General features: G+C 62.4%; 45 protein-coding genes and 1 pseudogene (2 of these 46 cut by a window edge). 25 read left to right on the top strand and 21 right to left on the bottom strand.

Annotation, left to right across the window (positions count from 1 at the left end; genetic code table 11):
* The 3 genes from DOL89_RS22555 to DOL89_RS22545 form a co-directional block, all read right to left on the bottom strand.
* A protein-coding gene (locus DOL89_RS22555; RefSeq protein ID WP_119681613.1) for an RES family NAD+ phosphorylase crosses the window boundary here: on the bottom strand, window positions 1-89 show its 5' end (the start). The gene continues 370 nt to the left of window position 1, outside the view; only the first 89 of its 459 coding nucleotides appear in the window; it begins with the start codon at window positions 87-89; the stop codon falls past the left edge of the window.
* Window positions 86-523: an antitoxin Xre/MbcA/ParS toxin-binding domain-containing protein gene (locus DOL89_RS22550; protein ID WP_162937813.1), complete on the bottom strand. Its 438-nt coding sequence runs from the start codon at window positions 521-523 to the stop codon at window positions 86-88. The genes DOL89_RS22555 and DOL89_RS22550 overlap by 4 nt, the downstream gene beginning before the upstream one ends.
* A gap of 635 nt (window positions 524-1,158) precedes the next feature.
* Window positions 1,159-1,407, bottom strand: a complete 249-nt coding sequence (locus DOL89_RS22545) for a CRISPR-associated endonuclease Cas2 (RefSeq protein ID WP_119681611.1) — start codon at window positions 1,405-1,407, stop codon at window positions 1,159-1,161.
* Window positions 1,408-1,583: 176 nt separating this feature from the next.
* Between DOL89_RS22545 and DOL89_RS25205 the strand changes: the two genes are divergently transcribed.
* Window positions 1,584-1,724 (top strand): hypothetical protein, encoded by a 141-nt coding sequence (locus DOL89_RS25205; RefSeq protein ID WP_162937812.1) that lies wholly within the window; start codon window positions 1,584-1,586, stop codon window positions 1,722-1,724.
* A gap of 221 nt (window positions 1,725-1,945) precedes the next feature.
* Here the strand turns inward: DOL89_RS25205 and DOL89_RS22540 are convergent, their stop codons facing one another.
* The 3 genes from DOL89_RS22540 to DOL89_RS22530 all read right to left on the bottom strand — a co-directional run bounded on the left by DOL89_RS22540 (window position 1,946) and on the right by DOL89_RS22530 (window position 5,075).
* On the bottom strand, window positions 1,946-2,359 hold the full coding sequence (locus DOL89_RS22540) for a response regulator (protein ID WP_162937811.1): 414 nt from the start codon (window positions 2,357-2,359) through the stop codon (window positions 1,946-1,948).
* A 611-nt stretch (window positions 2,360-2,970) separates the two neighbouring features.
* On the bottom strand, window positions 2,971-4,335 hold the full coding sequence (locus tag DOL89_RS22535; RefSeq protein WP_119681609.1) for a sensor histidine kinase: 1,365 nt from the start codon (window positions 4,333-4,335) through the stop codon (window positions 2,971-2,973).
* Window positions 4,332-5,075, bottom strand: a complete 744-nt coding sequence (locus tag DOL89_RS22530) for a response regulator (RefSeq protein ID WP_119681608.1) — start codon at window positions 5,073-5,075, stop codon at window positions 4,332-4,334. Before DOL89_RS22530 ends, DOL89_RS22535 begins: the two co-directional genes overlap by 4 nt.
* Before the next feature lie 499 nt (window positions 5,076-5,574).
* Between DOL89_RS22530 and DOL89_RS22525 the strand changes: the two genes are divergently transcribed.
* Both DOL89_RS22525 and DOL89_RS22520 read left to right on the top strand, forming a co-directional pair.
* A complete protein-coding gene (locus tag DOL89_RS22525; RefSeq protein WP_119681607.1) occupies window positions 5,575-6,027 on the top strand; it encodes a (2Fe-2S)-binding protein in 453 nt (150 codons plus the stop codon).
* Between the two features lie 3 nt (window positions 6,028-6,030).
* Window positions 6,031-8,244, top strand: coding sequence for a xanthine dehydrogenase family protein molybdopterin-binding subunit (locus DOL89_RS22520; RefSeq protein ID WP_119681606.1), 2,214 nt, complete (start codon window positions 6,031-6,033; stop codon window positions 8,242-8,244).
* Between the two features lie 254 nt (window positions 8,245-8,498).
* On the opposite strand, the gene DOL89_RS22515 is transcribed toward DOL89_RS22520, so the two are convergent.
* Window positions 8,499-9,422 carry a LysR family transcriptional regulator gene (locus tag DOL89_RS22515; RefSeq protein ID WP_119681605.1) on the bottom strand — a complete coding sequence of 308 codons (924 nt, stop codon included), beginning with the start codon at window positions 9,420-9,422 and terminating at the stop codon, window positions 8,499-8,501.
* A 110-nt stretch (window positions 9,423-9,532) separates the two neighbouring features.
* On the opposite strand from DOL89_RS22515, the gene DOL89_RS22510 reads away from it, so the two are divergent.
* Both DOL89_RS22510 and DOL89_RS22505 read left to right on the top strand, forming a co-directional pair.
* Window positions 9,533-9,853: a nuclear transport factor 2 family protein gene (locus DOL89_RS22510; RefSeq protein ID WP_119681604.1), complete on the top strand. Its 321-nt coding sequence runs from the start codon at window positions 9,533-9,535 to the stop codon at window positions 9,851-9,853.
* On the top strand, window positions 9,853-10,632 hold the full coding sequence (locus DOL89_RS22505; RefSeq protein WP_119681603.1) for an SDR family oxidoreductase: 780 nt from the start codon (window positions 9,853-9,855) through the stop codon (window positions 10,630-10,632). Before DOL89_RS22510 ends, DOL89_RS22505 begins: the two co-directional genes overlap by 1 nt.
* Before the next feature lie 210 nt (window positions 10,633-10,842).
* Here DOL89_RS22505 and DOL89_RS22500 read toward each other — a convergent pair whose 3' ends face one another.
* A complete protein-coding gene (locus DOL89_RS22500) occupies window positions 10,843-12,000 on the bottom strand; it encodes a GAF domain-containing protein (RefSeq protein WP_119681602.1) in 1,158 nt (385 codons plus the stop codon).
* Between the two features lie 372 nt (window positions 12,001-12,372).
* Here DOL89_RS22500 and DOL89_RS22495 point away from each other — a divergent pair, with 372 nt between their 5' ends.
* Together DOL89_RS22495 and DOL89_RS22490 are read left to right on the top strand one after the other, a co-directional pair.
* A complete protein-coding gene (locus DOL89_RS22495; protein WP_119681601.1) occupies window positions 12,373-13,992 on the top strand; it encodes a GMC family oxidoreductase in 1,620 nt (539 codons plus the stop codon).
* A gap of 148 nt (window positions 13,993-14,140) precedes the next feature.
* Window positions 14,141-14,914 (top strand): winged helix-turn-helix domain-containing protein, encoded by a 774-nt coding sequence (locus DOL89_RS22490; RefSeq protein WP_119681600.1) that lies wholly within the window; start codon window positions 14,141-14,143, stop codon window positions 14,912-14,914.
* A gap of 201 nt (window positions 14,915-15,115) precedes the next feature.
* On the opposite strand, the gene DOL89_RS22485 is transcribed toward DOL89_RS22490, so the two are convergent.
* From DOL89_RS22485 to DOL89_RS22475, 3 genes are all read right to left on the bottom strand, one after another.
* Window positions 15,116-15,994, bottom strand: coding sequence for an alpha/beta fold hydrolase (locus DOL89_RS22485; RefSeq protein ID WP_225890064.1), 879 nt, complete (start codon window positions 15,992-15,994; stop codon window positions 15,116-15,118).
* A gap of 111 nt (window positions 15,995-16,105) precedes the next feature.
* Window positions 16,106-16,987, bottom strand: a complete 882-nt coding sequence (locus tag DOL89_RS22480) for an alpha/beta fold hydrolase (protein ID WP_119681599.1) — start codon at window positions 16,985-16,987, stop codon at window positions 16,106-16,108.
* 197 nt (window positions 16,988-17,184) lie between these two features.
* Window positions 17,185-17,655 carry a MarR family winged helix-turn-helix transcriptional regulator gene (locus DOL89_RS22475; RefSeq protein WP_119681598.1) on the bottom strand — a complete coding sequence of 157 codons (471 nt, stop codon included), beginning with the start codon at window positions 17,653-17,655 and terminating at the stop codon, window positions 17,185-17,187.
* 197 nt (window positions 17,656-17,852) lie between these two features.
* On the opposite strand from DOL89_RS22475, the gene DOL89_RS22470 reads away from it, so the two are divergent.
* The 6 genes and pseudogenes from DOL89_RS22470 to DOL89_RS26115 form a co-directional block, all read left to right on the top strand.
* Window positions 17,853-18,653 (top strand): alpha/beta fold hydrolase, encoded by an 801-nt coding sequence (locus DOL89_RS22470; RefSeq protein WP_119681597.1) that lies wholly within the window; start codon window positions 17,853-17,855, stop codon window positions 18,651-18,653.
* A gap of 847 nt (window positions 18,654-19,500) precedes the next feature.
* Window positions 19,501-20,520, top strand: coding sequence for a cytochrome-c peroxidase (locus DOL89_RS22465; RefSeq protein WP_162937810.1), 1,020 nt, complete (start codon window positions 19,501-19,503; stop codon window positions 20,518-20,520).
* Complete coding sequence (locus DOL89_RS22460; RefSeq protein ID WP_119681595.1) at window positions 20,517-23,210, top strand: two-component system VirA-like sensor kinase; 2,694 nt, start codon at window positions 20,517-20,519, stop codon at window positions 23,208-23,210. The genes DOL89_RS22465 and DOL89_RS22460 overlap by 4 nt, the downstream gene beginning before the upstream one ends.
* Window positions 23,176-23,904, top strand: coding sequence for a response regulator (locus DOL89_RS22455; protein WP_119681594.1), 729 nt, complete (start codon window positions 23,176-23,178; stop codon window positions 23,902-23,904). The genes DOL89_RS22460 and DOL89_RS22455 overlap by 35 nt, the downstream gene beginning before the upstream one ends.
* A 536-nt stretch (window positions 23,905-24,440) precedes the next feature.
* Entirely contained in the window at window positions 24,441-25,805 is a 1,365-nt protein-coding gene (locus DOL89_RS22450) for a cytochrome P450 (protein WP_119681593.1), read from the top strand.
* Between the two features lie 195 nt (window positions 25,806-26,000).
* A pseudogene (locus tag DOL89_RS26115) lies at window positions 26,001-26,183 on the top strand (DDE-type integrase/transposase/recombinase); the annotation flags it as partial.
* Window positions 26,184-26,290: 107 nt separating this feature from the next.
* Here the strand turns inward: DOL89_RS26115 and DOL89_RS22440 are convergent.
* The 4 genes from DOL89_RS22440 to DOL89_RS22420 form a co-directional block, all read right to left on the bottom strand.
* Window positions 26,291-27,658: a PQQ-dependent sugar dehydrogenase gene (locus tag DOL89_RS22440; protein ID WP_119681591.1), complete on the bottom strand. Its 1,368-nt coding sequence runs from the start codon at window positions 27,656-27,658 to the stop codon at window positions 26,291-26,293.
* A complete protein-coding gene (locus DOL89_RS22435; RefSeq protein ID WP_119681590.1) occupies window positions 27,655-28,083 on the bottom strand; it encodes a DUF2231 domain-containing protein in 429 nt (142 codons plus the stop codon). Before DOL89_RS22435 ends, DOL89_RS22440 begins: the two co-directional genes overlap by 4 nt.
* A gap of 765 nt (window positions 28,084-28,848) precedes the next feature.
* A complete protein-coding gene (locus tag DOL89_RS25200) occupies window positions 28,849-32,472 on the bottom strand; it encodes an esterase-like activity of phytase family protein (RefSeq protein WP_225890063.1) in 3,624 nt (1,207 codons plus the stop codon).
* Between the two features lie 376 nt (window positions 32,473-32,848).
* Window positions 32,849-35,047 carry a PhoX family protein gene (locus tag DOL89_RS22420; protein WP_119681589.1) on the bottom strand — a complete coding sequence of 733 codons (2,199 nt, stop codon included), beginning with the start codon at window positions 35,045-35,047 and terminating at the stop codon, window positions 32,849-32,851.
* 597 nt (window positions 35,048-35,644) lie between these two features.
* Between DOL89_RS22420 and DOL89_RS22415 the strand changes: the two genes are divergently transcribed.
* Window positions 35,645-37,015, top strand: a complete 1,371-nt coding sequence (locus DOL89_RS22415; protein WP_225890062.1) for a GDSL-type esterase/lipase family protein — start codon at window positions 35,645-35,647, stop codon at window positions 37,013-37,015.
* Between the two features lie 53 nt (window positions 37,016-37,068).
* Here DOL89_RS22415 and gspM read toward each other — a convergent pair whose 3' ends face one another.
* The 5 genes from gspM to gspD form a co-directional block, all read right to left on the bottom strand.
* Window positions 37,069-37,653 carry a type II secretion system protein GspM gene (gene gspM, locus DOL89_RS22410; RefSeq protein WP_119681588.1) on the bottom strand — a complete coding sequence of 195 codons (585 nt, stop codon included), beginning with the start codon at window positions 37,651-37,653 and terminating at the stop codon, window positions 37,069-37,071.
* Window positions 37,650-38,726: a PilN domain-containing protein gene (locus tag DOL89_RS22405; protein ID WP_119681587.1), complete on the bottom strand. Its 1,077-nt coding sequence runs from the start codon at window positions 38,724-38,726 to the stop codon at window positions 37,650-37,652. Before DOL89_RS22405 ends, gspM begins: the two co-directional genes overlap by 4 nt.
* A 1,082-nt stretch (window positions 38,727-39,808) precedes the next feature.
* Window positions 39,809-41,140, bottom strand: coding sequence for a GDSL-type esterase/lipase family protein (locus DOL89_RS22400; protein WP_119681586.1), 1,332 nt, complete (start codon window positions 41,138-41,140; stop codon window positions 39,809-39,811).
* Between the two features lie 85 nt (window positions 41,141-41,225).
* Window positions 41,226-41,669, bottom strand: a complete 444-nt coding sequence (locus DOL89_RS22395; RefSeq protein ID WP_119681585.1) for a cache domain-containing protein — start codon at window positions 41,667-41,669, stop codon at window positions 41,226-41,228.
* Between the two features lie 750 nt (window positions 41,670-42,419).
* On the bottom strand, window positions 42,420-44,723 hold the full coding sequence (gene gspD / locus DOL89_RS22390; RefSeq protein WP_119681584.1) for a type II secretion system secretin GspD: 2,304 nt from the start codon (window positions 44,721-44,723) through the stop codon (window positions 42,420-42,422).
* A gap of 383 nt (window positions 44,724-45,106) precedes the next feature.
* Here gspD and DOL89_RS22385 point away from each other — a divergent pair, with 383 nt between their 5' ends.
* The 11 genes from DOL89_RS22385 to DOL89_RS22340 all read left to right on the top strand — a co-directional run bounded on the left by DOL89_RS22385 (window position 45,107) and on the right by DOL89_RS22340 (window position 56,275).
* Entirely contained in the window at window positions 45,107-45,856 is a 750-nt protein-coding gene (locus DOL89_RS22385) for a prepilin peptidase (RefSeq protein WP_119681583.1), read from the top strand.
* Window positions 45,857-45,867: 11 nt separating this feature from the next.
* The gene (locus tag DOL89_RS22380; RefSeq protein ID WP_225890061.1) at window positions 45,868-47,586 is read left to right on the top strand and encodes a GspE/PulE family protein; all 1,719 of its coding nucleotides are present in this window, start codon (window positions 45,868-45,870) and stop codon (window positions 47,584-47,586) included.
* Between the two features lies 1 nt (window position 47,587).
* Window positions 47,588-48,805, top strand: a complete 1,218-nt coding sequence (locus DOL89_RS22375; RefSeq protein ID WP_119681582.1) for a type II secretion system F family protein — start codon at window positions 47,588-47,590, stop codon at window positions 48,803-48,805.
* A gap of 15 nt (window positions 48,806-48,820) precedes the next feature.
* Window positions 48,821-49,270 (top strand): type II secretion system major pseudopilin GspG, encoded by a 450-nt coding sequence (gene gspG, locus DOL89_RS22370; RefSeq protein WP_119681581.1) that lies wholly within the window; start codon window positions 48,821-48,823, stop codon window positions 49,268-49,270.
* A gap of 16 nt (window positions 49,271-49,286) precedes the next feature.
* Complete coding sequence (locus DOL89_RS22365; RefSeq protein ID WP_119681580.1) at window positions 49,287-49,739, top strand: GspH/FimT family pseudopilin; 453 nt, start codon at window positions 49,287-49,289, stop codon at window positions 49,737-49,739.
* The gene (locus DOL89_RS22360) at window positions 49,729-50,121 is read left to right on the top strand and encodes a prepilin-type N-terminal cleavage/methylation domain-containing protein (RefSeq protein ID WP_162937808.1); all 393 of its coding nucleotides are present in this window, start codon (window positions 49,729-49,731) and stop codon (window positions 50,119-50,121) included. Before DOL89_RS22365 ends, DOL89_RS22360 begins: the two co-directional genes overlap by 11 nt.
* Window positions 50,118-50,723 carry a prepilin-type N-terminal cleavage/methylation domain-containing protein gene (locus tag DOL89_RS22355; protein WP_119681578.1) on the top strand — a complete coding sequence of 202 codons (606 nt, stop codon included), beginning with the start codon at window positions 50,118-50,120 and terminating at the stop codon, window positions 50,721-50,723. The genes DOL89_RS22360 and DOL89_RS22355 overlap by 4 nt, the downstream gene beginning before the upstream one ends.
* Before the next feature lie 479 nt (window positions 50,724-51,202).
* A complete protein-coding gene (locus DOL89_RS22350; RefSeq protein WP_225890060.1) occupies window positions 51,203-52,696 on the top strand; it encodes an NHL repeat-containing protein in 1,494 nt (497 codons plus the stop codon).
* Between the two features lie 284 nt (window positions 52,697-52,980).
* Window positions 52,981-54,204, top strand: coding sequence for a HupE/UreJ family protein (locus DOL89_RS22345; RefSeq protein ID WP_162937807.1), 1,224 nt, complete (start codon window positions 52,981-52,983; stop codon window positions 54,202-54,204).
* Window positions 54,205-54,478: 274 nt separating this feature from the next.
* Window positions 54,479-54,790, top strand: a complete 312-nt coding sequence (locus tag DOL89_RS25195) for a hypothetical protein (RefSeq protein WP_162937806.1) — start codon at window positions 54,479-54,481, stop codon at window positions 54,788-54,790.
* Window positions 54,791-55,051: 261 nt separating this feature from the next.
* On the top strand, window positions 55,052-56,275 hold the full coding sequence (locus DOL89_RS22340; RefSeq protein WP_225890059.1) for an SGNH/GDSL hydrolase family protein: 1,224 nt from the start codon (window positions 55,052-55,054) through the stop codon (window positions 56,273-56,275).
* Window positions 56,276-56,901: 626 nt separating this feature from the next.
* On the opposite strand, the gene DOL89_RS22335 is transcribed toward DOL89_RS22340, so the two are convergent.
* Window positions 56,902-57,671, bottom strand: the 3' portion of a protein-coding gene (locus DOL89_RS22335; protein ID WP_162937805.1) for a type II secretion system minor pseudopilin. The gene runs 16 nt beyond the window's last position; only the last 770 of its 786 coding nucleotides appear in the window; its start codon lies beyond the right edge, outside the window; the stop codon is at window positions 56,902-56,904.

Raw genomic sequence — 57,671 nt, 5'->3', positions numbered from 1 at the left:
GGCCGCCCACGGGTATGCCAACGGCCGGACGCCCTCAGTCCGCCGATCCCCTGCAGGTCGGCATAATTGCTGATACGCCAGAGCTTCACCCGAAGAAGCCCTCGTCGATGGCGACCAGTTCCTCCTCCACCAAACGGGCGCCGATGTCCGTGTCCAGCAGCTCCATCGGGACCTCGCCCCCGAGCGAGCTCTTGGGCGAAGCAAGCCAGGACAGGGCCTTCTCGCGCCGGCCGAACACCGCCTCGGCGAGGGCCAGGATGCTGGCCGTCCGGTAGGCCCGCTCACTTTCCTCCAGCGACAACAGCTCCTGCCGGTGGCGCCGATGTTCGAAGGTGCGGCGCGGCACGATGCGGTCCAGCACGCGCCGCTCCACCCCCGCTTGGCGCAGGGAGGAAATCGCCTCCGGCTGAAGTCGGCGGCGGACAACCCGGACGGCATCCAGATCGGAGCCGGGCGTGCTCTCCAGTCCCAGAAGGGCGGAGGTCAGCACGCGCTGGCGCTCCTGAAGCGTTGCAACTCCCATGTCCCTCTCCGAACCTTGCGCAACGTGCCACATGAAAATGGCATCTTGCGCCGTCTGCTGCAAGGGCGTCTCTTGCACCGGGTCGGATCGGACTTGCGGGCCGGAGGGAACCGAGCGCATCTCCATCAGGGCGTCGTTCGCGCGGCTGATCAGGCGGCACCGGCAATGTGGGTCCTGGCGGAGGTCGCATCGGCCGGCGGGTCGCTGATGGCTCCCTTGTCGCGGCCAACGATCCTTCCGCCGGATACCAGACGCGGATCGTCATGATCAACCAGACGAGACCGGCCAGGGCGAGGGCCAGGAACCTCATACAAACGCTACGGCACCTGTGAGGCGGAGCTGACCGTCAAGTGTGCACCCCGGGGCCGGCTTTCGCGGACACCACCGCCACGCCGCGCCGGGTCGGTTTCAATCCACGCCTCTGCATGAGGGGCGACCGGGGCCAGCCTAACTCATTGTCGCGGGTACCGGAATCAGCCTGTTTGCGCGAACCTGCGCAAGCACAGTGGGAAGTGCTCCAGGCCGTTCGGGAGAGAGGCCTCTCAACCGATTGATTTCCATTGCGAACCACCGCCGCGCCCGGAAAGGCCGCCGGTCTGGGCGCTTGGGGTTCGCGCAGCGCCGCGTGCAGCCGCCTAAAGGATCAGCGGCCCCTCGATATCCGTCGGGGTGCGGCAGCCGACATGCTCGATCCGGTGCCGGGCGGAAGAACCTAGAAGATAGAAGCGCAGGCTGTCCGTCTTCGCGTCGACGCGGAGGTCGAAAGTCCGGGCCGCTGGCCTGTTGGACGGTGGCTCCTTGCGCTCAGGGGCGCGGTGAACGCAATCGCGCCGAAGTTGGAGATGCTTCCTGTAGCTGGGCATATCTGGCAGACGCTGGGGCATCTCGGGACCTGGGAAGCGCCTTACGTGAACACTGCCTTGGTCTCATTCAAACGAGCGCGGTCTGGTAAGAAAATTCTTGTGCATCCGCCATTTTAGCAAGCAACGCCTGTTTCTGGTAGGAATTTGGTAATTAACGTGCGCAATTCTCGGGCGAGAACCTGCTTGTGAGGTGTCACATGTCATCTTGTCGTATCGCCGCCAGCCAGTCCCGTGCCGAGGAGATGAAGCTTCCCCCGGCCATCCGTGCGATGATCCTTGCAGCGGTCACGGTGGTGCCTTGGGGCGCAATCATCTGGACGACATCGCTGCTCGCTTGAGCCTCCACGCTCCTCCGGCCTTTGATCAGGGCATCCTTGCTGTGGTTGTCCCGGTCTGTACCGACAGCCGATGCAGCGGCGCAGATCTTATGCCAGAACCTAATCTGCCTCAGGGGCGAACAACACAGTTGGCGTCATGGACGCGGATGGCCGGTTGGTCGGGCTGGTTACGCCGGAGGCCGTGGGCGAGATGATGATGATCAACGCCGCCCGCGGCGCCCTTACGGTGCGGACCTGAACAGCTCCAGTCCCGCCGGAACGGCCTGTGGCGGCCGTCCACCGATGAGCTGGCCGGCGGCTTCGATGCTGGCCAGCAATGTGGATTCGTTGCAGGGCTTGCCGAGACAGCCGAGTGCCGCATCCCGGTTGGCCTTGGCCTCGTGCACCTGACCGGTCAAGAAAAGCGAGGGGGTCACGCAGCGTTTCCAGGCATACCGTGCCAGTTCAATTCCCATCCCGCGCCCGTCGGGCAGATTGATGTCCATCAGTAAAAGGTCGGGTTCTCCCGTCTCGATCAACGCCAGTGCGCCGGCCCGTGTCTGGACCACCCCGCTGACAGTATGGCCAGCTCCTTCCAGCACGTCACGGGCCCACATGGCGAGCAGCGCCTCATCCTCTACAACCAATATCCGCATGGTCGCACCTTGGTGAAAGGGGTGCCAAATAACCAGCAGAATCGCAACTCGTTCTTCGGATGTAGAGGAATTTCTTTGTACGCCGCCGTACATACCCTCCACATCTGACAGCTTGCATCCTACTCTCCACTGGCAGGACATACTATGCGGCTACAAATAAATTCGAAGATATAGCGCAGAACATCCGGCTTCCAGGGCTTCCGGAGCACCGGCTCTGATCCCGCCGGTCTTTCCCGTCGTGAGCACCCGCTCATCCAGGCAAAGGGAATGCCTTGTGCCCCGTGGGTCTGGACCAGCTTGTTCGTCAAGCCGACCGTCAGCGGGTGACTGGTCAGCACGATGCCGGGGCGGTCGCTCTCCAGGATTCTCTGCGCCGCGCGGCATGTAGAGCGACGACCCTCTCGTCTTCCAGGATCATCACGCGCTTCTGCGCGCCTGTGCTGACCTACCTTACCGTGCCGCTGATGGCACAGTGATCCCAACCCATAATCGGGGTCCGCTTCCTGAATGCTTGCGGCTGACAACGAGCCTCATAGGTCCTGATCAATGGGATCTGGTATTGGACAGTCATGGCAACCTGTATAACGATGTTTACCGCTATCACGCCGGGGTTATGGCAGACTCTTGCAGATCGGCAGGTTCAGAATGGCCCGGAGGCCGCCTTCAGGGCGCCGTTCCAGCCATATGTCGCCGCCATGACCACGGGCAATGGACCGGGCGATTGACAGGCCGAGCCCTACGCCGCCAGTACGCCGATTGCGGGAATCCTCCAAGCGGACGAAGGGGTCGAAGACGCGCTCAATCTCCCCGTGGGGAATGCCGGGACCGTCATCATCAATGACGATCCGCACCTCTCCGCCGGATTGGGACAAGACCACGCGGGCGCAACCGCCATAGGCGACAGCGTTTTCAACCAAATTGCGGACCGCCCGGCGCAGGGCAGCCGGCCGGCAGATCACCACGAGTTTGCTGGAGGCGTCACAGGTGACGGGCGCTCCGACCTCCGCCATGTCGTCGCAAACGCTTTCCACCAGGGAAGCGATATCCGCCGGACGAGGCTCCTCGCCGGCTTCCTCGCGGGCGAAGGACAGCATGGTCTCCGCCGTCTGGCGAAGCTCGTCCAGCGTATCCAGCATCCGCGCCTTGGTCTCCCCCTCCTCCAGCAGTTCGACGCGCAGGCGCAGATTGGTGATAGGGGTCCGCAGATCGTGGCCAACGGCGGCCAGCATGCGGGTTCTGTCGTCCACGAACCGGCGCAGCCTGGCACCCATGGCATTGAAGGCGGCCCCGGCCCGACGCACCTCCTCCGGTCCAACGGTCTCATCCAGCGGCTTTACCGCTTCTCCGCGCCCCAACCGCTCAGCCGCCAGGGCCAGGGACTGCAACGGACGGGCGATGCGGCGGGAGATGAAAAAGGAAACCAGCGCCAGCACGCCAACGGCGGACAAGGTGGAGAGGAGCATGGGCCGTGTCAGGCCCGGCAGCCGCTGGGTCTGGTAGGTGGCCGCGTTCAGCCAGCGCCCGTCGGGCAGCAATACGGACATTTTCAGGGCGACGTCGGCGGCTTGGCCCGACGCTTCGCCGGCCGCATCGTCGGGGCGCGACAGCTTGACGAATATATCCCGCGCCCCTGGTCCGATCAGGCTGCGCAACCGGTCTCTTGCGGCCTCGGCCTCCGGGATCGCCGGCTGATAGTCCACAGCTTGGCGATCGGCCAGCCAGAACCGGAACTCACGTCCGCTGGCAGCTTCCAGCATGTCCTGGTGCAGGTTTGTCGGCGTGGTGGAGAGCAGCCGCACCGCGGCGCCAACGCGGGCGATGGTGTCCAACACGTGCATCTGCCGAACAGCAAAGGCCCGTTCATCCATAAAGGCAAACCAGCTTCCCAGCTTGGCGACGAGGACCGCGGCCGCCAGCAGGACGACCATCTGAGCGAACAGCGTGCGGGGAAAGCGGCGGAGATGGGCTTTGATCATGGCCTCGCGCTCACGTCCGCGGCAAAGCAGTAGCCGCCGCCCCAGACGGTCTTGATCAAGATGGGATTGCGCGGGTCCGCCTCCACCTTGCGGCGCAGCCGGCTCACCTGATTGTCAATGCTGCGGTCGAACACCTCCGCCGCCCGGCCCTTTGTCAGGTCCAGGAGTTGATCGCGGGTCAGCACCATGTTGGGATGGCGCACGAACGCCTCCAGCAGCAGGAACTCGGACGTGCTGAGCGACACAGCGACGCCGTCCGCCCCCGTCAGCTCCCGCCGGCCAAGATCCAGCGTCCAGCCGTTGAAGCCGAGCCGGCCGTTCTCTCCCCGTCGCACGGCGGAGCCTGCCGGCAGGCTGCGGCTCCGGCGCAGCACAGCGCGCACCCTGGCCAGCAGTTCGCGCGGTTCGAATGGCTTCGTGACGTAATCATCGGCCCCCATCTCCAGGCCGATCACCCGCTCCATCGCGTCACCGACCGCGGTCAGAAAGATGATGGGGAGGTCCGTGGTTTCCCGCAGATGGCGGCAGAGGCTAAGCCCATCCTCGCCCGGCATCATGATGTCGAGAAGCACCAGGTCCGGCGCCGTGGCACGAAGCGCACGCCGGGCCGCGGCGGCATCCTCGGCCGCGGTGACGCGCAGCCCATGCCGCTCCAGATAGCGCGCCAGCGTCTCCCGGATATCGCGGTGGTCGTCCACCAGAAGTATGTGGGCGGCTGTGTCGGACACGATCACGGACATGGAACACCGGTGGGCGTGCAAGGGCGCCATTCGCCCAGACTGTGGCATGGGCTGCGACACCGCCGAAGCGGGAAATTGTACCGAATTGTGTCAGGCCCGCCATTTGCGACAGCCCGATACGAAACAGGCGGGATCAGGACAAAGGCTAGCGACAACTCTGCCGCACAAAGCGGCCGTCGGCCATCTGCCCCGCTTGAGCCGATGCCCGGCCGGGTCCCCTTGCCGCTCCCCGCAGCCCGGCCGGGCTCCTTTGCCGACTGCAGAATTCCGGCTCCGCGTGGCGGTCCCGCCCCGCACCTGAAACCGGTCCGGAGAACCACATGTGGATTGTCGCCTATGCGCTTCGCCGCCCCTATAGGATCGCCGTCTTCGCCGTGCCGGCCCTGCTGTCGGCAGCGGGTAAAGCCATGCCCCCCAGACGCGACAACGCTGCCATCTACGCGCTCGGCGGCCCGGACCATCAGACAAGGCCACCATCCCTTACCCAAGGAGCACAATCATGATCGAACTGCTCGTCAATGGCAGGCCGGTGCGCGTGGATGCACCGCCGGAGACGTCGCTGCTCCATGTCCTGCGGGAGCATTTGGGACTGACAGGCACCAAGTATGGCTGCGGCACCGGCCTGTGCGGCGCCTGTACGGTGCATGTGGATGGGCAGCCCGTCTTCGCCTGCCAGACCGCCAGCGGCACGCTGGCGGAGGCGGAGATCACAACCATCGAAGGCCTGTCGGAAACAGGCGATCATCCCTTGCAGCGGGCGTGGATCGCCGAGCAGGTGCCGCAGTGCGGCTACTGCCAGCCCGGCCAGATCATGCGCGCGGCCGCATTGCTGTCGGAAACGGCCGAACCGACGCGGGATGAGATTGTCCGGCACATGGCGCCGAACCTGTGCCGGTGCGGAACTTATCCACGGATCGTGAAGGCGATCCAACGCGCAGCGCGGGAGGGCTGATCCATGGCGACGAACGATGCAGCTGCCTTTACCCGCCGCCTGTTCCTCGCTGGCGGCGGCGGATTGAGCTTCCTGATCGCCGCGGGCGGGCTCCTGAAAACCTCGCCCGCGCATGCCGCTCGGCCTGATGCCGAGCCGCGGCAGGTCAATGCCTGGGTTTCCATCGCACCTGACGGCATTGTGACCATCAAGCTGGGTTCCGCCGAGATGGGCCAGGGGGTGATGACAGCCCTGCCCCTGATCCTGGCGGAGGAGCTGGACGCCGACTGGACGAAGGTGCGGGTCGAACCGGTGACCCACGATCCGGACGGCATCTATGGAAACCCGAAGACGGGCGGCGTGCTCTACACGGCCGGAAGCTCCTCCGTGGAGGGCTACTTCCCGATCCTGCGCCGGGCCGGCGCCACGGCGCGGCGCGTTCTGATCCACAGTGCGGCGCGTCACTGGCAGGTGGCCCCGTCCGAAGTCACGACCCGACCCGGCTTCATCCTCCATGAGGCCAGTGGGCGGCGGCTTGGGTTCGGCGATGTCGCGTCGCTGCCGGAGATCGTCACCGACGTGCCCCCTGTCACCGATGCCGAGCTGAAGCCGCGCGCCGGCTTCCGGCTGATCGGCCGCGATGTCGGGCGCCTCGACGTACCGGCGAAGACCCGGGGTGCCGCCGAATATACGATCGACGTCCGTGTCCCCGGCATGCTCTACGCCGCTCTCCTCCGGGCGCCAGTGGAAGGAGAAGCCGTGGCCGCCCTGGATGATGCGGCGGCGACAGCCATTCCCGGCGTGGTGCGCGTCATGGCATTGGCCGACGCGGTTGCCGTACTGGCGGAACAGTGGGAGATCGCACTCGCTGCGCGCGACGCGCTGAAGGTGGAATGGACGACCGGCTCCGGATTCCGCAAGGCCGACAGCGACGCCGATCTGGCGCGCGACATCATGGCGGCACAGGACCCTGGCCGGAACGGCGTGGCCTGGTCCTCCCGTGGGGAGCCGGATCACATCCTGGCCGGCGCGTCCCGCGTCGTGGAAGCGGACTACGCCACCGACCATGTCTATCACGCGCAGATGGAGCCCCTGGCGGCTGTCGCGCATGTGGATGCGGACGGAAAGGGAGCCGAGATCTGGATCGGCACCCAGAGCCAGACGGTGACGCTGGCTGTGGCCACTCAGGTGCTGGGCACCACCCCGGACCGCATTCGCTTCCACTCCATGCAGATGGGGGGCGCCTTCGGGCGGCGCACCTTCTTCGCCCGCGACCTGCTGCGCGACGCACTGATCCTCTCGCGTGAAGCGGGGCGTCCGGTCAAGCTGATCTGGACGCGGGAGGACGATGTGGCAAATGGGTGGTTCCGCCCGGCCACGGCGCACCGGCTGCGGGCAGCGCTGAACCCGGACGGCACGATCGCCGCATGGCATCACCGGGTCGCCTGCCCGTCCATCTTCGGCTATCTCGCTCCCGACCGGCTTACACGCGCCGAGGGCCGCGACCTGTTGATCATGGAAGGCAGCGATATCGCCGATTATGCCGTCCCCAACCTGCTGGCCGAGCACATCAATACGGAACGGCGGGCCCGCCTGGGGGCATGGCGCGGCATCGGCTGGGGGCACAACCTCTTCGCCTCCGAATGCTTTGTGGAGGAGCTGGCGCGGCGATCCGGAACCAATTCCCTGGACTACCGCCGTCAGCTCCTGGCGGCGAACGCCCGCGGATTGGCGTTGCTGGAGGCTGTGGCCGCCATGTCGAATTTCGGAAGCCCGCCGGAAGGCCGGGCGCACGGCCTTGCCTATGCCGGCTACAAGGGCACGCGCGGCGCTGGCGTGGCGGAGATCTCGCTGGACACGGATACGGGCCAGATCCGGGTCCACCGGTTCTTTGCGGCCGTGGATGCCGGCATCGCCGTCCAGCCCCGCAACATGCTGGCCCAGATCGAAGGCGGCATTATCTACGGTTTGTCCGGCCTGCTGAAGGAACGGATCACGATCAAGAACGGCGAGGTGCAGCAGAGCAACTTCTATGACTATGAGATCCTGCGGGCCGATGAGGTGCCGGAGATTGAAATCCGGATCATCGACAGCGACGCCCCGCCGACCGGAGCCGGGGAGATCGGCGTGCCGATGACAGGGGCAGCGGTCGCAAACGCCTTCCTCGCCCTGACGGGCCACGCCCTGCGCCATATGCCCTTCACGCCCGACCGGGTCATGCAGGCGCTCAACGCCTGAGATGGAGGCCGACAGGAGCGATCGATGAAGCGCTTCAAATCACTTGTGCAGGCCCAATGGGTCCTTGCCGGCCGCGGCCAGGTTGCGAAGCAGTTCGGTCGCCTGGCCAACCTCTCCAATGCCGATCATCGCCGACACAGGGCTCAGGCCTGCCAGACCTGCGCCGCGGGGCCGATGCAGCCAAAGCCATCCGAAGCAGACATGCCCAGCCCATGGTGCGGCCGAAGCTCAAGAAATTGACGCTGCTGCTCTTCCTATGGCGCAGCGTCTCGCGGCTCTAACGCGTGCCCGGCGGACGCGCGAGCCAAGGCGAGGAAGGCTTTCAGTCCGGCAGACAGGTTGCGCCGTCCGGGATAGTAGAGACAGAGACCCGGAAAGGGCGGCGTCCAATCTTCCAGAACCCGGATGAGGCGTCCTGCCCGGATATCGGCAAGCACGTCCTGTTCCAGGAAGAAGCCGAGACCAATGCCCTCACTGACGGCGGTTCGCGCCAGACCCGCTTCGTCCAGCGTGATTGGACCGCGCACGTCGATCTGCGCGGCCCCGCCCTGCTTCTCGAAGCGCCACCGGTAAAGCGCCCCGTTCGGCAGACGCACACGCACGCAGCTGTGATTGAGGAGGTCCGGAGGAACCCGAGGCTTGTCATGGTCCTCGAAGTAAGCCGGGGAGCCGACGACCGCATACCGTTGGGGGCGGCCGAGCGAAACGGCGATCATGTCGCTTGGAACGAGATCGGCGACGCGCACACCCAGATCAAAACCCTCGGCAACAATATCGACCAGCCGTCCCTCGGTGACCAGATCGACATTCATGTCCGGGTAGCGGCGAAGAAATTCGAGGATAAGCGGCGAGATGATGTCACGCGCTGCGAACGGAGCGGCATTGATCCGGATCGTTCCGGACGGCGTCTCACGCTGAGAGCGCACCGCGTCCATGGCCCCGTGGATGTCCCGAAGCGCGGGGCCGATCTGTTCGACAAAGAGCCGGCCCGCATCGGTCAGCGAGACGCTCCGGGTCGTGCGGTTGAACAGGCGCACACCCAGGCTCGCCTCGAACTTGCCGATCGCGTGACTCAAGGCGGTTGTGGACATTCCAAGGTCAATCGCTGCGGCCCGGAACGATCCCCTGCGGGCAATCGCGATGACAGCATCCAGATCGGTCAGGCCTGCTCGGATCATTATCCCGGTTTCTTCATCTTCGCATGCCGAACTATCCCTATTATCAGCACAATAATCCAGTCCTATGTTCCCCAGCGATCCCACCCGTCACGTCATGAAGGAGCAGGAGGATGGACCTTCCCTCAGCTGTGAATGCGTATTTCAAAGTCGATAAGGGCCAGGACGGCGATGCCATGGCGCAGGTGTTTTCAACCAATGCCGTCGTGAAGGATGAGCGCAGTGTCCATGCGGGTATCGAGGCGATACGGGCTTGGTGGCTTGCCGCAAAGGCCAAGTACCACCACGTCGCCGAGCCAATCGAGATGACCAGGATCGGCAACAGGGTTTCAGTCCGGGCCGAGGTGAGCGGGCGGTTCCCCAACAGTCCCGCAATGCTCGAGTTCGTCTTCACGCTGGGAAGCAACAAAGTCACTGAGCTGGAGATTCGGTAATGTCGGAGTTCCTCACGCTCAAAGGGAAGCGCGCCCTGATCACGTCCGGCACACGGGGCGCCGGGGCTGCCACAGTCGACCTCTTCCGGGAGCTTGGCGCACAGGTGCTGACGACGGCCCGCTCGCGGCCGGAGACGTTGCCGGCGGAGCTCTTCGTTGCTGCCGACCTCACCACCGAGGAAGGCTGCGCCATCGTGGCCGAGACGGCGCGCCAGCGGCTGGGCGGCGTTGACATCATAGTGCACATGCTCGGCGGATCGTCGGCGCCCGGCGGTGGCTTCGCGGCGCTGACCGATGCCGAATGGTGGAAGGAGCTGAATCTCAATCTGTTCCCCGCGGTGCGGCTGGACCGGGAGCTTGTGCCCGGCATGATCCGGCAGGGGAGCGGGGCTGTGATCCACGTTTCCTCCATCCAAAGGCTGCTTCCTCTGCCGGAGGCCACGACCGGCTATGCCGCCGCCAAGGCTGCGCTCTCGACCTATAGCAAGAGCCTGTCGAAGGAGGTGTCTCCCAAGGGCGTTCGTGTCGTACGGGTGTCACCGGGATGGATCGAGACCGACGCCTCCGTCCGTCTGGCGGAGCGCCTCGCCCAACAGGCTGGTACGGATTACGAAGGTGGCAAGAAGATCATCATGGACTCGCTCGGCGGCATTCCGATCGGGCGCCCGTCCAAGCCCGCCGAGGTCGCAAATCTCGTTGCATTCCTTGCGTCGGATCTGGCGGCAACGATCACCGGCACAGAGTACGTGATCGACGGCGGCACGGTTCCGACGGTATGAGCGCGCCAAGGCGCTGCCCGACAGACCAGGCAGCTCTGACGCGGGCACCGCAGATTTCTGGGGCTTAGCGTCATCGCTGCACATTACCTCGAACAAGGCATGGGCTGGGCTTGAGGCGATGGAGTGTCAGCTTGTGACGGCCGCCTGGGCAGGGTCGAGTTTCCTGCTTCCTGCAACGCCTGAGCCCATCGTCGGGCGCCGTTCGACCTTTCACGGGATCGCACGGCCGCGCTTGGCTGCATGCGGCCATCCCATGCCCGCCGGCGCCCCTTCCCGCTCTGCCTGCCGGAGCGCCTCGCGCAGCTGACGCTCGGTGCTCCGGAGGCGGACCTCGGTGGATCCCAGGGCCGCCAGGGCCGAGAGCGCCTGCGCCTCCCGCGCGCTCAAAGTGCGAGGCTTGTGGTCAATCACGCACAGTGAGCCTACGGCGAAGCCTTCGCTGTCGAGGATGGGGGCGCCGGCGTAAAAACGGAAGCCCCCGTCGCACGCCACCGCGGGATTGTCCGCAAAGCGGGGGTCAGCAGCCAAGTCCTCCACCGAGAAAACACCCTTCTGCAGGATTGTGTGATTGCAGAACGCCCAGCTGCGCGGGGTCTCCGCAAGGTCGATGCCCAGGCGCGACTTGAACCACTGCCGTGTGGGAGTGAGCATGGTGATAAGCGAAATCGGCGCCTCAAGGGTCTGGGCGGCCAGCCAGGTTACCCGGTCAAATGCCTCCTCGGGCGGCGTGTCCAGCAGCCCGGAGCGTTCGAGGGCGACCAGCCTCTGGCCTTCGTTGAGCGCGATCGGGAAGGCGTCGCCAGCGTGCGGAATGAAAACGTCAGGGACATCCGCCGCGGACCTGCGCACCGCCGCCACCGCGTGGGCGGGATCGTCGGCGTGAACCACTTTCCCGGATTTGCCGGATGTAGAACCTTCTCCGGTGGCGCCGACAGCAAGAACAAGAGTTTGGCCGAGCGAAGGATTGGCCGCGAGACTTTGCAGGAGTGCGAACCGTCCGGGGTCCGCATCCCCAAGATCGATGATGATGGCGTGCGGGCGCACGGAGCCGATCACGAACAGCGCTGCATGCGGGTCCACGAAGATTTCCGCGGTGCACTCCGGGACGGACCCGAACAAGCGGCGATAAACCACGGCCCGCTCAGATGATGAAACAACAATGACGTTCGCCGTGGGCGGGTTCGGGGCGGTTACAGGCCCTTCGATCAGCGCCTCGATGTCGGCGCGATAAACCCGACGGTGCCCACCCGGCGTCTTCCAGGACGGCACGGTTCCACCTTCGATCAACAGCTGCGCTGTCCGAACCGAAACGCCCAACAGCTTGGCCGCCTCGGCAGTGGTGAGAATATCGTTGTTCGTCTTGCCCATGGTGTCTCGCCAGTTGGCCGCAGGCGGACCAACCCCCCGCTCCGGATCGATACATACCAATGTAGTGGCTGGAGAGCAAAATGGTAGCTTTGCAGAATTTGATAGATTTGATAGTCCTCACCTCGCCGCGGCGGGACAGGTGGCCCTGTCCTCCCGCGGTGCGGGCCTGATTGTGGCCGGAATCCTGCGGCTCGGGCCGCGGATACGATCCGGCGAAGGGCGCGCATTTGAGTGGCGTGAACCTTGTCAGCCCGGGGCGGCACAAGTGCCCCGGCTCCTCGCACAGCGGGAGCCGGATCGTACAAAGCCTTGTGCGTCATCGGCCGCGCCTCGTCCGAGCGATGTTCGTCCCATGCAAGAAGGAAGGTTCAGATGACGTCCTATCCCCTCCATTCCGAGGAACGGGAATTCGCCCTTGCCGCCCGTGAAAATCAGGCGCGGCTCACAGCCGCGCTGAAGCCAAGCTACGACTTCATTGTTTGCGGCGCCGGCGCATCAGGCTCGGTGGTCGCGCGACGCCTGGCGGAGAACCCGCACGTCGAGGTGCTGCTGGTCGAGGCCGGCGGCGATGATGAAGCCGAGACGGTTCTCGATCCGGCGCAATGGCCGCTCAATCTTGGCAGTGAACGCGATTGGAGCTTCCAGGCGGAGCCGAACCCCTATGTGAACGGCCGCGCGCTTTCCATGTCGATGGGAAAGGGACTTGGCGGCGGATCCAGCGTCAACGTGATGGTCTGGGCGCGCGGGCACCGTAGCGACTGGGATTTCTTCGCATCCGAAGCCGGCGATCCGGAATGGGGATATGAGAATGTCCTGGACATCTATCGACGCATCGAGAACTGGCAGGGTGCACCTGATCCCCGCTTCCGCGGCACATCCGGGCCGGTGTGGGTCCAGCCGGCGGCCGATCCGAGCCCGATCGCGCATGCGATGCTGGACGCGGCCCGGGAGCTTGGCATCCCGACTTTCGATCATCCGAACGGCCGGATGATGGAAGGGTCGGGCGGTGCGGCCATCGCCGACACGCTGGTGCGCGACGGCCGCCGCCACTCGCTCTACCGCGCCTATGTGCGGCCCTGGCTCGATCGTCCAAACCTGACCGTGCTGACGGACACCCTTGTCCGGCGCGTGGTGCTCGATGGTCGCCGGGCCGTCGGTGTCGAGGTGATACGCGACGGTCAGGTCCTGACGATCGGCGCACGTCTGGAGGTCATCCTGTCGTTGGGCGCCATGCATACGCCCAAGGTGCTGATGCATTCGGGCATTGGTGATCGCGAGGAGTTGGAGCGTGTCGGGATTCCCGTGAGGCAGCATCTGCCGGGTGTTGGCCGCAATCTCCAGGACCATGTGTCCTTTGGCTGCATCTGGGAATATGCCGAGCCGATCGCGCCGCGGAACAGCGGCAGCGAGGCCACCCTTTACTGGAAGAGCCGTCCAGAAATGGACGCGCCGGACCTGCTGTTCTGCCAAGTCGAGTTCCCAGTCCCCAGCGACCGGACGGCGGCGCGCGGCGTGCCCATGCACGGGTGGACGATGTTCGCCGGCCTGGCGCGTCCGGCAAGCCGCGGGCGGCTGCGCCTGCAAAGCGCTGATCCGCTGGCCCAGATCACGATCGACGCCAACATGATGTCCGAGCCTGTGGACATGCAGACCGCCGTTGCCTGTGTCGAGCTTTGCCGTGACCTGGGCAATGCGAAGGCGTTCCGGCCCTATGTCCGCGGAGAGTCCGTGCCGGGAAACCTGAAGGGGGCGGCCCTGGAGGAATTCATCCGCGACGCTGCCGTTACCTACTGGCACCAGAGCGGCACCGCCAAGATGGGGCGTGATGGGATGTCCGTGGTGGACGCTTCACTGAAGGTTTACGGGATCGACGCCCTGCGCATCGCCGACGGCTCCGTCATGCCGCGAGTGGCCACAGGCAACACCCAAGCACCCTGCGCGATCATTGGCGAGCGCGCAGCGCAGATGCTCCGCAGAACGCACGGGCTTTGATGTCACTGTCTCAAGGGGATTTTCCTGCGGCAGACGGCTGAGGGAGGGAAGCGGCGGCAGCGGGACCGTCCATGCAGCCCTCAGCTTGACGGTTGCACCGCCGGGACTCCGCCGCGGCTGACCGCCAAGCATGGAAGACATTGGGCCTATGCATCAAGTGGCGAAGCTCGCAGATGCCGGGGCGGATCAACGCCGCTCCGGCGTCCCCCGCCTCGAACGCATGCTGGTGGTCACCGAAGACTCCGGCACCCGCGACATGATCATCGACCATCTCACCTGCCACCAGTGCGTCGCCCTTGGTTCAAAGCCGGCCGAGGTGACGCGCTGCCTGCAACAGCAGCCTTTCAGCCTCGTCGTGTTGGATGTCCGGCACAGGCCGTTGGACGGATTCGACATGCTGCAAAGCATCCGGGCCCGGTCAGACGTGCCAGTCATCCTGTTCGCGGAACGAGACCAGGAGGAGATCGACCGCATTCTCGCCTTCGAGCTCGGCGCCGACGACCTTATTGGCGAGCCGCTCAACGTCCGGGAGCTGCTGGCGCGGGCCCGTGCCATCCTGCGGCGTCAAGAGATGGGCCGGCGCTCCACCATCGGCCCGGTGCGCGGCAGCTATCGCTTTGCGGGCTGGGACCTGCGGTGCAGCACCAGGGTCCTGACCGATCCTGCCGGCGCGATCGTGCCCTTGAGCAGGAAGGAATATGCGCTTCTGTTGGCGCTCCTGGAAGCCCCGCGCCGGCCACTCTCGCGTTCGCAGCTCATGCGGGCGACGGGGTCGCATGAGGACGCGTTCGACCGCAGCGTCGACGTCCAGGTGCTGAGGCTAAGGCGCAAGATCGAGGCCGACCCCTCCAGCCCCCGCCTGATCAGGACCGAACGTGGCGTCGGCTATATGCTGGACGTCCCGGTCGAGACCCTGTTCTGAACGCCTCTGGCGGGACCGAGGCTGCCGGTCCCGCCAGGACGCGTCGGACGGGGTGGTCACCTCGCCGTGCAGGAACGCCCGTAGCGTCCGGGTGACAGCCTCGAGCCAATGCCACGGCGCGAAGTGCCTGGCTTGCAGGCGCGGCGCAGTGCGAGCACTGCCGGAACGACAGCGCCGCAGCTTCAGCCTGCGAATGGTGGATCAGAAGTAAGGCGTAAGCGGGAAAGGGCAGTAAGGAAGATTGGATTGGTCATGCCGGGGCGCTTGGAGGTCATCAAGGAATCGCGCCACTATGGCGTTGAAGGCGTCGGCTGCGTGCCAGAAGGGCGCATGGCCGGCGCCGTTGATGCGGTGACATTTCCGTTCCCAGAGGTTGCCGTATTCGATGCTGTCGATGTAGTCGAGCTTGATCAATGGATCGGCGCTGCCGTTGATCACGGCGATCGGAACTGAACTTGCCTCGACGGCCGCGCGTTGATCGACGCCTGCGCCTGCAAGCGCCGCCTCGAACAACTGCCTGCGGCATCGCCCGTCGGCGCGTCTAATCGCCTCCCGAATGAAGGGAGCGACCGGCTCACCGAAGATCAGGTGCGCGAACATATCGATATCGGCGGCGGACATATCCTGGCGGGCGGCCAGTCCCGCATTGGGCGGACGCACGAAGCCGTCGGCCAGGCCGCCATGCTTGACGGGCGGCGTCCCGGTGAGCACGAGCCCTTTGATCCCGCCGAACCGCCCAAGCATCTCGATCGCGATGTGCCCGCCCAGCGACCATCCCAGCACCACAGCCTCCGATATGCCGAGCTTCGCGAGCAACTCAGCAGTTGCGTCGGCAAGTCCCGGGAGCGTGTAGGTGCATTCCGGTCGGTCGGCATCGCCGGAGTCGCCATGGCCCGGCAGGTCAAAGGTGATGAGTCGATAGGTCCTGCCCAGGGCCCTCCCGGCCTGTCGGTCGAAGACTCTTCGGCACGACGAGTTGCCGTGGATCAGAACCAGAATCGGCGCATCCCGTTCATTATCTTCAACAGCGATCTTGCCGTGTGACGTTGCTATCTCACGGACATTGGTGGGCATCTTCATCGGGCTCTCCTCGCCGGGAGCGGGCCGGATCATGGAATCCGGCAGTTCGGTTGAGCGTTATTGTCTTGAGCGGCGCATCGGGTCCGGCGTTTGCCGGATCTCGTCCGGGCGTCAGCAGTCCGCCGGACCGGTCAGTGCTGTGGATCGAGCTGGAGGGCCCCATTCCAGCCTGTCCAGGAAGGCCAGGAGCGCGGCATTGACTGCCTCGGGCTGCTCCAGAGTGGCGGTATGTCCGCAGCGTTTGATCACGACCTGTTCAGCCTGGAGGATATCCGCCATGAGGCGGCTTTCCTCCGGCGGCCGCGCGCGGTCGTCGCCGCCAGCAATGACGAGCGTGGGTGTCTTGATGACCGTCAGCACGGCCAGCGCGTCCGGACGGTCAAAGATCACCCGCCCCAGCGGCACGACCGAGTGGCGTAGTGCTTCCGCGGAAAAGCCGCTGAGCTGCCGGCGGAGGGCGAGAGGCAATGACGGGGCGCGGGTCTGGATGTCCGCGGAAAAGAACAAGGGCGTGATCGCGTCGGCAATCTCGTCCTCGACACGGCCCGCCGCCCCGACCCGGTCCAGCATCGCCGCGTACGCCATCCGCTTCTGCGCAGGCTCCTCCCCCAGATAGCTGTTCATCAGCACCAGCCCGGCAACCCGCTCAGGCGCGGAGGCAGCCAGATGGGCCCCCCACATCGCGCCCACCGACGAGCCGATCACAACGCAGCGATCAATTCCCAGCCGGTCGAGCAGCGATAGCATCTGCCGCGCCAAATCGGCGGGGGTTCGTGTGTCTGCCGGCATGACCCCTGACCGGCCATGCCCCCATAGCTCCGGCATCAGGATACGGCGTCCGGCGGACAGGACCGATGCCTGCGGCCGCCACATCCGCCAGTCCCAAAGGTATCCGTGTCCAAGCAGGATGGCCGGTCCCTGCCCCGCCTCGACGACCGAGAGCAGGCCGTCCTGGATCTCCAGCTGATGCCGCAGATATCTGTCCTGGTTCATCTTTGTCTCCGTTCCACGGGAAAGCCGCTTCTGGGGTGTAGCGGGCTGCCGTTTCGGGGACGCTTCAAACCCGGAGCGATCGGGTTTCAGATGAAACAGGCGGAAAGGACTGCGCGCGCCCTGAGCGGTGCCAAGCCTGTGGATCGCCCTGATGGACACGCAGCCCCGGCCTGTCCGACAAGCCTTTGCGCCAGACGTCAGGAACGATCGAGGCTCCAGCGGCCGATACGGCTGTAGATTCCATCCCGCAGCCGCCGGACTTTCAGATTGAGATCTCCCAGCTCCGCAGGGGACTGGCCGGACGCTTCAAGCAAGGTTTCGCCGAGGCAGCCGGCCCTGTCCTGCAGGGCGCGCCCTTGGTCGGTCAGCACCACGAGCACCTGACGTTCATCACCGGGATTCCGGGTTCGCTGCACCAGTTCGGCAGTCTCCATCCGCTTCAGAAGCGGCGTGAGGGTGCTCGGCTCCAAGGCGAGCTGCTCGGCCAGGCTGCCGACGGTCTGCCTGTCTTCCCGCCAGAGGATATTGAGGACAAGGTATTGCGGGTAGGTTAGGCCCAACGCGTCGAGCAGGGGCTTATAGGCCCGCTGTACGGCCATGCCGGCCGAATAGATTGCGTAGCAGAGCTGGTCCTCCAAAGGCGGCGGACGCTTCGGTTCGGTGGTCATATCGGGCTCCTTGCATCCGGCGGGCACCGGATTCCGTATCGCGATAAATTTTACGCTTGACCCTCGGTAAACGCCACGCTATTTTCTTTATCGCGATAAGCTTTACGTCGATGTGCATCGGCAGCTTCACCCCATGCCGGCTTCTTTCCAGCCGGCACGCGCAGTCAACCCGATCCCCAACCCAGGAGGAGAACACCATGACCGCTAAGATCCGCCACCTCATCGCCGTTGCAGCCGCAACAATGACCCTCGCCTGCGGCGCACAGGCTCAGCCCCAGTCCAAGACGCCCACCGCACCGGCACAGGCCGTCAAGAACATCGTGCTGGTCCATGGCGCCTTTGCCGACGGCTCCGGATGGCGGGGCGTCTATGACGAGCTCACGGCTCGGGGCTACAAGGTCAGCATCGTGCAGAACCCGCTCACCTCTCTGGCCGATGACGTGGCGGCAACCCGCCGCGTCCTCAACCGCCAGGACGGCCCCGCCATCCTGGTTGGCCACTCCTATGGCGGCACGGTGATCACCGAAGCGGGATCAGGCCCCGATGTGGCTGGCCTGGTCTATGTCGCCGCCCTTGCGCCGGATGCCGGCGAATCCACCCTCGACCAGTTCGCCACGTACCCTCCGCCGCCCGATTTCATCATTGAAGAGCAGCCGGACGGGTTCGGCTTCGTGAACGGGCCGAAATTCAAGCAAGGATTTGCGGGCGATGTGAGCGATGCCGACGCCGCCTTCATGCGTGACTCGCAGGTTCCGATCGCGATGTCTGTTTTCAACGCAACCGTAACCCAGGCGGCATGGCGGGTGAAGCCCAGCTGGTTCGTCGTGGCGACGGAAGATGGCGCGATCGATCCGAGGCTTTTGCGTGAAACGGCGCGCCGCATCGGAGCCGACACCGAGGAGGTGAAGGGCAGCCACGTCGTCTTTCTGACGCAGCCCAAGGCCGTCGCCGACGTCATCGACCAGGCTGCCAGACACGCCGGACACGGGGCGCGTTGAAACGCCTGACGACGATCTCCACAGGCGTGATCGTGTCGCGGGCGGAACGTCCATGGTCCGCCCGCCCTGCCCCGGACCTTCGGTTCCTATCCATGGAGCCCATCACCTGAGAAGGAACCCGCCGCCGGGATAGCCGGTAAGCAGGGATTGTCGCAGCGTGATCTGTCCGAACAGTGCTCTGCCTGCTCATCACATTCAATTCGACGGTGCCCCCGGGCCTTCTGCTTCCTCCGGTCCAACGCCGGCCTGAACGAAGTTCAAACGCTTGCGCGCCGGACCGGTCCTCGACCGTCCAGCATTGCAGCAGAGCCGGACCGTACTGCTGCATTACAGCTGTAGTCTGAATCCATTCCGAAGACATAGCGCCGACATGCATGAAGGCGATCCTGGCTCTTCCGTGCAGCGGTGAATGGAGAAGCATTCCCTGTTGCCCACTCTATGAGAGGGACCTGCCCGATGGACCTGATTTCGTCTCAGACGCACGGCCGCGGCGTCTTCCAATTCGGTTGCGGCACACGCATGTACGTTGGACTTGCTGCAATCGCCAGTACGGTATGTCGTCTGGCATGTCCATGGCCTATCCGCGGCGAAACACCGATCACCGCATTCAATGAGGCCAAGCTGTCAGCGGCGGGGGGCTGGTCGGCAGATCCGTCGGCGAGCGCCAATCCGGTTCCGAGCGGTGCCGCCACGATCGGATCTTCGCGCCACAGAAGACGGAAAAGACGCTCCCCTCTTCGGGTGCGATTACAGCGCAGCACGCCATGCCGCACGCACCATGTTCTTGTCGGCCTTTGACCTCCACGCATCCCGGCCCGCGATCGTCCACAGTCAACGAGGGGGAAACATGCTGAACGGCCGATTTCTTGCGGCAGCGATACCGGCTGTGCTGGCGGCGGCTGTGTTTACCTTTTCAACCGTTCCGGACGCGACGACACTGTTGCCGCTTGCCAGCCCGTCATCTCAGCCGATTACACCACTTGCACAGGCCGGCAGTCTGGACGGACGGCGTGTGGCGCTCGGACGGCGCTTGTTCTTCGATACACGCCTTTCTGGCGACGGCACCCTGGCCTGCAATTCCTGTCATCAGCTGGACCAAGCTGGCGCTGACAATCGAGCTCGCTCCGTCACGGCGGACGGACAGTCGCACCTTTTCAATGCGCCAACGATTTTCAATGCGGTGCGCAATTTCCGTCTGAACTGGCGCGGAAATTTCCAGACACTCGCGGCACAGAACGAGGCGGTGCTTCTGGACGTCAGGCTGATGAATACGAGCTGGCCAAAGATCCTGACAGCTCTCGCGGCGGACCCGAGCTACCGACACCACTTCTCCCAGCTTTATGGCCGCGAACCGGCGAGGAACGATGTCCTCGACGCGCTTGCCGAGTTCCAACGCTCATTGGTGACACCCAACGCCCGTTTCGACCTGTATCTCGCCGGCAATCCGGAGGCCATCACCCCTGCGGAGAAGGAAGGCTACGAGCTTTTTACCGCCTATGGCTGCGTTTCCTGTCACCAGGGGGAGAATATCGGCGGCAACCTGTTCCAGCGCTTCGGTATTTTCGGCGACCCGGTTCCATCCCGCGACAGTTCGGAAGGCAATCTTGGACGCTTCGCCCTGACCGGCGCGGTGCGGGACCGTTTCGTGTTCCGCGTGCCGAGCCTCCGGAACGTGGCGGTGACCGCCCCCTATTTCCACGATGGATCGGCAAGAACACTCGAGGAGGCCGTGGAGATCATGGCACGGGTTCAATTGGGTCGAGAGTTGCCCAAGACCGATATTGATCTCATCGTGCGCTTTCTCGGCACGTTGACCGGCGAGTACCAGGGGCGTCTCCTGAGCCGACGGGAGGAGTTTGCCCCATGACGGCGTCCCGGCGCGATCTCCTGCTCGTTGTCGCAGCGCTGCTGCTCGGGCTGACCTATCTGATGATGCGCAGCACGGTCCCCGACGCAACCGAGCACCAGCGTATCCTCAACGCCCTCCAGGTTCTGGATCTATCCAATGCGTCACTGCAACGCGATGTCCTCCGCGCTCGTGCGGGTTTGCTGCGCAATTACGACCCCCTGGTCAAGGCGAATGACAGCTTACAGGGGGCCGCCGCCAGCCTGGAGGCGATCGGCCATGCAGCAGAGACGGACAGTGACCGCGCCGTGCTGGCTCAGCACGTCTCGCGCTTGGCCGCTGCGATTGCGGACCAGGAAGTGCAGGTGGAGATCTTCAAATCCGATACCGCCTTGATGCAGAATTCGATCAGTGCATTCAATCAGCAGCTCCTCGATCTGGATGCGGAACTGCCCGGCCTGTCCGCGATGCGGGACCAGGTCGGAACCGTAGCATCCGTCATGCTCCGCTTCACGCGAGACCCGCAAGGCGACATCGCCAGGGAGCTGAACCTTGCCATCAATCGCCTCAGCCTTACGGCGACAGAGGCGAATGTTCCGCAGATACAGGCGCTCCTCGCGCATGGCCGGTTGATCACCGCCACTCTGCCCGGTGTCGATGCAATGGTCGGCCAGCTCCAGGCCGGCCTTGTGGACAAGCATGTCCAGGCGATCCAGCGTGTCTACCTGGACCAGTATGGCCGGGCCGCGGCGCGGGCACGGTTTCTGCGCATCGCCCTCTACGGGGCCGCCATGGGGCTTGCCATCTATGTTGGCTATTTGATCCTTCAACTGCGTGCCAAGGCGCTTGTTCTGCAGCGGCAGCTTGCCCTGGAGAACCTGATCGCATCGATCTCCACCGAATTCATCAGTCTGCCGTTGGACCGGCTCGACCACGGCATCGAGGCTGCGCTTGCGCGATTGGCGGAACAGGCGAATGCGGACCGGGCCCGTGTGCTCATCCTGTCGGGACGGACCGAGGATCCAATCGCGCGGCACTATGTCGTGCCGCGGGCTGGCGGGCCAGACCAACTCCAATCCTCCGGCGATCTGCTGGATCTGGCGATGGACTGGGACCCGGAGTTCGGCAGACAGGCCGGCCTGACCTATGTGCCCGATGTGAAAGCCCTGCCGCCGGGACCAAGGAAGGCTCGCCTGACCGCACTGGGCCTGCAGTCCTGGCTGTCGATCCCACTGACCAATGCGCAGGGCTGCCTCGGCTATCTGATGTTCGAGGGGATTTCCGCCAACGTAACGGACCGCGGGGATATTGCTCTGCTGCGTACGGCCGGCGGGATGTTTGTCAACGCCCTCGAGCGGCAACGCGCAGAGAATGAGCGTGCTGCATTCTCGGCGCGGCTGTCGCAGACGCAACGGCTGGAATCCCTAGGCACGCTCGCCGGCGGCGTGGCCCATGAGTTCAACAACATTCTCGGCGCCATCCTGGGCTATGGGGAAATGGCTCTGGCTGCTGTGGCGGCCGGCAGCCCGGCGCACAACTACATTGCGCGCGTTGTCCTTGCCGGCGGACGGGCGAAGCGCGTTGTGGATCAGATCCTGATGTTCAGTCGCAGGAGTGAGCGACAAGAGCTTCCCTTCCGGACGGAGGCGGCGGTTTCCGAAGCCTTGCTTCTTCTCCGCGCGTCCCTCCCGGCGGGCATCGAGCTGCGGGCCCATCTCAATAGCGGCGACGCGGCCATCGTGGGCGACGCCACCGAGCTCCAGCAAGTGGTCATGAACCTGTGCACCAATGCCGCCCATGCCATGGAGGGCCATGGCATCATCGAGGTGGACCTCGACCGCATCGACATGATGGGCGCGCAAGCGTTGTCGCACGGGCAGATCAAGGCTGGACGGTACGTCCGGCTCAGGGTCAAAGACACCGGACACGGAATGGACGGCGCGACCCTGCAGCGGATCGCCGAACCTTTCTTCACAACGAAGGGTCCGGGCCACGGCACCGGGCTCGGCCTGTCGATGGTTCACGGCATTGTGACCGCGCATGGCGGCGGGCTGGATGTACGGAGCGCGCCAGGCCGGGGCAGTTGCTTCTCCGTCTACCTTGCCCAGGCGGACAAGCCCGCGGTACAGGACGCGACCATTCTCGAACTGCCGATTCCACGCGGCCGCGGCGAGACGGTTCTGCTGGTCGAGGCGGATGCACGCCAGCGGCTGCTCGCCGAGGAAATGTTGGCAGCTCTTGGCTTTGAGCCGGTCGGCGTCGACTGCGCCCAGGCAGCGTTGCACGCTGTCCAGACAGATCCCGACCGTTTCGACGCGGTACTGGCGGAGCAGATCCTCCCGGACATGCCCGGGTCGGCTTTGGCCCGCGCCTTACGCCAACGCTCGCCGGCCCTGGCGGTCCTTCTTGCAACAGAGCATCAGAGTAGTGTTCCGGATGCCGAACGGGAGGCAGCGGGCATCCGCGATGTTCTCCAGAAGCCGTTACGGCTACGGCCGCTGGCCATGAGCCTTATGCGCATTGGCCTCGGGGCATTCCGGCGCGCGCCCCTGGCGGAAGATCAGCCCGCCAATGTGGCGTCCGTTGGCCAGCCTGCAAAGTCGGGGCTCGGCGATCCGGACGTTCCGCCAGACGAAGATGATGACGCCGCAGCGAAACGACGGCAATCCGGACGCTATGATGAAGAAAAAGCAGATTCTGGTCGTGGATGATGATCCCGCGATGCGGGATGTGATCGCCAGCTATCTTGCCGACCACATCTATGAGATCAGCACAGCAGCGACGGGGGCCGAGACGGCGCGCGTCATCGCCGAGCGGCCGCTGGACCTGATCATCCTCGACCTCAATCTTGGCGGGGAGGACGGGCTCGAGCTGTTGCGGAAGATCACCGCGATGGCCGTAGCGCCGGTCATCATCATCACCGGCCACCGCCGCGATGAGGCCGACCGTGTCCTCGGCCTTGAACTCGGCGCTGACGATTATCTCACCAAGCCGTTCGGGCTACGGGAGATGCTGGCGCGCGTTCGTGCCGTATTGCGCCGCTCGGAGCCGACGGAACGCCCCACTCGGGGACGAACCAAGCGCCTGCGGTACGGGTTTGCCGGGTGGGTGCTGGACATGCAAACCCGCAGCTTGGCGGCGCCGGGCCAAGGCAAGCCCGTGAAACTAACCGCGGGCGAGTTCAATCTGCTCGTTGCCTTCCTGAAGCATCCAATGCAGGTGTTGAGTCGTGAGCAGTTACTTGCGGCCAGCCGTGTTCATGATGCCGAAGTGTATGATCGCAGCATCGACGTCCTGATCTTGCGCCTGCGCCGCAAACTGGAACCAAATCCGACTGAGCCGCAGCTGATCAAGACCGAGCGGGGCGCTGGTTACACCTTCAGCGTTCCGGTCGAAAATCTCTGACGCTGAAACCGGCCTCATCGCCCATGGCGGTCGCAAGCTGAGATCTTTTACGCGATTGGGCTGCCCTGTGACCATCCGGCCGCTAGCCGCGACAAGGGCGACGATCAGCCGCCTGGATGTCAGATGTAACCATCTCCTGTGCCGGCGACATCGGCGCGCAATGCGCCCTGGCGAGACTGGACCTCAGGAAAGGCCTGCGAACAGAGCCGGTCTTTCGTCGGGCAATAAATATCCGAGGTCCATATCATGAAGGTTTCTATGGGAATGTATACTGGGGCGGAGGGCACGGCGCGCCTGCCGGTCCGACCGCGCCGATGGGCACTGCCCTTGCGGTCCCTGTTCAACGCCTGTGTCGCCACGCGCCTCTTCAGCCGCAGCCTCCCCAGCCTGGCTTCCCCACAGCGCGCCGGGGGTAATGTCGTGGCGTTCGGGCGGCATGGCCGTCGACAAAACCTGGCGTTCGGAAATCCAAGGCCCGAGGGAACCAGGCCGCGGTTGAGCTGCCAATCGGCCTCTCACGACCACTGGAGGGCAGAATGAGAGAGCCCAGCCTGTCCCAACCGCCCGATCATGCACGAGAGCCGGTCAATGTGTCCGTTGCCGACCTCGAGGCCGACCCGCATGGCGCCTTTCGCCGGTACCGGGCGGTGGCCCCCTTTATCAGACGGGACGATGGGGTTGTCCTGGTCCTCCGCGGCAGGGATGTTGACAGCCTGCTGATTGATCCGCGGACACGCCAGGTGGAAACAGAGCTTGTCCGGTTGCGCGGCATCACACATGGCCCCGTGTACGACTTCTTCCGCTATTCGATGCTGACGTCGAACGGCGCCGACCATCGGCGCAGGCGGGCTTCCATGAACAAGGCGTTCGCTGCAAGCATCATCGCGGGTCTGCGGCCACGGATTCGGCGCCTGGCCGATGATCTCATCCAGGCCAAGCTGGGCGATGGGGAAATGGACTTTCTTGAGGATTATGCCGCCCAGGTTCCGGCCCGTGTAATCAGCATGATCCTTGGCGTTCCCGCTGACGACGTCCCGCTGTTCACCAGATGGGTGTACAGCTTCTCCCGTGTCCTCGGGTCGCAATGGACGCCGGCGTTCGCGTCAGAGGCCGAGACCGCTGCCGAGGAATTGACCGCCTATGTCGCGCGGCTGCTCGACAGGCGCCGCCGGACTCCAGACGATGATTTTCTCAGCTCCTACGTGGCCGCACTTGACGCACACCATGAGCTTTCGCCTGCCGAAGCCGTCGCTCAGGTCGCAAGCGTGATCGTCGGCGGAAGCGATACCACCCGCGCCGCCATCGCATCGCAGGTCAGTCTGCTACTCCAACACCGCGAGCAGTGGGATGCCGTCTGCCGCGATGCCGCCCGCATCCCCGGGGCGGTAACAGAGGCGCTGCGGTTCGAGCCTTCGATTGCCTCCGTTCCCCGCTTCTCCATCGAAGAGATCGAAATCGACGGATACATGGTCCCGGCCAACACGGCAATGTCGCTGTCCACAATGTCAGCACTCCGTGACCCGGGGATCTATGCAGATCCCGACCGTTTCGACATCGGGCGCACCGATCATCCCCGCCGACAGCTCGTATTTGGAGGCGGCGCCCACAACTGCCTGGGAAAAGCCCTGGCCTGGATGGAACTGGAAGAGAGTCTTGCCGCGATCGCTGAACGGCTACCGCATCTCCATCTGCTCGAGGGCCCACTGCAGTTTCAGGGCCACGCCGGCATACGTCGGCCGAGCAGCATGCGGGTCGCATGGGGGCGACATCAGGGCGCACGCGGATCCAGGACATGGAGCGGTTCTGATGTAAGTTTGAATGCCCGGCGATTGTCGGATAGGCAAAATGATGCGGATCAAGAAAGATCCCGTTCAAGGGAGGCTGGTTCACGCCCGACGTGATTTTATGTGGGCGCATTGATATCTATAGTTTCCGATCAGCGCCCCTGATCTCAATCGCATCTTGGCCTGCCACGACGCTGCTGAAGACCACACGACGATCTTTCAGTGGATCAAGGCCCGCCCCCCGAACCGGACCGGCGCATCCGCCTTCACCTGCCTCTGCCGTCCGGTTCCTGGCAGGTGGACGCGACCTAGGTCCGGGTGAAGGGGCGGTGGAGGTGCCGGTACTGCGTCGTCGATGCCCGCGGCAAGACCATCGACTTCCTGCTCAGCGCCAGGCGCGATGCCGCGGCCGCCCGGCGCTTCTTCCGCAAATCGTTGAAGCAGCACAAGCCGATCCGCGTACCATCACTGTCGACAGGAACACGGCCTGTCTGAGCACCACCAAGAGGATAAGGGCGGATGAGCTTTTGCGCTTGTCCAAACTCCAGCAGCAAGAATCTCTGAACAACATCATTGAACAGGACCATCGCTAGCGCGCCTTGCTACGAGGGCGAACCGGGCCGGTGGTCGCTCTCGGGGATTCCGATGCTCGGGCGCGGAAGCGCTTCGGCAGTGGGTGATGGATTCACGGGGGTTACGCGCCAGATCGTGTTCGAGAGGTCGTCGGCGACGATCAGGGCGCCCCGTGGATCAACGGTGACGCCGACAGGCCGGCCGTAGGTGTCGCCCTCCTCGCCGTAGAACCCGGTCACAAAGTCGACAGGAGGACCGGCGGGTTGGCCGTCGCGGAAGGGCACGAAGATCACCTTGTATCCGCTGGGCACGCTTCGATTCCAACTGCCATGTTCACCGACGAACACACCGTCGGCGAACTGAGCGCCCATCGCGGACGTGGAAAAGGACAGGCCGAGTGCTGCAACATGCGCGCCCAGGCTGTAATCCGGCGTGATCGCCGCAGCGACCTTCTGCGAGTCCTGCGGCCGAACGCGCGGGTCCACATTCTGGCCCCAGTAGCTGTAGGGCCAGCCATAGAAGCCGCCTTCGCGGACCGAGGTGAGGTAATCGGGGACAAGGTTCGGGCCAAGCTCGTCGCGCTCATTCACCACCGCCCATAGCGTGCCAGACCCCGGCTGCACGGCCAAGGCAGTGGGGTTGCGGAGACCGGTGGCGTAGGGCTTGTGCGCTCCCGTCTCGGCATCCACTTGCCACACCATCGCGCGGTCGACCTCGGCAGCCATCCCGCGTTCCGTGATGTTGCTGTTGGAGCCGATGCCGACATAGAGGAAGCGTCCATCCGCGCTGGCGGCCAATGCCTTGGTCCAGTGATGGTTGATCTCGGAGGGCAGGTCGGTGACCTTGACCGGCGGCGCGTCGGCGCTGGTCTGCCCGTCGCGGTAGGAGAACCGCACCAGGGCATCCTGGTTCGCAACATAGAGCTGGTCGTTGACCAGCGCGAGCCCATAGGGTGCGTTCAGATTGTCGGCGAAGACGGTGCGTTCTTCGTAGATACCGTCACCGTCGCCGTCCCGTAGCAGGGTCAGGCGATTGCCGCTCTTGACCGAGGTCGTTCCCTTGGCCTTGATGAAACCGGCGATGACATCCTTCGGCAGCAGCGCCGGCGCCCCGCCGCCTCTCCCTTCGGCAACGAGGATATCGCCGTTGGGAAGGACAAGGGTCTGGCGCGGGATGCCGAGGTCGGTCGCGATGGCTGTGATGGTGTAGCCTTCCGGCACGATCGGCTGCCGATCGCCCCACGGCGCGGGATTGGCGATGTTCATGCTGGGCAGCAGCCCGCGCTGCGGCTCAGGCAGCTGTGGGCTGGCGCCATACTCCGGCGGTGCGGGATCGCCGTCGCAGGCGGTCAGCAAGGTCATAAGCGCAGCGGCAGCCAATAAGCTGGACCGTTTCATATCTTCCCTCCCACGCGAAGGCTGGAGAAGCCGACCCAGGTCGCCACAATGGCGAGCACGGCAACCACCGCCGATAGGATGAGCCCCTCCGGCATGGCCCCCCAGGCGTCCCGCGCATGGACCAACGCGTTGATTAGGCCGAGCACGAACATGGCGAACAGCAGGAGAAAGTAGATGAGCGGCCGCCCTTTGCGCCGGTCTGCGCGGATCAGGTCAATGAGGCTCCAGAGGAGCGCAAACCCGGTGAAAACCATGCCGCCCGCAATCAGCCAGGAGGCGAAGTTGGTCCACTGGATCTGATAGCTCCTGGCGTAAGCGATGTCGCTGAGCAGGGCGCCCAGGAACAGCGGAATGGTGGCGGCGAGCAGAACCGCATGAAAGGGCTGAATCGCCCTTGCCGGTCTATGATCGACGGTAACAGCCACGTCCTCATCTCCTTGCCAGAGTGGACCATGCGCCGACGCACCAAGTGCGATGCCCCCGGGAATAGCCAGAATACAAACCAAAAGAAGCAGCGTGCCGAAAACGCACCGCGGACCCCTATGTACGGAATGCAGGCGCACGAAACTTGTTCCGGAGAAAGTGTCAACTCGACGGCACAGATCGGCGGCGGTATATGGCCGCCACAAATAATGCGCCATCCCTCAGCTGCGCCTGCTACCGATTTGTACCCCGTGATCATCAGCCAAGTGGATTGGCTGTATTTCCGCTTCTGCGGATTCGGCCGGGAACGGTAGCGCTGGATGCACCGGTGGAACCCGGTTGCCCCTCAGAGGTCGAAACACGCCCCGCAAGTCGCAATTCCCGCGGACCAGTTTTCTGGTTCAAGGCCATTAGAAGCAAGACGGCGCTTAAGACTGCGATGAGTTTCCATCCCTCCGCCGAAATTGGGTGGCAGAGCACCGCCTGTATGAGCTGTTTAGCCAACGCCGTGCCTTCCCCAGCTCATGGCTCTCACGGTCGCATTTCTGTTTTTCGTTCATCACGCTGTGGCGCTCCTGTCGAAATGCACCATAGGCGCACCACATCATGGAGAAGTTCGCCCCTTTCAACGTGCTGCTGACCATCTCGGACCATGCTCTTGGCGTGATAACAGACAGTTGAGCAACAAGATCAGGATTGCATGATGCCGGTCGTGGCAGAGCTATGCCTGCGAGGGCTGTACCCCCGCAGGCTGTGGCAATGATAACTTACGGCAATGGTGCCGCCCCGCTCGCCTGATCGACGCCGATCAAATTGACTGTCTCATTCAGTACTGCTGGCGGAGACAAATTCGCCTTCATCTCGAAGGCAAACGCCAGCAACTGGGTGAACTGGGTTGCGGCAAAGTTGTTGTCGCTCACGAGTATGAGGCTCTGGCGTCCATCCTCCAGCCTTGGCCCGAGTGTCATGCCCTCGATGTTATCGAGGGGCAGGCCGAGGTCCGAGAAGTCGAATACCAGTTCCTTGCTCACCTGCTGCGGCGGGGTTTCGAGGTCTGCGAGGCTCTCTATCCCGGAAATGTCGTCCGCTCCCGCCGTGCTGACCTGATAAAGGCGGATGCTGTTGCCTTGCCCCGTGCTGAAGGAGCGTTCCAGGGCCAGCAGGGTTCCCTTATCATCCAGGGCCAGGATTTCGACCAGCCCGTTGGTCGCGAACGAACCGTCCGGTTCAGGCGCAGCAAGCACCGGGTCTGTGGTGTAGAGATACTCGGCCGCCACCTTGCCGGTCGTCGCGTCGTACCGAACGATGCGGGACGGGCTGCCCTCCTCCAGGCTGGCGGCGGGCCCATCCTGGGCAAGGGCATTCTCCGTCGCCGTATAGAGCGAACGCTCATTCGGGCTCAGAGCAAGGCTCTCGAACGCCAGATTGTGCCGGACACCGGCCGAACCGTCTTTTCCTGGCACAAATTTTTCCGGCACCGCAAGCGTGGCGAACTGCCGTCCATCCAGAGAAAACTCATTCACAAAGGGCGCGACCTGCTGCTGCGCATTCCCTTCAGAGGCGATGTAGAAGGTGCCGCGCCCGCTCAGCGCCAGCCCTTCCGGGTCCACTGTGGCCTCGGGGAAGGCCTGCCCGTCCGCATTGAGAAGCCGGGTGACCGAAGTGAAGGCGACATCGTCATTGGCAAATGCGCCGCTCTCCAGATCCAGTGTCAACCCGTAAAGGCGCGGCTCGCCGGTTGCTCCTCCGCCACTGTCGGACAGAGCGAAGAACCGATCGCTTCCCGGTTGCCAGGCCAGGGCAGAGAGGCCGCCAATCTCGGTTCCCTCATACTGTGTGCCTGTTCCAAGGAAAGCAGCACCCAGGAACTCCAGATTCTCGACCCCAGCGACGTCGGGGCTGTTGGCGCCATGCGCCAGTTTGAGATCGGCATAGACCAGCCGATGGTCCGACGCGTCCAGCAAATCCGCTCCCGGCTCGCCGGGGGCTGGCCAGTAGACACCGCCATCCAGATACTGGAACCCATCCCGGGACGGCAAAACATAATCCACCCGCAGATTGCCTAGCGGTTCACCGAAATCCGCCGTATCGAGTGCAGGGTTGCCCAGATGCCCGCGGTTGACAGCATCGTCTGCGTCAACGATGCCGCCTTTGCTGTCAGGCTGATGGGAAACGTCGATGGCGGGATTGCCCAGCAATTGCTGCACCGCTCCCGGCACGCTGTCGCCATCAACCGGATCGGCATTGTAATCACCGAGGATAACAAAGCGGGCATTCGGCTCCAGCCCGCCGAACTTGCCCTGATCGTCGTAGATATAGCCGCCATCATAGGACGTGACGTAGTCGTCCCAGAACCTGATCTCATCGTGGTTCCGCCGCCCGTTGCGGTCTTCCGGGCCATCGAAGGTGGGCGGGGTCGGGTGGGCTGCCAGGATATGCACGACCTCCCCATCCACCTCGACCGGCAGGTCCACATGGTTCTTGGAGGAGAGCCGCAGCAGCGCCAGCTCCTCCTCCGAATAGAAATCCCCTTCCGCTGCCGTATCCGGATTGTCGGGCAGCAGCGCGCCCGGCATATCCTTCCAGAGGAACTCCTGAAATGTGCGCACCTGGCTGTCCAGGATCGGGTGCTTGGAGAAGACAGCGAAGGCATACTGACCTTCGAATTCGCCGAAGCCTTGGGCGTCATTCGGCCCGCCCACGGACCCGCTGTTGTCCAAATCCATGCCCGACGGCAGGCCCGTATTGCTGGGCGCCACATAGATATAGGGAAATTCCACCGGCGCCTGGCCGTTCTGACCGACCTCCAGGTAATTGTCCCGGAACAGATCGGCGGCCTTGCCCTCCGCATCGTAGTCGAACTCGTTCAGCAGGACGATGTCGGGATTGGTGCGTTGGATGACCTCGGCAACCTTCCTGGCCTGCATGTCGTCCGGCGCGGAGAGATCATCGATCAGCTCTCCCGCAGCCGCACGGTTCAGCGAGGCATTGTAGGTGGCGACCCGTATCTCCGGCCCCGTCCCTGTCACATCATCAACCACCTCTCGGGCCATGCCGGGATGGTCCGTGAAGATGCCGTCCACGCCGAGATCAAGCAACAGGTCCAACTGCTCGGGCAGCGTCAATGCCGTTCCATCGGCCTCAAGCGCCAGGAAGCTTTCCTCGGCCCGCAGCGTGTAGGGGTGCACCAGAAGGCCGGCCTCGTGGGCGTCCTGCACCAGCGGGCGAACCTCCCCGGTCAGCCGCGACGTCACCTCCGCCTGACCGTCGCCATTGGCATCCACGGGCGTGTTCAGCGGCGCACGGAGAAGGAAGCTTTCGATCCAGGGGCCGACGCCTTCGGCATAGCTGCCGGCGATCTGCTTCAGAACCTCCGGCGTAACCAGGTTCCCATAGTCCGTCTGCCGGTCAATGGCGAAGGGCAGCCCCTTGTAAAGGGAGGGATCGGCCCCCTGGCTGGCATTGTCCGGGGTGAAGTGGAACGCCACATCGTAGGGAATGGAAAAGCCGCCGCCCGCTTCGTTGATGGAGGTGCGGTCCACATCGCCCAGGAGCTGGACCAGCGGCAGGTCGATCCCGGCCGACGGCATGATGGTGTTCTGCAGCTCCAGCAGATTGGCAATCTCGAAGGACTGAAGGAACGTACGGGAGGGGTCGGTGAACCCCTGTTCGGTCAGGATCTCGATCACGCCGCGGCCAAGATTGACATCGATCGCCGCACCGCCTTCGATCTGGTCCAGCTCGCCATTGCCGTTGACGTCCTCACCCCTGTCCAGCTTGCCGTCCTGGTTCGTATCCTCGTCCTGGTGCCGGCCTTCCAGGGCAAAATAGGTCGGGTGCTTGGTTTCCGTGTAGAGGCCGATCTTGCGGCCCGTTTCCGCTTCGACCTGCTGCACCAGCCGGACCACCTCCTCATAGGTCGGTATCTCGACCTGGTCATTATAGGCCGCGTTCTCCGGCCGCACCTCCGGGATGCGTTCCCGGGCCCGCAGCTCCTTGATTTCGGCCAGCGTGAAATCCTCGCTGAACCAACCGGCATAGGTGTCGCCGTCGATGACCTTGATGCTGAGCCGGTCGGCGAAATCGGGCTTTCCATCGCCGTCACCGTCATAGTGGGCGACGTTCGTTGTTTCCTGGATGATGTCCGGCTTTCCGTCCGGCCCGAAGACAATCCTGCCCTCCTCATCCGTCCGGACCTGGGCCAACAGGTTCTCATGGCGGGCGATCAGCACCCCGTCCCGCGTCGGAACCAGATCCGCCTCGATGAAGTCGGCGCCCATCTCAATGGCGAGCCGGTAGGCTTCAAGAGTGTGCTCCGGGCGGGCGCCGCTGGCGCCGCGGTGCCCGATGACAATGGGGGATTCCTGACCAAAGGTGTCTTCGCTTCGCATGTCTGTCGTACTCCTCGTTTCACCGTGATCCGGCGGACCAAGAAACGGGGTCGACGGGCATTTCCCGCCCATGCGGCCCGGCGCGGAGGTCTCAAAGTGGAGAGTTCGGCTTGGATGCTCTGCAATGCCTGCCATACGGCGCAGACCGCCAGAGAATGGGCTGATCAATCATTGCTGACCACCGGGGTGCTTGTCCGTCATTGCAAAACAAAATATGTGAGAGCCGGTCTTTTTAAAAATCATCTTTGACTGTTTGAGATTTACATTTTCCGCTCTCAAACCAATACATGACGCGCTGATATTGCGCTGTTTCACAGGGCCTGTCAGGGGCGGGCGGATCACCCGCCCCTGAACGCTGCAGGATTGCTGACTGGACTTACTTCCAGTCCTTATCCGACCGGCGCCCGATCCTACCGCCGATCTGCCCGCCATCATTGCGGCGGACCACCACGACGGACGGCTTGGGGAAATCCCGATCCGGCCAGTTGCTGACCTGATCCGGACCCAAGAGGGCTCCGCCCTCGCCCGGATGCTGTACAGCGAAGAGGAAGGAGTCGCCATCCTCGGTCAGGAGCGGTCCGCTCAGCTCCGCTCCCTTCGGCCCTACGGCGAAGCGGAGGGCGACAACCGGATGGTCAGGCGGGGTGTGCGCCTGCACGGCAATGATCTGATCGTTGCAGGGGAACACGTCCGGATTGCCATCGGTGGTGAGCCAGAGATTGAAGCCCTCATCGATCGTCATGTTGTCAGGGCAGGCAAAGCGGCTGCCATCAAAGGTGCCCTGCACATCCACATTCTGCGGTTCGCCATCCTCCGGATTGGCGAAGGACGGGTTCTGCGGATCGCCCGCCAGCAGGAAGATGCGCCACCGGAAGCTGGTTGCCGCGTTGTCGCCGCCATCCTCGCTGATCTCGATGATGTGGCCGGCGGGGTTGGGCGCGCGGGGGTTGGCGGCATTGGTCACGCGGATATTGGGCCGGGAGCCCGGCGGCGGGGGCGTCGTGCTGCCGCCATCGTCGGTGCGTTGCGTGTTGTTGGTCAGATTTACATAGACCATGCCGTTGCCGCGCAGCTCATCGTCCTTGAGGGCTTCAATGTCTTCCGGCCGGTCCATCGGCGTGGCTTGCACCGCATCGCCGGCGCGCCGCGCATTGATCAGCACCTCTGCCTGGGAGGGGAAGCGCGGCGCCGCGGCGTTTCCGTCCGCATCCATATAGGTGGCATTGCGCAGGATGGGCCCGGTATCCGGGTGGTCCAGATCAAGCGCCAGCCACTGGCCGGTGCCGTCCTCGTTGAAGCGCGCGGCATAGAGCGTGCCGGCGTCGAGCAGGTCACGATTGGCGGCGCCGCGCGGATTCGTCGGGTCGAACCGGCCGCTGGACACGAACTTGTAGACATACTCGAAGCGGCTGTCATCGCCGCTATAGGCCACGACCTGTTCATCCAGGGCGCGGACCACCTGGCATCCCTCATGCTTGAAGCGGCCAAGGGCGGTTCGCTTCTTCGGGATGTCCTGGGGATTGTACGGGTCGACCTCGACCACCCAGCCGAAGCGGTAGGGCTCATGGATGCCCTCCGGCGTGGAGACATCGAATCGCGGGTCGTACAGCTCCCACCGCCGGCCGGTCATGCCTTCCGAGATGGTGTAGTCGGTGTGGTCGGACAGGATGATCGGATCGGTGATCTGGCTGCGGTTCGCGAAATACTGGTCGATATTCTCTTCGCAGGACAGGTAGGTTCCCCAGGGCGTGCGGCCGCCGGCACAATTGTTCAAGGTGCCGCGCACCACTGTCCCGGTCGGATCGGCCGGCGTCACCAGGCGCGGGTTCCCGGCGGCCGGCCCGGTCAGCAGATACTCGCTGGTCGCCGTGAGGCGGCGGTTATAGGGGCTACGGTTGCTGTACACCCAATTGCGGCCGCGGAGATTCATCTGGACCAGCGAGATGCCATGCGCCGCCCACTCGGTTTCCACATGGTTCCGGGTCGGCACGGCGTCCGGATCGCTGCCGTCCGGATAGTCCGGGAACATCAGGCGCCCGTCCGTGTACTCATGGTTCACGGCCAGGATGTAGGAGGCCGTGCGCCTCCGGATACGCCGCAGGGGAAATCCCATCACCATGTCGCAATTGAAGCCGAAGCGCAGGGCCTGGTCCCGACCGGACTGGTTCTCAAGATCAAAGGGCTCGACATACTCGAACAAGGGATCGCCCCAGCGGATCAGGACCCTGGAATAGTAATCCTGGGGCACCGTGATCACGTCCTCGGTCGTCTCTCCGACGGGCTGGAAGGTCAAGGGCAGCCGGTCCGGGTTGAGCTTCCGGGGAAGGTTTTCAGCGAGCGCGCTTTCCCCGGCCAGAAGTGAAGCGGCGCCGCCAGCGGCGACCGTCAGAACGGGAAGACTTGCCACCCCGCGCAGCAGAACGCGGCGATCGATTTCCGCGGCCAGCTTTGTGGCAAATGTGCTGCTCTCCTGCAGGCCGCGACCGGCGAAATCAGGACGGTCCAACCCTTCCTGCGGCTGTTCGGCATTGGCCGCATCGGCGGCTTTGTCGCGGAAGCTCTGATAGGTGTCCATGAACGGCTCCTGCCCAGAAATTCATGGGTTCATCTACTGAGCGGCCGAAGACATCTATGTTACAGTGAGTTGAAAAGCCAATGACTACTACAAATAGGCGCCGTCCTCTCCTCAATTTTGGAATGCACCCTTGCGCGCGAGCACGTGTAACGTCACGCGATCCCGCGATCGCAATTCTTGGCTCACATGCGGCCCGAAATACTCATTAGCGTGTGGGATTAGGCGCAAGTATTTATGGCATTTGCCCCACTACGGTGCATGCGCGGTTTTGGGCCATTGTGCCAGATGGGTTGTTGACATGCGATTTATGGGTGGCCGATATTTGTGTGTCCTCGCGCAGACTCAGCAAGAAGGCCGCGCCGGAGCTGGAAGCTATCAGGGTTAGTCTCCTAACGTCCCATGTATTTGCCGTTGGTTTATGTATCTATTTTACGCACGCCTCGTTCTTACGACAGATCCACTGCTACGCTTCTGTCGGTCAATAGCATGGGGCTTGGATTGTTCGTTCCACCACCGAACCCGATGCTGTGGGATGGACAGAAGTTGAGGATGCTTCTTATCGCCAACCCTTGAGTAAGAAGAAACAGGGAGGAGCACATGGATCCATTCGGCAATCAAATGAGCCGCCGGACGATATTCCGCTCTGCGGCTGCCGCTTTCGCCCTCGCTACAGTGATGTTGATATCCCAAGGTGCAGATGCCAGGAAAGGGAAGGATGACAATAAAGGCGGGCGGGAGGACTGGGCCGCAACCTGGATTGCGTCTGCGCACGGCACCTACCCGACCGGAACAGCTGTTAACCAGCCCGATCTCACATTCGCATTTGGGCTGCCTGAAGTTGGCGCCAATGATCAGACCTTCCGCTTGATCGTGCGCCCTAATATCTGGAGCGACCGGTTCCGTTTGCGCTTTACAAACAAGTTTGGCGACCGTCCGGTAACATTCGACGGCATCTATCTCGGCCTACATGAGAGTGGTGGTGCCGTAGTCGAAGGCACGAACCAGCGCGTCACCTTCGGCGGGAAGCGGAGCGTCACCCTCCAGCCTGGTGAAATCATCTATAGCGACCCAATTCACCAGGACTATGCCGATCTTCGCGATGACGAGATCCTTCAAGGGCGCAAGCTGGCCGTGAGCTTCCACGCGGTGGGAACGACCGGCCCCATGACGTGGCACTCGAAAGCCGTGCAGACCTCCTATGTCAGTCCCCCGGGCTCTGGATCGCACGGCCACGACGAGACGGCCCTTCCATTCCCTTACACCACGACCTCCTGGTACTTCTTAGATGGCGTAGACGCCTTGGCCTCTGCCGACACCAAGGTTCTCGTGGCCCTTGGCGACTCCATCACCGACGGAACGGGTTCGACCTTGAACGGGGACGACCGCTATCCGGACTTCCTCTCGCGCCGTGTTCGCGAGGTCTACGGCGATAAGGTCTCGGTAGTAAATGCTGGCGTCGGCGGGAATCGCATTCTCACCGATAGCCCTGCCGGCGGTCCGGCTGCTCTCGAACGCTTGGATGAGGATGTCTTCAGCCATTCCGGTGTTTCCGCCGTGATCTGGCTCGAAGGCACCAACGACCTTGGCAACGGGGCCGTCGCCGAAGAGATCATCGCCGGCATTCGCGATGGAGTGCGCCGCATGCGGGCCGAAGGTCTGAAAGTGATCCAGGCCACGGTAACCTCGACTTTAGGAGCAGCAAACGCGGGCTACGGCACCCCGGAAACCGATGCTCAGCGTAAGGCGGTCAATGAGTTCATCCGTACCGCAGATATTTTCGATAGCGTCGCAGATTTCGACGCCGTTACGACGGATCCCGCGACCGGCGAATTGCTTCCGCAGTACCAGCCCAACAGCACGACGGCTGTGATCGACAAAATTCATCCCAACCGCCCTGGCTATCTTGCCATGTCCGAGGCAGTGGATATTCGTATCCTTGCGCCGAAACGGCATGCCTACAAAGACTAGGCGTATGACTGCGTGGCTGGAGTCCGGAGCAGGAGACTGCTCTGGACTTTTTGTTAGCCTGAAACCTGTTCCACCGGGCGAACGTACCCCGATACGGTGAGCGTGACGTCCAACTGGCCATCTGCTTGGGAAGCCCGCCGACGTGGCGGGCGGGAACTGACGATCACCGCATCGACGAAGAGATAGGGCGTTGCTGCTTCCAGCTCGTAGAGGAGATCGCGGAAGCCCTCAATGTCAATCGCCAGCTGCGCTTCCATCGTGATCCGCCGGAAGCTGCTTTCCTCAACGGCATTGAGCATCTGCGTGCTGCGCAGGTCCCCACCCATTTCAGTTACGGCATTCCGGATAAGATCCTGCATCTCGGCCGACGCGATTGACTCATTGCTGGCGTCGAGGAACCCGCCGAGGCCAGCTTGGCTTTCTTTTGCCCGTTCAAGATCGGCCCGCAGCTTCTCGAGCTTGTTTGCCGATGCGCGGCTACGCGCAATAGCAGCATGCATACGCTCCGTCTGCGCCACATTCTCTGTATATGATTTCAGCGCTGGTTCGATCGCCGCGCTCCAAATCAGCGAGACGAACGCGATCAGGATGGACACGGCAAGAAGCCGGCGCAGGCCAGGCGATACGTTGTGCATCATGGCGCTGCTCCATCGATTCGGGCCGACAGGCTGAAACGCTCCCGCTCGGCTTTCGTATCTAGCATCACCGGCGCCCGGAAAGCCGTTTCACGGAAAAGGCTAGAGCCCTCGAGGGTCCCCACCAAACCGGATGCCGAGCGGGCATAGCCGCTAACCCGGATTTCGTCGCTGGCGATTTCGAGTTCGGTAAGCCAAGCGTCGTCTGGAATCAGTCGTGTGATCTCCAGCAGGATATCGGATGCCATCGGCTTTGCATTCTTCAGCCTCACAAGATAACCCGCTTCGACGCGCAACGCTTCGAGCTTCTGTGAGACATCCGCAACGGCTTCGGCCGTGGCCCGAACTTCTGCGAACTCCCGTTCGGCTGCCGCGGCCGCCCTCTTCGCCTCCCGGATTGGAATGGTGAGTGCTGTCATCGCGAGTATGGCTGCGAGGCCGCCCAGTACAAGCGTTAAGCGGTCCCGGGCCTTTCCGCTCCGGTCGGCGATGCTTGGTACTTCGAGCTGATCCGCGCCTTGGCCTTTCGTCCGAGCGATCTCGATACGCTTGGGCGTGATGCCCATCGTCGCGACCCGCTGGATTGCGGCATCCGCGAGGCTGCGCAGAACCAGCGTAAGTTCCACCGTAAGAATGTGGTTGGTCGGGTCTCGGTTCACGATTTTCGAGGCCGTATAGACCTGTTCCGGCCGGAACGGCGTCTGTCGATCCATCTCGAAATCGATGACCTCCTGCAGGTTAGTTTCCGCTGCAATCGGGAGCTGTATCGTCGTCCGGAGCGCAGATGACGCAGGCAGCTGCAGATGCGCCGCGCATTCGCGTTCTGGATTCAGCTGTACGACGAGCTTACAGACCGACGCACGGTTTGCCTCTTGAAAGGTGATATGGCCAGCTAGCTTGCTCTCCCGCCCTCCTTCGACAAGCAAGTCTGCGCCGTTCGTGCCGAGGCGCAGAACCAGCCTTCCGCCTTGACGGGGAAGCGAGCGCAGCCGATCCGGAACCAGGCCAGCCAGTTCAGAGAGCCACCATGCCGCGGCCACCTTAGCCGGCTGGAGGAAGCTTCCCACGGATACCATCGTGTCTCTCCCTAATGCGGCATTCAGGTTAGCAGCACCCTTATCGGGCTGTCCTGACTAGGAAGTCTAATGGATCCGGTAAAAAATCGGACGAAACTCTGCCTGTCCACAAGAACCATTCCTGTCCTTGTTTCAGCCGGGCTGATGACAGCTGCTATAGGAGGATTGGTATCGGGGTAACCGCCAGTCCCAGCCGATGAGCCTGGGAACGAGACACAGCATGGAACGGGGGAAAAAGGCTATGTCGTCTGCCCTGTCTACAGCGGCATAGGCCGCATTGCAAAAGCGGGGGGCGGTGACTTCCCGATTATGGTGGCACCAGCGGGGTGAAAAGGCATCAGCCGAACTGATCTTATCGTCTGTCCGTGCCCAGCTGCTCGTGGGGGCAAGGCGCTCCACTATCCTAATAGCGGTTGTTCCTGTCCCTCATTTCCCTTCTTCTCAGCACCTAGGGGAACCAGCTCGCGATAGAGCGGCTGCAGGCACCGCGTGCCCGGCGGCACTTCCTGGATGCGATCAAAGAGGCAAGCGGAGACCGGATTGACGGAATCTTCAGCAATTCGGTTATTATGCGCTGGCAGAGTGACGTCTGCCTTGAACAGCCTGACCAGATCGGGCGTGATCAGCAGCTGCGCTTTCTGGATGGGCCTGTGGCATGGGCCACGATCGGAACGTCAGTGCCGTCCGACTCGCTCCATATAGGCTCTTCACAATCGGTTGCCGGCGCAGTGCCGCCACGCCAGACCAACGGCGAACCGGAATCGAAAGTGACGACACAAGGCTGGCGGTTCTTCCTCCGGACCGCGCGGATTGAACGTACCGCGTAAGGAGATTGGCGCGTCGACGGCCGCATTCTCCGGCGTAGTGCTGCATAGAGCCAGGGCACGTCGACTAGGGCCTGCAAGCGGAGTTGATTTGGCAGGCAAGAACCAGATCAACCATAACGCCCTTTTGAAACGCAACTTGTTGCCATCCTCCGCGGGAGGCCGCTGTGCTGCCGGAAAGCCCGCAGCGGGTACGGCCTGAATCATTTTCCGGCACCGAGGTCTGCGGGACTGGAAGAGCCAGCCCCGCATCCCGCATTACTTGAAAATGCCCAGGTTGACCGACTTGCCCATCACGTAATAGCCGTAGGGAGAGGGATGGATGCCATCCCCGCAATTGAATTCTGGCTTGAGCAGGTCCGGGTTCCTCGGATCGCGAACAATCTTGTCAAAGTCGATCACCGCGTCAAAGTCCGCCTCATGCCGAATCCAGGCATTTACCTGATTCCGGATGGCCGTCTTTTCCTCGTTCCAGCCCGAATTACCTTCGACCGGCGGGCGATTGTGGCGCGGGATGATTGTCGTGCCAATAATCTCCAACCCTTCCGCCTTGACGCGACGGATGATCTCCTTCATGCCCGCGATCAACTCGTCGGCTGTTGCTTCACGTCGGATGTCATTGGTGCCTTCGAACAGCACTACATGACTCACCCCTGAATGAGAGAACACATCGCGCTCAAGCCGCTCCAAGCCGGGTGGGTTGTCTACCGGCGGGAATTCAGTCAAGGTTTCCCCAGTCAGCACTGTATTCCCCGCAATACCCTCATTAACAATAGCCCGGTTGTATGTATCGTCCTGGCGCTTGCGCCCCCTCCCCGTCTTGTCGGCGCCATTATTAGCCGTGTTCAGGAAATCGAAACGTTGGGCCACTATGTCTTCCCAACGTTCATTGGCGTCTACAGTGGTGCAAGTACCGTCTGTAATCGAATCCGCCAGCGCCACTATCGCGCTTGCCGGCTCATGCGGCATCACATCGACCGCCTTGACAAACCAACGTGACACGGTGGTTTGCGTGAATGTCTCGCCACTCTCGTTCCTGGTCTGGTCTCCGCCAGCGTCTTCCGTATAATAGTTAGTTGTGAATCCATTGGCATCTTCGCTGGGCGTGATACTGCCCATCACATGCAAGCTGACGCCTAGATCTTGCTGCGCACCGACTCGCAAATTTACTGGGTCACTATAAACCACCCCCCCGACAGGAACAGTTACGCTGGTCGACCCGTCGAACGTCAGAACGCGAATAGAATCTTCGGCCAACAGCGGGCCTTGGATGCGCTCGCCGACACTCGCCGTTCCGATCTGCAGATCGGACCCGCCGAAGGTATTGTCAATCCGGATGCGGATACGATCTCCTCCCAAGGTCGGTCGCACGATCATGCGGATTGTAGCGTCGGTGAGGGTGGTCGTGCTGGTTCGCTGATAGGATGTGCCCCAAGCTGTCACCCACTCCCCTCGCCCATGCCCACGACCATAGCTCCGGTCGTCGTCATTGGCGGTAGCTGGGGTAAAGCCCGCAAACATCATGAGTGCCACTGCCGCAGCGGCTGCCTTCAAGCTGCTGCGGCGGCTGATCCAGCCAATGTTCATCATGATATCCTCCCATACGACATGTTCGTTGCTGGCTGCACCGCTCGTCGATGGTGAAGCCCTCTCGGACCCGACTGTCAGGAAACCCTTATTCCTTGTAGTAGCCAACCGCGCAGACCTGGTCCGCGACTTTGGTCACGTAGCTGATCTTTTGGACGGGCTCCGTTTCGCCCGGCCGCGGCCACATGTAGCTGACCTCGTTGATTTCGCCTTCTTCGGCGGTCTTATAGATTTCTTCGCCCAGTGCTTTGCCGGTTTTGTCCTTCAGATCCCGAAGGCTCTTCCCGACCAGCGTGGGATGGGCCGTGAACATGCCGTCCGGGCCGCCGCAAAATGGATAAAGGTCGCGATCCTTGAAACCTTCCTGCCCCTGGCTGAATTTTTGCAGCGCCTCCTCCTTGTTGGCCTTCACTTCCGCAACGGCCTTTTGAAGCATGGCCTTTGCCTCGTCGGCGGTGCCGTATTCAGCTGCAAAGGCTGGAACAGCCTGCATCAGAAAGATCGCAGAAAGCAGGGCAACTGGTGCACGCATGGTTTCCTCCGTTCGATTTGTTTTCTACTGGTGCTCCCCACCGCAAAGAGAAGCGCTGAGGGTGCTCAAAACGGGCCGTGAGCTGGCATGGATCCCGCCCTGACCAGCCCGATGCTGTCTACTTCAGCACAGAGCCCCGACTGGGACAGATAGTTCTTGCTTATGCGGGAAGGACGGCGGCTTAGCCGCACCCTGTCCGGTTCCGGTGAACTCGGTGCGGAACAAGCACGACGTAGATCATCATCGATCCTTCCGGTGCAGCTTGTTTCCCAGGCGCCAAAGCGCCTGTTTTTACTTCGTTTGCTGCGTGGCCAAGTAATCTGCCAAGCGGCAAATCAGCACAGACGCCTAATTGTCACTTCTGTTTCCTTCCTTGGCAACCCTCGACCTTGGTCAGGGGCGGCTGTATTTGAGGAGGCCGATTCAGAGCACACGAAAGACCAGCTGATTTGAGGCGGTACGCTGCCTGTTCGATTTGGCCGCCTTCCTTCTAGGTAAGCCAGAGGGGTTGCGTTTCTGCTTTGACGCCCGCCAGGTTCGTCACGGCTGCTTGCGAGCAATGCTTCAACTACTTAGGAAAACAGGAACTTAAGGCCGTGACTCCGTCGAGCTAGATACGTTTTTTGCGGATCATTTTACCTGCTTTGTTCAAAGTAATGCCTGGCTCATCGAGAAGAGCCCGTCGCCCACCCAGGAGCGTTAGCCCCCATGACTTCGCCGGTGTCCCGTCAGCCCGCTGCCTGAAAGCCATTACTCGAGCGGCTTGATTGCGCGCATCCTATCCCGCAGTTCCTGCGTTACCGTACGTGCGTCCGTGGTGTTGCGGATCACCTTGGGTCGAAGCAGAATCAACAGCTCTGTGCGCGCTGTCGCCTTGGTGGTTGTCCGGAACAGAGGCCCCATGATCGGAAGATCGGACAGCAGCGGTATGCCGCTCCGCCCGTTGGTTTCGTTCTGCCGGATCAGGCCACCCAACGCGATGGTTTCGCCATCTTGAACTATAATCGAGCTAACGATCCGCCGCTGGGAAATCGTGGGTGAATTGATGGTAGAGCTTGTTGTCCGCGCCACGTCACTGACTTCCTGGTCGATCTCCAGCGTGACCAAGCCGTTGGCGTTCACCCGCGGCGTAACCTGAAGCACCACGCCCGTATTGCGATAGTCGATGCTGTTGACGATCGGCGAGTCCGGATTGACCACGCTTTGCGCCGATTGGGTCACGACCGGAACCTGGTCGCCGACCTGCAGAGCCGCCGTTTGGTGATCCAGAACCATCAACTGCGGCGACGAGATCACATTCACGTCGCTGACGCTGTCCAGCAAACTGATCACGCCGACAGCATCGGAGGTGGTGAGAACATAGTTGAAGCCCGGGAATACCGCGCCGATGCCCGTTGGGCCAATCGGACCTGTCTCGCCCTGGCTGAGCTGGAATTGATGGTTGCCTTCCCTGAGATAGTACTGGATGCCGTATCGGAGCTCATCATTAAGCGTGACTTCCGCGATCGTGGACTCGATCAGCACCTGCATGGGTACGATATCGAGCTTCCGGATAATGCTCTCGACGATCGGGTAATCGCGCGGCCGCGCCAGGATCACCAGCGCGTTTGTCTTTTCGTCAGCCACGATCCTGACGGCCGGCATGTCGAGCGCATCATCCTGACCGCCTCTTCCGCCCCCTCCCCTCCGCTGCTGGTCGTCGCCGAAGCCCGAGCGTTCCCGTTGGCGGCTTTCCGCGATCCTGGCGGCCGGGCCGGACGCTTGCGCAGTATCCGGCGCGGTTCCGTCCGCAAGGGATTCACGCGGCCCGCCGGCCGGACCGTTCGCGCCTCCGGTTCCAGTTGCACTCAAGGAGAAGTCTGAGCTGCCGATCTCGCCGGATGTTGTTCCGGGAGCGGTTTCGCCGCCCGTCGTCACCACGTTGCTCGATGTCAGCAGCTCCGATAGAACCCTGGCCAGATCCGTGGCGCGGCTGTTCTGCACATAATATTCGAAAATACGGGGCGTGGTCTGGTCGTCGCCATAATCCAGCCGCTCGATCCAAGCCCTTACCTGCCGCAGCTGGCTTGGCTGCGATGCGATCACCAGCACCGCGTTCAGGCGCTCGACGGGCACAACCCGCACCAGCCCGGCGAGAGGCCCGCCGCCATCCCCCTCTTCCAGGATCAGGCCGAGCTCCGCGGCGATATCCTCCGCCGACCCCACTTTCAAGGGATAGATGCCGAAGGACCGGCTTGCCAGCCAGTCGACGTCCAACTCGTTGGCCAGATCCGCGAAATCGTTGAGCGCCGTCGCCGGTCCGGACACCACCAGGATGTTGCGCCGCGGATCGACCTGCAGCACGCCGCCCGCAGGTACGAACGGATCCAGCACGCTTTTCAGTTCCGCTGCCTGGACAGATTGCAGGGGGATAACGCGCACACCGTAACCCGCGCGTTCCCTCCCGCGCGCGGCAGCCGTTCGCGCGGCATCCTCCAGCGGAATGATCCGGTACAGCCCGTCGGTTTCGACCAGAGCCAGCCCGCTGGTACGCAGGATGCTTTCGAACACAGGCAGAACAGCATCGCGCGGCAGCGGCGCCGTTTGCGCTGTAATTGCGGCTTGTGCTCGTGGGTCTACTGTATAATTGAAGCCCAGCCCTGTGCCCAAAATGTCCCGTGCGACCTCGCGCAGCTCGACACCGGCATAGTTAAAAGCGATCGTGCCATTTGCCTGTTCGAATTCACGGACGGGGGCGGCCCTGTTCGTTCCGTCTGCCGTCCGCCCCTGTGGAGGCATGCCGGTGCCAAAGAATTCCCTCGGCTGCGCTGTCTGCTGGGAAAGTCCCGCCGCGACCGGCTGCGGGGTCCCGGTTGCGGCGCCCCCCGGCTGCGGGCTGCCCTGCGCCCGGCCGCCCTGTGCCGTGTAGAGGCCCTTCGGCTCCGGACGCGGGGAACAAGCCGCGATCAGCCCCGCGGCCATTGACACGGCCAGCAGGGTCGAACCGAAGCGAACCCCGATATTCTGCATGGACATGGCAGCGTTAATTAAGGCCGATCGGCACATGCCCCGCATGGATCGCTCCCCTTATCGACCGGCCGATCCGCCAAGAGGACAGCAAATGTCAACACTGGCGGTTCCACGCGGCCTCGCCCGTCTTACCGGCGTTGGCTTTCTAAGCCCGTATGGGGGGCGAGCTCAAAATAAGTCAAGATTTCATTGGATCATCTGCCGCCCCATCCTGGTGTTCCCGACGAGGCGTCGTTCGGGCCTGTCCTCTATCAAGGTCCATGGGACCGATCCGTCCTGTCGTCACCCTGAAGAGAGTGCCTGCCGCTGCACAACTATGTGCCGTGGCCCGCTCAAAGGGTGTGCATGTTTGCCTCGAATGAGCGGCCCTCCTGGATGACTCGCCTATGCTAGAAGAGGAGCATCGAAAAGTTCCGAAGCGGTGAGCCATGACCGCAACCGACGTGCTGCCTGTTCTTGCGTCGCCGGTAATCGGCAGCTTTCTTGGTGTCGTGGTGGCGCGGATGGACGTGCCTTCCAGCATCGTTGTTGGCAGATCTTGCTGCACTTCCTGCGGAACCAAGCTTGGCGCATTGGACCTCGTCCCTGTGCTTAGCTGGGCGGTTTCACGTGGTCGCTGCCGTCACTGCAATGCCGGGGTCAGCGTCTTTTACCCTGCCATCGAGATTGGGGCTCTGATCTTGGCGCTTTGGGCGGCGACCCTCATATCGGGTCCAGCCCTGTGGGCCAGCTGCCTGCTCGGCTGGATCCTGCTGGTTCTGGCGTGCATCGATGGCACCCGCTTGATCCTGCCCGATTTCCTAACCCTGCCCCTCGTCTTGCTCGGACTCGGCGCCTCCTTTTTGTTCTGGCGAGAGGACTTCTCCGCTGCCGCAATCGGAGCTGTAGCCGGCTATGGCGCGATCCGCCTTCTAGGGTGGGGATACCAGCAGATCAAAGCGCGTGAGGGTATTGGTCTCGGCGATGCCAAGCTACTGGCCGCAGGGGGGGCCTGGGTCACATGGGTCGGCTTACCCTCCGTTGTGCTGATCGCATCCTTCTTGGCATTGTTCATGATTGCCTTCAAGTCGCTTCGAACAAGGGCTCTGTCCCCCACCGAGCCCGTCCCTTTCGGCACATTCCTGTGCATGGGCATTTGGCTTACTTGGCTATATGGCCCTGTTGCGTTCTGGTTTTGAAAGGCTCCACCATGGAGATGCTGCAGACGGATGCTGACACGGTCGACCGCGACTCTTACGAGCGCAGCCTCGCGGCTCGGCTGGTGTCTACCGGAAAGTTGGATACAGCTGCCTTGGAACGAGCACTCCGCTTGGCCGCTGCTGGCGACCGCATCGAAGACGTTCTGACCCGCCTTGGCCTCGTACAGGAACGCGATGTCGCCCAGGCCTGCGCGGAAGAACTCAATATACCGTTGGCGTTGCCCGATAGCTTTCCCGACGAACCCGTCTTTGAGGCCGCCAGTCCGAAGTTCTTGCGCAAGTCCAGGATACTCCCGATTGGCAATGAGCCTGACAGAGTGATCCTGGCAATGGCGGACCCTCTGGATGCCTTTGCCGCCCGCTCCATGTCCTTCCTGGCCGGCAAGCCCGTTTCGATCCATGTCGCCGCGCCCTCCGACCTGGAAATCGCCCTGGACCGGCTCTATGGCGGCGGCAAGGATGCGGTGGATGAGATCATGGACGATCTCGGCGGCGAGGATCATGGGCTGGACGATGATGTCGGGCGACTTCGCGACCTCGCAAGCGAAGCCCCTGTGATCCGGCTGGTTAATTCAATTATTTCCCGCGCGGTCGAAAGTCGGGCTTCGGACATTCACATTGAACCCTGTCATGACCGCTTGCGCGTCCGCTATCGCGTGGATGGCGCTCTGCGAGAGGTGCAACCGCCGCCCGCCCGCTTGCGCGCTGCCGTGGCCTCGCGCATAAAAATCATGGCGAAATTGAACATCGCTGAACGCCGCCTACCGCAGGACGGACGTATCCGTATCGCTGTCCGCGGCAAGGACTACGACCTGCGGGTTGCCACCGTGCCCCAGCTGCATGGCGAAGCCATCACCATGCGGGTTCTTGACCGCGAGAGCTTGGTCAGTGAATTCAGTGCGCTCGGTTTTGCGCCGGACGCGCTAGACCGGTATTTGGCCTTGCTCGACAAGCCCGAAGGAATTGTTCTGGTCACCGGCCCGACCGGCAGCGGCAAAACCACGACACTCTATGCCAGCTTGCAGCGCCTCAATCGGCCCGAACGCAAGATCTTCACCGTCGAGGATCCTATCGAGTACCAGCTTGACGGCATCAACCAAATACAGGTGAAGTCCCAGATCGGTTTGACCTTTGCTGAGGTGCTGCGCACGCTGCTGCGCCATAATCCCAACATCATCATGGTGGGCGAGATGCGCGACCTGGAGACGGCCCAGGTCGCCATCCAAGCATCCCTGACGGGCCATCTGGTGCTTTCCACCCTCCATACTAACGGCGCCGCCGGTTCCGTAACCCGGTTGCTGGACATGAAAGTCGAGGACTACCTGGTGACCTCGACTCTGGCCGGCGTGACGGCCCAGCGTCTGGTCCGCAAGCTCTGCCCGGGCTGCCGTCGCCCAAAGCGGGTCCTGCCAGAGCTGGCGCGTCGCATGGGCTTTCCGTCATCCCCGAACCGCGATATTCTACTGTACGAGCCGGTTGGCTGCCCGGCATGCCACGGCAGCGGTTATCATGGCCAGATCGCCTTGATCGAGGTGCTGGTCGTGACTGACGAGATCCGTCGCCTCGTTCTGAAGCGGGCCGAGGCCTTGGATATTCACAGGGCTGCCGTGGCCGAAGGGATGTGCACCATGTATCAGGATGGTGTGCTGAAAGCCCTGAATGGCATCACCACCATTGAGGAAGTCCTACGGGTGACCAGGGACGTTTGACATGCCGCGGTTCCGCTATATGGCCGTTCAGAACGGCACAGAAACGGTGGAAGGCGTGATCGACGCGCAAACGCGTGCAGCGGTGGTCGACCGGCTGCACGCGTTGGGTCAAATCCCGATCCGCGTTGAGGAAGCAGGTTCAGCCGCGCTGCCCGCGATGCGTATCACGCTGCAGCGTGCTGGTAGGCTTTCGCCCACGGCGCTGGCGGCTTTAACGGCTCAACTGGCCACCTTGCTCAACGCCGGTCTTGCCCTGGACGATGCTCTTTCCGTTCTACGCGAAGCCGCCCGACGCCCGGCCGCGCGCGCCGTCCTGGGGAAGATACTCGATAGCGTAAGCGGCGGATCCTCCGTCGCCGATGCGATGGCAGCCCAACCCAGCGCATTCCCGCCTCAATATGTCAGCATGGTGCGCGCCGGGGAGGCCGGAGGACAACTGCATACTGCGCTCGAACGCTTGGCTCTTTATCTTGAACGGGCGCAAGAAACCCGCGAACACATCAAGTCGGCTCTCATATATCCGGCCGTCGTGACCCTGACCTGCCTGATATCCCTTTTTATTCTGTTCGGTGCGGTTGTTCCCCGTTTCAAGCCGATGTTTAAGCAGGCTGGGGACGCCCTTCCAGGAGCTGCCGCCAATCTTTTAGCATTCTCGCAGCTCATCAATGAGTGGTGGTGGGCGATCATGCTCGTCCCTCTCATCACTGTCTTGGTGTTTATGCGTCACCTGAGGAATCCCACGGCTCGCGTAAATTGGGAGCGGCGGCTCTATGCCGCTCCCGTGGTCGGCGAACTGGCCGCCAAAGCAGAGTCTGCCCATATCTGTCGTGCGCTCGGTTCCATGCTGCGCAACGGTGTCGCCCTTCCGGCGGCGATCGGGTTGACCCGCGACGTGACGCGTAGCCGGGTCTTTGCCGATGCGCTGGATACAGTCGCCAATGAGGTGCGCGCTGGCCGCGGGTTCGCCGAACCCATGCGCAGAACCGACGTCTTTCCGGCCCTGGTGAGCCATATGCTCCGGGTCGGTGAAGAGACCGGACGGCAGGACGAGATGCTGCTCAAGTTGGCTGATATTCTAGAAACGGATACAAAGCGCGCTATTGATCGCGCCCTGGCTCTTTTAACGCCTGCCATTACGATCGCGCTGGGTCTGGTCGTGGCAGGCGTGATCATGGTGATTCTGACGGCCATGCTCAGCGTCTACGATATAACCATGTGATCAGGGGGAATATCCATGCTACGGACCGACGCTAGGAACGTTGCGGCTCGGCGATGCGGACAGGAGGGCTTCACCATGGTGGAGTTGCTCGTGGTCCTGGTTATTCTCGGCCTGCTCACCTCCGTGGCCGCCCCACGCGTGCTCGGATATTTGGGCCGGGCGCGGACCGACACCGCCAAGCTGGAAATGCGCAATTTCCAAACGGCTCTGGACATGTTCGTGATTGATGTTGGGCGCTATCCGACGCAGCAAGAGGGACTCGACGCGCTGATGGCGGCACCCCAGCGCGTCTCGGGCTGGAACGGGCCGTATCTGGAGGTAGATAGCCTGCCGCAGGATCCTTGGGGCCGCCCGTACCAGTACCGTCAGCCCGGCCAGAGCGGCAAATACGAAATCTTCAGTCTTGGCGCCGACAACGCCCCCGGCGGCTCCGGCGATGATGCGGACATCGTGATGGGCCGGTAAATGCAGGTGAACGGAAATGCGGCGGCAGCAAGGCTTTACCCTGGTCGAGCTTCTGGTGGTGCTCGCCATCGTGGGAGCTGTGCTTGCCGTCGCACTGCCCAGCCTGTCGATGGGACCCGGCCGCAGAGACTTGCTCAATGCCGCCCACGACATTGCCGCAACCCTGCGCGAGGCCAGGAGCCAAGCGTTGATTGCCAATCATAGCCGGTATTTCCATGCCGACCTCTCCACCAATTCGTTCTGGGCGCAGGGCGAGGCCCGCAACATGCTCCCTCCTGGGCTAGCGATGAGCGTGCGGACAGCGGAGGAGCAGATTCTGGAGGGATCGGCGACCATTCGCTTCTACCCGGATGGTAGCTCCAGCGGCGGCGGCATCACCTTGGCAGTTCGAGATGTCGCCTATGACATCCTGGTGGATTGGCTGGACGGCGGCATTACCATCCGGGAACAGGTGGAGCGTGCAAACTAGGGCGTGGCAGCGCGGTTTCACCCTTGTCGAAGTGCTGGTCGCCCTCGTCGTGGCGATGGTCGTTTTGTTGCCTTTACAGAGCCTGTTCTCGCTTGGCCTGCGGGCAGGCGCGCTGGCCGAGAACACCAGCCGCGCTCTTCTCCTGGCAGAATCCGGTCTTGAGCTATATCGGGCGCGCCTACATCTCGTTCCGGGCGAGGATATCGAGCAGATCGATAGTCGTTATGAGCGCAGGTTCAAGGTCCAGCTCTGGGACTTCCTGCCCCAGCCCCAGGATGCAAGCTTGCGCCCTTATCTGGTCACTGTTTCAGTGCTCTGGTCGGAAGGTCCTCGGCAGCGAAACATTACCCTTTCCGCCCTTATGTCAGGGGCCGCGGAATGAACAAGCCCTTCTGGACTGATCCAAGGGAACAGGGGTTTACGTTGGTCGAGCTCCTGGTTGCGATGCTGCTGCTGTCCTTGCTCGGGGTTGTCCTCGCGGCAGCCTTCCAACTGGCGACCAATCATGTCGGACGCTATGCCGACCGCCTCGACGGTGCCGGTCGTTTGGCGGCAGCCCAATCATTTCTACGGACCCGAATTGCCGCTGCCGATCCTGCCGTTCCGATTTCATGGTCGGGCGACATCATCCTTTTTGACGGCGCCGCAGACCATCTGTCCTTTGTCGGGCCGGCTCCGCAAAGCGTGCCTGCCGGTGGCCTGCAGGTCTACGCTGTCACCGCGAACGAGCGGGGTCTCGTCATTACTTGGCAGCCCTACACCGGCCTGCCGCCCGGGAAAGCGGAACGTGAAACTGTCCTTCATGCCGGCATCATCTCAGTCCGTTTCGCCTATTTTGGGCGAGTTAGGGATGAAGCGGGCCTTAGCTGGCATAACAGCTGGCGCGACGCCACAGCACTGCCCCTTCTTGTCCGGATAGATATGGCCGACGCGGATGGGAATGTGCTTCCTTCCGTGTTGGCGGCGCCCCGTATCTCAAGATAAAGTGATCAACCCTGCCTTCTGCTCGCCGCCAGAAAGGGGCGGGGAAACCAGATTCTATCGTATATTTATGCGACCGCCCTGCCTCGCAAACGACTCATGGCGAGACGCTAACGACAAAAGTCATCCTCCGTTTTCTACACGCCCACTCTGAATAGATTCGATTCCTTTACTTAAAGGTTTTGACAGCAGCATCGTCGCCTTCTAACATGTGAACTTGGTCCGATAGTCATATCCTGCGACTGTGCAGGTGCTTTTCAGCATGACTGCCTCTCGCACTTTAGGCTGAGGGCCGCCGCATACGAGTTTCTGTTGCTCTGGGAGCAGGAACAGTTATTTGCCGCTCGGTCCCGAGCATCCGATTTAATCTCTTGAATGCCAACATCCCGCGGGACCATTCCGTGGCGCGCTTTCACCACGCATCGGCCCTGCGTCGGGTAAGCAAGACTGTAGGTCCGCCTACAGAAACGCTATGGGAGGAAATGATGAAAAATAGCATGCTTATGCGTGCGGCTACAGTTACTGCGCTCCTGGCGGTCAACGCTATGAGCGCCGGGTCCGCATTCGCGGAGTCAACGGACTCGCGCCACTATGGCTTGGTGCGCGGCGGAGGGCTCGATTTCAGTGATGTCTTGGACTCGCTGAAACGACTGGTGGATCGCACCTTGCCGGAAGATGGGGCAATCCGCAACGCTCCGAACTTCGTCGTTGACGCGGGATGGCCGAAGGCACTGCCCAACCAATGGACAGTGGGCCAGGTTGGCGGCATCGCGGTAGATCGGCGCGATCGTATCTGGATCGTCCAGCGTGCCCGCAGCCTTACCAGCGACGAGGCGGCGGCCATGGGCGCTTACACCGATCCCACTACCGGAGAGGAAGCCACCAACGATGCAGGCGTTCCTATCAGTGCCTTGGGACACCCGCGTCCGAACGGGCCCTTAGCGGATTGCTGCAATCCGGCCCCTGCCGTGATGCAGTTCGACCGCGAGGGAAATCTGCTTCGCGCCTGGGGTGGCCCGGCCGATCCAGGTTTTATCGGCGGGCGCTGTAAAGAGGACGAAGGCTGCGTCTGGCCGGCCGGCGAGCATGGGATTTACGTTGATCACAATGACAATGTTTACATCGCCGGCAATGGCAGCGGGCAAGGTGGTTTCCCGTGGGCCGGGACGCATGGGGCAGACTCTCATGTGCTCAAATTCTCCGCTGATGGTACGTTCCTGATGCGGGTCGGCCAGCCCGGATTCGTTGGCCCGGACAGCAACGACACCAACGGTGCTGACAACGGAACACCGCGTCTCTACCTGCCCGCCGATATGGAGGTCGACCCCAAGACCAATGAGCTCTATATCGCCGACGGTTATGGCAACCATCGCATCGTGGTGGTCGATGCCGAAACCGGCGAGTACAAGCGGCATTGGGGCGCTTACGGGCAGAATCCCGTCAATGACGCGGCTTCGGACGATGCTGGGCCCTACGCCAATGATCGCGGGGAACAGATCATCCCCTATTTCCGGAACCCAGTGCACTGCGTGCGCATCACTGACGATAATCTCGTCTATGTGTGCGACCGCGTGAATAACCGCATTCAGGTCTTCAAAAAGAACGAAGTCGGACGGGCATGTACCAACCAGAACGGAAACGAAGGTACTTGCGGCTTCGTCACAGAAAAATACATTCGTGCTGACACGCTGGGGAACGGGTCTGTTTGGGATCTCGACACCTCCTCCGACCGGCGGCAGAGCTGCCTGCACAATGTGGACGGCACCAATCAATATGCCGACACGCTGCATCGCACGAGCCTGGAGCTTCTCTCCACCTTCTCGCGGCACGGTCGGCATGCCGGCGAATTCCACTGGGTTCACAACGTCGCAACCGACTCCGACGGCAACATGTATACGGCCGAAGTCGATACCGGCAAGAGAGCCCAGAAGTTTCTGCGCTACGGCTCACGTGGCTGCCGCACGAGCAACAAATAATGAGTGAATACGGCCTGGCACTTGGGTGCCAGGCCGTTCTGCGGCACGCGCCCAAAAAATCCAAATAAGGGCCTGCATCTGCGGGGAGGACAATAGTGTATAGAATCCTTTTCCAGCAATGGCATCTATCCTTGCTGTTTTGCGTTGTTCTTGCTTCGCTGTGCCTCGCGAAGACAAGTGCGGCTCACGATATCCCAGACGAAATCTTGATTCGGTCCTACGTTAAGCCGGAAGGCAATTCTCTTACCGTTATGCACCGAATTCCGCTAGCCGTGATGGAAGGCATGAGCCTGCCCAAGCGCGGGCCAGGATATCTCGACCTGCCCAAGCTCCAGACCGGCTTGGATCAGGCTATGCGCGCCACGGCGACCGAATTTTCTCTCTATGAGAACAGCGTCGAACTGACGCCAATACATGCGCAAAGCCGTATCTCTCTACCCTCCGAAGATAGTTTCACCAGTTTTGAACAGGCCAGGGACCACATTCGCGGTCCGGCCTTGCCGCCCGAAACAAATGTATTCTGGAACCAGGGTTATCTTGATGTCCTATTGAACTATCCGATCCAGTCCGATCGGTCGGAATTCGCGTTGTCCATAGACAGCGCCTTCGGCTTGTCAGGGCGCATGAAAATGTTCGTAGAATTCCGCTCGCCGGGCAGGCCCGCACGCCTTCTTCAGATCCATGGCGACAAGCGTTGGATACCGCTCGACCCAAGCTGGCGTTATGCCGCAGGCAGCTTTGTATCCCTTGGATTTCATCATATTCTCGAGGGAATTGATCACCTCCTTTTTCTGCTCTGCCTGGCGTTGCCGTTCCGGTTGCGCCAATTCTGGCCGCTTCTGGCGGTGGTCACATCTTTCACCATCGGGCATTCCGTCACGCTGGTGGCTGCCGCATTCGGCATCGCGCCGTCCGGCAACTGGTTTCCGCCGCTGATTGAAGCCCTGATTGCGCTTTCCATCGTCTACATGGCCGCGGAGAACATCGTCAGCGCCTGGTTCCCTGATGTGGCGGATACGGCGCGTCGCCGACGCTGGGTCGTCACGGGTCTGTTCGGCCTTGTGCACGGATTCGGATTCTCATTCCTTCTTCGCGAGGAGCTGCAGTTCGCGGGAAGCCATGTCATGCTATCGCTGGTTTCCTTCAATGTCGGCGTCGAGCTTGGCCAGGTTCTGTTCCTGATACTCGTGCTGCCTGTTCTATCTCTGGTCTTTAACGGCGAACGGGCGCGCCGCGCTTGCATCGCACTGTTGTCGGCGCTCGTTGCGCATACGGCTTGGCATTGGATGCTCGAACGTTTCGCTGGGCTAGAATATGTCCAGTGGCCGGATGTGGATATCGCGGCAATCATCTTGATTGCACTGCCGCTCGGAATTGCCGTTATGGCCATATCGGGTACTCGATTCTGGATCGGCCGACAGCGGAGGCGCGGCTCAGGCGACGGCAGCGATATAGGTGGGCTGTTCCCGTCGAAGCCTGTCACGGCAGCTTATATCCGTCAGGAATAATGCGCGCTCGATCCGGACGGGCGAGTAACCTTGGGAACTCCGGCTGAGCCAAAGGATATCAGAGCAGCTAAATTCCCTATGTCCTGTCCAATAATCGTGCTTGCCGGGCTTCCAGCCATTCCCGAACAAGAGGGCGGCCTGATGCATCTTCCATCTGTCCGCGCACCAGGCTTGTCCCCCGCAATAAGTATCCCGATCTCAGCGTTGGTGCTGGGAAAGTTTTTTCTCTCTCAAAATTCCGCTCGCAGCAGATAGATACTTTGGAGAAATACAAATGAAGAAAGATTCGCGGTCTCGCTTCGCCGCTGGTTTGGCCACGCCCAGTTGGCACATATTGCTTGTCACGGGAGCCGCCGCACAAACATTTGTATTAACCTCTGTCCCGGTTGCCACGCAATCTGGCGACCGGGAGCGCCTTCATGGAGGCTTTCCCGGCGGCGATAGTCGCTGGAACGGGAGTTGGGGCACCGACAGCGGCGATTATTTGCATTCCGACGACGAAGGGATAAGGGCGATGAGTGAGTTCATTCCCTTGGACTTGTTCGCGCGCAATCACCATCGTGAGCCGTCCCGTCGCCATGACTAGCGGCGTCCGCCCCATCGTAGCCCTTTATCACGCTGGTGCCCAACATGTCAGGGCGCGGCGATCGCTGGCTCCGCGGGGCCCTTAGCAACCGGACTCTCTATAGGGCCGGAATGCCTTCGTGCATCCTAGTAACGAAAATCGGGGGAACGTCTTATGCGAACCAAAGATACGCAGTCTGCCCCAACTTCGCGAACCGGCTGGTTAAGCCGTCGCGGCCTGCTCCGGCTGGCGACCACGTCGCTAGCGCTAGCAATTATGGCCATGCCGCCGGCCGACGGCGCATTTGCTCGCGACGATTACCGCCGCTATGGGCATGACGAGCACTGGGTCAGTACCTGGTACGCCAGTCCCCAGACGTCTGTTATCGGCTTGAACCCTGAAGAACAGCCGCACACCTTCAACAATCAGACGATCCGGCACGTCGTTAGGGTCAGCGCCGGCGGTACGCAGGTTCGCATCCGCGTCTCCAACGAGATCGGAGACCAACCCCTGAAGATCGGCGCCGCCAGCATCGGGCTGCACGAGGTCGGTTCCGGGATAAGGGAAGGGAGCCTGCGCCAGCTCACCTTCGGCGGAAATACCTCCACTGTTATTCCGCCCGGAGCACCGGTACTTAGCGATCCTGTCGACCTCACCATTCCGGATCTGGCAAGCCTCGCGGTCAGCCTGTATCTGCCGGAGCAGACTGGTCCAGCAACGGCTCACCTGCTCGGCCGCCAAACATCCTTCATCGCCGCAGGAGACACAACCGAGACCATCAGGATGGAGGGAGCGGAGCTGACTGGAAGCCGATACTTTCTTACCGGCGTCCAGGTTACGGCTGAAGAGGATGCCGCGACCATCGTGACCCTAGGAGACTCCATCACCGACGGCTTCGCCGCTACTACGGATCAGAATAACCGGTGGCCCGACGTTCTGGCTGAGCGCCTCAATGTGAACAATAAGGGGCCAGAGCGCGCCGTGGCAAATGCCGGCATCAGCGGCAATCGCGTGCTGCACGATATCATCGGTCCCAACGCGCTGGCGCGTTTTGACCGGGATGTATTGGCCCAGCCCGGAGCTGAGTATGTTGTTGTGCTCGAAGGCATTAACGACATCGGCTTCTCCGAATTCCTTCCCGATCAGGAAGTAAACGCGGAAGACATTATCGCTGGATACCGCCAGCTGATCGAGCGTGCGCACTCGAAGGGCCTGAAAATTTATGGCGCAACCCTCACACCTTTCGAGGGGGCCGGCTACTTTAGCGAGGAGGGCGAGGCCAAGCGTCAGGCCGTCAACAATTGGATTCGCACAAGTGGAGCCTTCGACGCCGTCATTGATTTTGACAAGGTGACGCGTGACCCCGCGAACCCGCGCCGCCTGCTGCCGGCATATGACAGCGGCGACAATCTCCATCCCAGCGATGCTGGCTACGAGGCAATGGCAAACTCCATAGACCTGCGCCTCTTCCACAACGGCAAGGGCGGAAAGAAGGACCGATACTAGTCCGCATGCCTGTCCTGGTGCGGTGGAATCGCGGTGGGTGCGCGACAATGCGCATCCACCGGCTTCGCCAGTCAGTGGCAGTCCCCCTTGAATGAAAGCTGCTGCGGTGTCCTGACTGGCACCGTAGCGACTCAACTCTGATTACGCTCCACATACCGCTTGGATGGCTACTCAGTAGGCACATAAACACCAGGGCGCTCAGGGTGAAAATGGATATGGCACGTGGTAAGGCGCGGCTTTGTAGAGGTTGCTGTGCCTTTTCTCCGTCGGATAAGGATGGGCCGACATCTGCTCGGACAGAGATGTGCGACCACCGCTCAATTTCGCGCCACGGCCGGTGAAGGCAGGCGGGCATTGCTGTGCAAGCCTTGGACCTGTGACAGAGGTGGACATTCCAACCAGGCCCTATCCTCTGCTTGGCCACATCCTCCAGAGATGCCCTCGATCTCCGCCAGACTGGTCAGGTCGTCCAGCAGAGCGGCACTTCCGGTGCTCAACCGGCTGCTGCGTCGAATGAAACACGGCGTGTTCGACGGGCCAGCTACCCGGAAACAAGTCGATGCATGTGCCGGGTCCTGAACAGCTGCGCGCGTGCCGAGCCATTCGGCCAGCCAACCTGGATCGGTCTATTCCGTGCCTGAGATTGGCTCGTCCGGCACGGTGCGCCATTCTAGGATTCGGTAAGGACGCGTAGCGCTTTCCCCTTCCGCCACGACCGCTTCTCGAACGAAGCGCGCCCCGGTTCTTTCCACAGCAACAGCTTGAATCGTTACCGCGCCCGCTTCAGTGTCCGCCAGATAATCCTGTGCGTCCGGGGCGTCGAGCCAGCTATCATAATCGTCGCGACTGGCGAGAAACGCCTCGACCTGATCAACATCGATCCCAGGTAGGGCCCTCAGCACCTCCGCGGGGGCAACCAGCGGATTTACTGTCGCCATACCGGAATGGATGGTGAGGAAAGGCCGTATTCGCGCATAGACTTCCGGAGTTATTCCAGGCACTTGACGGAGCTCCTCAACGTCGAGGAAGGCTGGAAGATCGATTTCTTCATCGATGATCCGCCCACCCAATGCTTGCTTCCACTGGCTCCGCCGCACTTGTCGCCATGCATTGACGGCCGCGACGGCCGCATCTCCATCGGTTCGACCTTGCCGGGCAAAGAGAGCCGCCAGAACTTCGTCGGTGGTTTGATTCAGGTCGATTTTGCCGGACTCGTCCTGCAAACTGAGCCAGACGGTGCCGTTCTCGAAGTCGAACTCCTGTACCTTGCCGTCGCGCGGCCAGGGCTGGCCATCTCCAAAATCTCCGATCAGCCCAAGTATCCCAATCTCGATGCCGGAATCAGCCAACAAGCGGGCCTTGGCGGCTGCGATCTGATTCTTGGCCACCGTGAGTT

It is taken from the genome of Indioceanicola profundi (assembly GCF_003568845.1).
Classification (GTDB): domain Bacteria; phylum Pseudomonadota; class Alphaproteobacteria; order Azospirillales; family Azospirillaceae; genus Indioceanicola; species Indioceanicola profundi.
Note: the sequence above shows the minus strand (reverse complement) of the source record. Positions and strands in the feature narration are given on the sequence as shown.

Excerpts from the sequence above, each read along its gene's own strand:
- DOL89_RS22550 (WP_162937813.1), bottom strand. The coding sequence starts at position 523 with ATGGGAGTTGCAACGCTTCAGGAGCGCCAGCGCGTGCTGACCTCCGCC.
- DOL89_RS22545 (WP_119681611.1), bottom strand. The coding sequence starts at position 1,407 with ATGCCCCAGCGTCTGCCAGATATGCCCAGCTACAGGAAGCATCTCCAA.
- DOL89_RS25205 (WP_162937812.1), top strand. The coding sequence starts at position 1,584 with ATGTCATCTTGTCGTATCGCCGCCAGCCAGTCCCGTGCCGAGGAGATG.
- DOL89_RS22540 (WP_162937811.1), bottom strand. The coding sequence starts at position 2,359 with ATGCGGATATTGGTTGTAGAGGATGAGGCGCTGCTCGCCATGTGGGCC.
- DOL89_RS22535 (WP_119681609.1), bottom strand. The coding sequence starts at position 4,335 with ATGATCAAAGCCCATCTCCGCCGCTTTCCCCGCACGCTGTTCGCTCAG.
- DOL89_RS22530 (WP_119681608.1), bottom strand. The coding sequence starts at position 5,075 with ATGTCCGTGATCGTGTCCGACACAGCCGCCCACATACTTCTGGTGGAC.
- DOL89_RS22525 (WP_119681607.1), top strand. The coding sequence starts at position 5,575 with ATGATCGAACTGCTCGTCAATGGCAGGCCGGTGCGCGTGGATGCACCG.
- DOL89_RS22520 (WP_119681606.1), top strand. The coding sequence starts at position 6,031 with ATGGCGACGAACGATGCAGCTGCCTTTACCCGCCGCCTGTTCCTCGCT.
- DOL89_RS22515 (WP_119681605.1), bottom strand. The coding sequence starts at position 9,422 with ATGATCCGAGCAGGCCTGACCGATCTGGATGCTGTCATCGCGATTGCC.
- DOL89_RS22510 (WP_119681604.1), top strand. The coding sequence starts at position 9,533 with ATGGACCTTCCCTCAGCTGTGAATGCGTATTTCAAAGTCGATAAGGGC.
- DOL89_RS22505 (WP_119681603.1), top strand. The coding sequence starts at position 9,853 with ATGTCGGAGTTCCTCACGCTCAAAGGGAAGCGCGCCCTGATCACGTCC.
- DOL89_RS22500 (WP_119681602.1), bottom strand. The coding sequence starts at position 12,000 with ATGGGCAAGACGAACAACGATATTCTCACCACTGCCGAGGCGGCCAAG.
- DOL89_RS22495 (WP_119681601.1), top strand. The coding sequence starts at position 12,373 with ATGACGTCCTATCCCCTCCATTCCGAGGAACGGGAATTCGCCCTTGCC.
- DOL89_RS22490 (WP_119681600.1), top strand. The coding sequence starts at position 14,141 with ATGCATCAAGTGGCGAAGCTCGCAGATGCCGGGGCGGATCAACGCCGC.
- DOL89_RS22485 (WP_225890064.1), bottom strand. The coding sequence starts at position 15,994 with ATGAAGATGCCCACCAATGTCCGTGAGATAGCAACGTCACACGGCAAG.
- DOL89_RS22480 (WP_119681599.1), bottom strand. The coding sequence starts at position 16,987 with ATGAACCAGGACAGATATCTGCGGCATCAGCTGGAGATCCAGGACGGC.
- DOL89_RS22475 (WP_119681598.1), bottom strand. The coding sequence starts at position 17,655 with ATGACCACCGAACCGAAGCGTCCGCCGCCTTTGGAGGACCAGCTCTGC.
- DOL89_RS22470 (WP_119681597.1), top strand. The coding sequence starts at position 17,853 with ATGACCGCTAAGATCCGCCACCTCATCGCCGTTGCAGCCGCAACAATG.
- DOL89_RS22465 (WP_162937810.1), top strand. The coding sequence starts at position 19,501 with ATGCTGAACGGCCGATTTCTTGCGGCAGCGATACCGGCTGTGCTGGCG.
- DOL89_RS22460 (WP_119681595.1), top strand. The coding sequence starts at position 20,517 with ATGACGGCGTCCCGGCGCGATCTCCTGCTCGTTGTCGCAGCGCTGCTG.
- DOL89_RS22455 (WP_119681594.1), top strand. The coding sequence starts at position 23,176 with ATGATGAAGAAAAAGCAGATTCTGGTCGTGGATGATGATCCCGCGATG.
- DOL89_RS22450 (WP_119681593.1), top strand. The coding sequence starts at position 24,441 with ATGAGAGAGCCCAGCCTGTCCCAACCGCCCGATCATGCACGAGAGCCG.
- DOL89_RS22440 (WP_119681591.1), bottom strand. The coding sequence starts at position 27,658 with ATGAAACGGTCCAGCTTATTGGCTGCCGCTGCGCTTATGACCTTGCTG.
- DOL89_RS25200 (WP_225890063.1), bottom strand. The coding sequence starts at position 32,472 with ATGCGAAGCGAAGACACCTTTGGTCAGGAATCCCCCATTGTCATCGGG.
- DOL89_RS22420 (WP_119681589.1), bottom strand. The coding sequence starts at position 35,047 with ATGGACACCTATCAGAGCTTCCGCGACAAAGCCGCCGATGCGGCCAAT.
- DOL89_RS22415 (WP_225890062.1), top strand. The coding sequence starts at position 35,645 with ATGGATCCATTCGGCAATCAAATGAGCCGCCGGACGATATTCCGCTCT.
- gspM (WP_119681588.1), bottom strand. The coding sequence starts at position 37,653 with ATGATGCACAACGTATCGCCTGGCCTGCGCCGGCTTCTTGCCGTGTCC.
- DOL89_RS22405 (WP_119681587.1), bottom strand. The coding sequence starts at position 38,726 with ATGGTATCCGTGGGAAGCTTCCTCCAGCCGGCTAAGGTGGCCGCGGCA.
- DOL89_RS22400 (WP_119681586.1), bottom strand. The coding sequence starts at position 41,140 with ATGATGAACATTGGCTGGATCAGCCGCCGCAGCAGCTTGAAGGCAGCC.
- DOL89_RS22395 (WP_119681585.1), bottom strand. The coding sequence starts at position 41,669 with ATGCGTGCACCAGTTGCCCTGCTTTCTGCGATCTTTCTGATGCAGGCT.
- gspD (WP_119681584.1), bottom strand. The coding sequence starts at position 44,723 with ATGCGGGGCATGTGCCGATCGGCCTTAATTAACGCTGCCATGTCCATG.
- DOL89_RS22385 (WP_119681583.1), top strand. The coding sequence starts at position 45,107 with ATGACCGCAACCGACGTGCTGCCTGTTCTTGCGTCGCCGGTAATCGGC.
- DOL89_RS22380 (WP_225890061.1), top strand. The coding sequence starts at position 45,868 with ATGGAGATGCTGCAGACGGATGCTGACACGGTCGACCGCGACTCTTAC.
- DOL89_RS22375 (WP_119681582.1), top strand. The coding sequence starts at position 47,588 with ATGCCGCGGTTCCGCTATATGGCCGTTCAGAACGGCACAGAAACGGTG.
- gspG (WP_119681581.1), top strand. The coding sequence starts at position 48,821 with ATGCTACGGACCGACGCTAGGAACGTTGCGGCTCGGCGATGCGGACAG.
- DOL89_RS22365 (WP_119681580.1), top strand. The coding sequence starts at position 49,287 with ATGCGGCGGCAGCAAGGCTTTACCCTGGTCGAGCTTCTGGTGGTGCTC.
- DOL89_RS22355 (WP_119681578.1), top strand. The coding sequence starts at position 50,118 with ATGAACAAGCCCTTCTGGACTGATCCAAGGGAACAGGGGTTTACGTTG.
- DOL89_RS22350 (WP_225890060.1), top strand. The coding sequence starts at position 51,203 with ATGATGAAAAATAGCATGCTTATGCGTGCGGCTACAGTTACTGCGCTC.
- DOL89_RS22345 (WP_162937807.1), top strand. The coding sequence starts at position 52,981 with ATGAGCCTGCCCAAGCGCGGGCCAGGATATCTCGACCTGCCCAAGCTC.
- DOL89_RS25195 (WP_162937806.1), top strand. The coding sequence starts at position 54,479 with ATGAAGAAAGATTCGCGGTCTCGCTTCGCCGCTGGTTTGGCCACGCCC.
- DOL89_RS22340 (WP_225890059.1), top strand. The coding sequence starts at position 55,052 with ATGCCGCCGGCCGACGGCGCATTTGCTCGCGACGATTACCGCCGCTAT.